The 57,671-nt window shown below is 68.0% G+C and carries 32 protein-coding genes and 1 pseudogene (1 of these 33 only partly in view); 14 read left to right on the forward strand and 19 right to left on the reverse strand.

Annotation, left to right across the window (positions count from 1 at the left end):
• Nucleotides 1-76 precede the first annotated feature (76 nt).
• On the forward strand, nucleotides 77-1,045 hold the full coding sequence (locus PUR53_RS31595; protein WP_329910449.1) for a helix-turn-helix domain-containing protein: 969 nt from the start codon (nucleotides 77-79) through the stop codon (nucleotides 1,043-1,045).
• A gap of 52 nt (nucleotides 1,046-1,097) precedes the next feature.
• Here PUR53_RS31595 and PUR53_RS31600 read toward each other — a convergent pair whose 3' ends face one another.
• The 5 genes from PUR53_RS31600 to PUR53_RS31620 all read right to left on the reverse strand — a co-directional run bounded on the left by PUR53_RS31600 (nucleotide 1,098) and on the right by PUR53_RS31620 (nucleotide 9,802).
• Entirely contained in the window at nucleotides 1,098-2,348 is a 1,251-nt protein-coding gene (locus PUR53_RS31600) for an extracellular solute-binding protein (RefSeq protein WP_329910450.1), read from the reverse strand.
• Nucleotides 2,345-3,460, reverse strand: coding sequence for a hypothetical protein (locus PUR53_RS31605; RefSeq protein ID WP_329910451.1), 1,116 nt, complete (start codon nucleotides 3,458-3,460; stop codon nucleotides 2,345-2,347). Before PUR53_RS31605 ends, PUR53_RS31600 begins: the two co-directional genes overlap by 4 nt.
• Nucleotides 3,461-3,828: 368 nt before the next feature.
• Entirely contained in the window at nucleotides 3,829-5,184 is a 1,356-nt protein-coding gene (locus PUR53_RS31610; RefSeq protein WP_443078227.1) for a hypothetical protein, read from the reverse strand.
• Nucleotides 5,185-5,717: 533 nt separating this feature from the next.
• On the reverse strand, nucleotides 5,718-7,799 hold the full coding sequence (locus PUR53_RS31615; protein ID WP_329910729.1) for a tetratricopeptide repeat protein: 2,082 nt from the start codon (nucleotides 7,797-7,799) through the stop codon (nucleotides 5,718-5,720).
• 404 nt (nucleotides 7,800-8,203) lie between these two features.
• Nucleotides 8,204-9,802, reverse strand: a complete 1,599-nt coding sequence (locus PUR53_RS31620; RefSeq protein ID WP_329910454.1) for a trypsin-like peptidase domain-containing protein — start codon at nucleotides 9,800-9,802, stop codon at nucleotides 8,204-8,206.
• A 118-nt stretch (nucleotides 9,803-9,920) separates the two neighbouring features.
• On the opposite strand from PUR53_RS31620, the gene PUR53_RS31625 reads away from it, so the two are divergent.
• Nucleotides 9,921-10,214 (forward strand): trypco2 family protein, encoded by a 294-nt coding sequence (locus tag PUR53_RS31625; RefSeq protein ID WP_230215657.1) that lies wholly within the window; start codon nucleotides 9,921-9,923, stop codon nucleotides 10,212-10,214.
• Nucleotides 10,215-10,263: 49 nt separating this feature from the next.
• Here the strand turns inward: PUR53_RS31625 and PUR53_RS31630 are convergent.
• Nucleotides 10,264-10,637, reverse strand: a pseudogene (locus tag PUR53_RS31630) (MerR family transcriptional regulator).
• A gap of 63 nt (nucleotides 10,638-10,700) precedes the next feature.
• On the opposite strand from PUR53_RS31630, the gene PUR53_RS31635 reads away from it, so the two are divergent.
• Complete coding sequence (locus PUR53_RS31635) at nucleotides 10,701-11,915, forward strand: MFS transporter (RefSeq protein WP_329910455.1); 1,215 nt, start codon at nucleotides 10,701-10,703, stop codon at nucleotides 11,913-11,915.
• A gap of 92 nt (nucleotides 11,916-12,007) precedes the next feature.
• Here the strand turns inward: PUR53_RS31635 and PUR53_RS31640 are convergent, their stop codons facing one another.
• The 5 genes from PUR53_RS31640 to PUR53_RS31660 all read right to left on the reverse strand — a co-directional run bounded on the left by PUR53_RS31640 (nucleotide 12,008) and on the right by PUR53_RS31660 (nucleotide 17,005).
• A complete protein-coding gene (locus tag PUR53_RS31640; protein ID WP_329910456.1) occupies nucleotides 12,008-12,469 on the reverse strand; it encodes an SUKH-3 domain-containing protein in 462 nt (153 codons plus the stop codon).
• A gap of 81 nt (nucleotides 12,470-12,550) precedes the next feature.
• Nucleotides 12,551-13,051 carry an NUDIX hydrolase gene (locus tag PUR53_RS31645; RefSeq protein ID WP_329910457.1) on the reverse strand — a complete coding sequence of 167 codons (501 nt, stop codon included), beginning with the start codon at nucleotides 13,049-13,051 and terminating at the stop codon, nucleotides 12,551-12,553.
• Nucleotides 13,052-13,056: 5 nt separating this feature from the next.
• The gene (locus PUR53_RS31650; protein ID WP_329910458.1) at nucleotides 13,057-14,220 is read right to left on the reverse strand and encodes an MFS transporter; all 1,164 of its coding nucleotides are present in this window, start codon (nucleotides 14,218-14,220) and stop codon (nucleotides 13,057-13,059) included.
• Nucleotides 14,221-14,428: 208 nt separating this feature from the next.
• Entirely contained in the window at nucleotides 14,429-16,309 is a 1,881-nt protein-coding gene (gene asnB, locus PUR53_RS31655) for an asparagine synthase (glutamine-hydrolyzing) (protein ID WP_329910459.1), read from the reverse strand.
• A gap of 33 nt (nucleotides 16,310-16,342) precedes the next feature.
• Entirely contained in the window at nucleotides 16,343-17,005 is a 663-nt protein-coding gene (locus tag PUR53_RS31660) for an AraC family transcriptional regulator (RefSeq protein ID WP_329899731.1), read from the reverse strand.
• Nucleotides 17,006-17,639: 634 nt separating this feature from the next.
• Between PUR53_RS31660 and PUR53_RS31665 the strand changes: the two genes are divergently transcribed.
• From PUR53_RS31665 to PUR53_RS31685, 5 genes are all read left to right on the forward strand, one after another.
• Entirely contained in the window at nucleotides 17,640-18,839 is a 1,200-nt protein-coding gene (locus PUR53_RS31665) for a M24 family metallopeptidase (RefSeq protein WP_329910460.1), read from the forward strand.
• A 26-nt stretch (nucleotides 18,840-18,865) separates the two neighbouring features.
• Nucleotides 18,866-19,942: a PLP-dependent cysteine synthase family protein gene (locus tag PUR53_RS31670; protein ID WP_329899729.1), complete on the forward strand. Its 1,077-nt coding sequence runs from the start codon at nucleotides 18,866-18,868 to the stop codon at nucleotides 19,940-19,942.
• Nucleotides 19,939-21,456: a 4-hydroxyphenylacetate 3-hydroxylase family protein gene (locus PUR53_RS31675; protein ID WP_329899728.1), complete on the forward strand. Its 1,518-nt coding sequence runs from the start codon at nucleotides 19,939-19,941 to the stop codon at nucleotides 21,454-21,456. The genes PUR53_RS31670 and PUR53_RS31675 overlap by 4 nt, the downstream gene beginning before the upstream one ends.
• Nucleotides 21,453-22,025, forward strand: a complete 573-nt coding sequence (locus PUR53_RS31680) for an NADPH-dependent FMN reductase (protein WP_329910462.1) — start codon at nucleotides 21,453-21,455, stop codon at nucleotides 22,023-22,025. The genes PUR53_RS31675 and PUR53_RS31680 overlap by 4 nt, the downstream gene beginning before the upstream one ends.
• Nucleotides 22,026-22,121: 96 nt before the next feature.
• Nucleotides 22,122-22,607: a hypothetical protein gene (locus PUR53_RS31685; protein WP_329910463.1), complete on the forward strand. Its 486-nt coding sequence runs from the start codon at nucleotides 22,122-22,124 to the stop codon at nucleotides 22,605-22,607.
• Between the two features lie 795 nt (nucleotides 22,608-23,402).
• On the opposite strand, the gene PUR53_RS31690 is transcribed toward PUR53_RS31685, so the two are convergent.
• The 5 genes from PUR53_RS31690 to PUR53_RS31710 form a co-directional block, all read right to left on the reverse strand.
• Nucleotides 23,403-29,807 (reverse strand): RHS repeat-associated core domain-containing protein, encoded by a 6,405-nt coding sequence (locus PUR53_RS31690; RefSeq protein ID WP_329910464.1) that lies wholly within the window; start codon nucleotides 29,805-29,807, stop codon nucleotides 23,403-23,405.
• Between the two features lie 139 nt (nucleotides 29,808-29,946).
• Entirely contained in the window at nucleotides 29,947-32,823 is a 2,877-nt protein-coding gene (locus tag PUR53_RS31695; RefSeq protein WP_329910465.1) for a LamG-like jellyroll fold domain-containing protein, read from the reverse strand.
• A gap of 1,638 nt (nucleotides 32,824-34,461) precedes the next feature.
• Entirely contained in the window at nucleotides 34,462-34,779 is a 318-nt protein-coding gene (locus tag PUR53_RS31700; protein WP_329910466.1) for a hypothetical protein, read from the reverse strand.
• A 19-nt stretch (nucleotides 34,780-34,798) separates the two neighbouring features.
• Nucleotides 34,799-41,347, reverse strand: coding sequence for an RHS repeat-associated core domain-containing protein (locus PUR53_RS31705; protein ID WP_329910467.1), 6,549 nt, complete (start codon nucleotides 41,345-41,347; stop codon nucleotides 34,799-34,801).
• 101 nt (nucleotides 41,348-41,448) lie between these two features.
• Nucleotides 41,449-45,237 (reverse strand): LamG domain-containing protein, encoded by a 3,789-nt coding sequence (locus PUR53_RS31710; RefSeq protein WP_443080381.1) that lies wholly within the window; start codon nucleotides 45,235-45,237, stop codon nucleotides 41,449-41,451.
• Nucleotides 45,238-46,499: 1,262 nt separating this feature from the next.
• On the opposite strand from PUR53_RS31710, the gene PUR53_RS31715 reads away from it, so the two are divergent.
• Both PUR53_RS31715 and PUR53_RS31720 read left to right on the forward strand, forming a co-directional pair.
• Nucleotides 46,500-46,679 carry a hypothetical protein gene (locus tag PUR53_RS31715; RefSeq protein WP_329910469.1) on the forward strand — a complete coding sequence of 60 codons (180 nt, stop codon included), beginning with the start codon at nucleotides 46,500-46,502 and terminating at the stop codon, nucleotides 46,677-46,679.
• Nucleotides 46,680-46,890: 211 nt separating this feature from the next.
• Nucleotides 46,891-48,021, forward strand: a complete 1,131-nt coding sequence (locus PUR53_RS31720; protein ID WP_329910470.1) for a DUF6907 domain-containing protein — start codon at nucleotides 46,891-46,893, stop codon at nucleotides 48,019-48,021.
• Nucleotides 48,022-48,375: 354 nt separating this feature from the next.
• Here the strand turns inward: PUR53_RS31720 and PUR53_RS31725 are convergent, their stop codons facing one another.
• Nucleotides 48,376-48,501: a hypothetical protein gene (locus tag PUR53_RS31725; protein ID WP_329910472.1), complete on the reverse strand. Its 126-nt coding sequence runs from the start codon at nucleotides 48,499-48,501 to the stop codon at nucleotides 48,376-48,378.
• Nucleotides 48,502-48,793: 292 nt separating this feature from the next.
• Between PUR53_RS31725 and PUR53_RS31730 the strand changes: the two genes are divergently transcribed.
• Nucleotides 48,794-50,074 (forward strand): DNA sulfur modification protein DndB, encoded by a 1,281-nt coding sequence (locus PUR53_RS31730; RefSeq protein WP_329910473.1) that lies wholly within the window; start codon nucleotides 48,794-48,796, stop codon nucleotides 50,072-50,074.
• A gap of 199 nt (nucleotides 50,075-50,273) precedes the next feature.
• On the opposite strand, the gene PUR53_RS31735 is transcribed toward PUR53_RS31730, so the two are convergent.
• Nucleotides 50,274-51,707, reverse strand: a complete 1,434-nt coding sequence (locus tag PUR53_RS31735) for a PIN domain-containing protein (RefSeq protein WP_329910474.1) — start codon at nucleotides 51,705-51,707, stop codon at nucleotides 50,274-50,276.
• Between the two features lie 366 nt (nucleotides 51,708-52,073).
• On the opposite strand from PUR53_RS31735, the gene PUR53_RS31740 reads away from it, so the two are divergent.
• A complete protein-coding gene (locus PUR53_RS31740; RefSeq protein WP_329910475.1) occupies nucleotides 52,074-52,493 on the forward strand; it encodes a transposase in 420 nt (139 codons plus the stop codon).
• Nucleotides 52,494-53,883: 1,390 nt separating this feature from the next.
• The gene (locus tag PUR53_RS31745; RefSeq protein WP_329910476.1) at nucleotides 53,884-55,320 is read left to right on the forward strand and encodes a DNA phosphorothioation-associated putative methyltransferase; all 1,437 of its coding nucleotides are present in this window, start codon (nucleotides 53,884-53,886) and stop codon (nucleotides 55,318-55,320) included.
• 7 nt (nucleotides 55,321-55,327) lie between these two features.
• On the opposite strand, the gene dndA is transcribed toward PUR53_RS31745, so the two are convergent.
• Nucleotides 55,328-56,521: a cysteine desulfurase DndA gene (gene dndA / locus PUR53_RS31750; RefSeq protein WP_329910477.1), complete on the reverse strand. Its 1,194-nt coding sequence runs from the start codon at nucleotides 56,519-56,521 to the stop codon at nucleotides 55,328-55,330.
• A 27-nt stretch (nucleotides 56,522-56,548) separates the two neighbouring features.
• Between dndA and dndB the strand changes: the two genes are divergently transcribed.
• On the forward strand, nucleotides 56,549-57,671 hold the 5' portion of the coding sequence (gene dndB, locus PUR53_RS31755) for a DNA sulfur modification protein DndB (protein WP_329910479.1). 8 nt of this gene lie beyond the right edge of the window; only the first 1,123 of its 1,131 coding nucleotides appear in the window; it begins with the start codon at nucleotides 56,549-56,551; its stop codon lies beyond the right edge, outside the window.

The raw sequence follows: 57,671 nt of genomic DNA on the forward strand, positions 1-57,671 counted from the left end.
CGTCTCGCGACCATCCTTCCGAGCGCGGCCGCCCACCACGAGTGTCCGGAACGACGAGCCCCGTACACTTTCCGACATGCCCGCACCGGACCGGAACACCATCGCGCTGGCCGTCACCGACGGCGTGCTGCACTTCGAACTGGCCCTGGCCCACGAGGTGTTCGGCTCCGACCTCTCACACCTGGTGACCCCCTGGTACGAGTTCGCCCTCTGCGGTCCGGGTCCCGTCTCCGTGGGCCGCTTCCGCCTGGAGCCCGACCACGGCCTGGACCGGCTCCCGCACGCCGGCACGGTGATCGTCCCCGGCTGGGCCGACGTGGACGTGGCCCCGCCCACCGCCCTGGTCGACGCGGTCCGCGCGGCGCACGAGGCGGGCGCGCGGATCGCCTCCCTGTGCACCGGCGCGTTCGTACTGGCCGCCGCGGGCCTGCTGGACGGCCGCCGGGCGACCACGCACTGGGCACACACGGACATCCTGGCCGCCCGTTTCCCGGAGGTGGAGGTCGACCCGGACGTCCTCTACGTCGACAACGGCAGCGTGCTCACCTCGGCGGGCAAGGCCGCCGCGATGGACCTCTGTCTGCACCTGGTCCGCCTCGACCACGGCTCGGCGGCCGCCAACGCGGTGGCCCGCCGACTGGTCGTACCCCCACACCGCTCGGGCGGCCAGGCCCAGTTCGTCCCCGCCCCGGTCCCCACCCGGAGCGACCACCCACTGACCGACCTGTTCCCCTGGGCCCTGGCGCGCCTCGACCGGCCCCTGAGCGTCGAGGACCTGGCCCGCCGCGCGAGCATGAGCTCCCGCACCCTGACCCGGCACTTCCACGCGGCCACCGGCACCACCCCCCTCCAGTGGCTCCTCACCCAACGCATCCGCCGCGCCCAGGAACTCCTGGAGACCACCTCCGACAGCGTCGACGTCATCGCCGCCACCACGGGCATGGGGACCGCCACCACCCTGCGCCGCCACTTCAACCGCACGCTCGGCGTCCCCCCGGACGCCTACCGCCGCACGTTCCACGCCTCCCAGCCCGACACCCACTGACTGCTGGCTGTTGACAGTTGACCGCTGACTGCTGACTGCTGACTGCTGACTGCTACGTACTGCACACCGTCTTCAACGGCACCCGCCGATCGGTTTGTGTCCCCGCCACGTCCTGTACGTCGGCCAGCAGCCCCGGCACGTCGAGGTCCTCACCGGCGGCGGCGCGGGCGATCGTCAGGAGGACAGCCTCGTAGAAGGCGTCGCGGACGGCGGGGGGCATGACATCGGAGGCGTCGAGGCAGCGGGGGCCGGGGCCGGTGAGGCGTCGGGCGATCTGCTCCTCGACGGGGCCTCGCTCCGCCCGCACCCGCCGGTTCGCCGAGAAGACGTCCGCGGCCTCGGCCCACTTCCGCTGGCCCTCCCGCGAGGCCAGCCGCTCGATCAGGTCCCCGGCCCGGGGGCGGTCGCTGAACAGTGCGGCGAAGTCACCGGTCACCTCGTGGGCCCGGACCTCGTAGCCGCCGCCCGGCAGCAGAGGCGCGGAGTCCATCAGACCCGCGCGCCGCCCCTTGTCACCGTAGAAGGAGCGGGCGAAGGAGCCCTGATGCTCCAGGGCGCACCCTTCCTCTCCCTCGAACAGCAATCCGTACGCGCCGGGGGGCCCGCGGTGGTCGGTGCGCAGGGCATGCCCGGCCGCCGCCTGGTCCTGCTGGAGCAGACCGGCCCACGCCTCCCACGCCTCGCGCACCTGTTTCCCGGTCCAGGGCACCGCGGCGTCGCCCAGCGCCCACTTGCCGTAGACCTCCGGGCCCTCCCGTTGCAGCACGAGGTCCTCGATCCAGTCGCTGCCGGGCCAGCCGGACGCTCCGTCGTCGCCCATGCCGATGCACCAACGCGGCAGCGGTGCGGGGGAGTTCGCGGGGCGCTCGCCCTCGCGGTACCAGACGATGCTCTTCAGGTCGGCCTTGACCGGCACCCAGTACGCGTCCTCCCGGGATGTGCTCACCGGATTCCAGGGGGCGCCGTACTCCTCCACGGCGTAGAGGTCGTTCAGCGGCTTCAGGAGGTCCTGGTCGGCGTACTCGGCGAGTTCGCCGACGCCCGGCATGATCGCGATGTCCGGGGGTTCCCCCGACTGCACCTTCGACAGCAGCACCTCACGCTGGGCGGCGGTGCCCTGGTACTCGAAGGGGATGCCGAAGCTCCGCAGCACCTCCTCGAACTGCTCGCCCTGCTTGTCGGTCCACGGCCCGAGGATGGTCACCGGCTCGTCGTCCCGCTCCGACCAGACCGCCACCATGCCGCCGGCGCAGACCAGCAGCAGCGCCGCGAGCAGCACCAGCACCTTGAACCGCCGGGTCACCGCCGCCTCCAGTAGTCGCTGTCGAGCCGGAGACCGAGGCCGAGCACGGGCAGCACGACGATCAGCAGACCGCCGGTCAGGGTGCCCTGGTAGACCCGGACGGTCCAGGTGTCGTCAGCGAGGACACTCCGCACGTCCTCGGACTTCGACGTGACGGTCCGCTGCGCGCGCTCCAGGTCCCTGCCGCAGCAGGCATCCCTGGAGACCTGGGTGATTCTCCCCAGATCCCCGACCACGCTGTCGAGGTCGTCCTGGGCGGACCGCATGGTGAGCAGCGGGACGACGGCGAGCAGCACGGTGAGGGCGAAGGCCGCGAGCAGATACGGGTTCCAGTCCCGGCCGCAGCGGTCGCGCAGCACGAACAGGGCGGAGAGGAGGGTCAACGCCAGTGCCGTCAGGGCGAGTTCGGCGATCCACCAGCCGCCGCGCTGCAGCCACCCCTCGGTGACGGTGGCCTCGGCGTGCTTCATCTGGACCTGCTGCATGTCGTCCAGACGGGGTACGAGTCCCACGCCCCGGCGGGTGAGCAGCGAGCGGGCCTCGGTGAGCTTCTGGTGCCGCATGAGCGGCTGGTCCCGGTACATGACCGTGCCGAGGGTGAGGGAGTTGCTGTAGGTGGCGAGCAGCCCGTTGACGGTGCCGAGGTCCTGGTCCGTGCGGTCCGCGATCCTGGACAGCCCCTGGTCGGCGGCGGCGAGCTGGGCCCGGTAGGTCTCGCCCCGGCCCGCCACCTCGACGAACTTCCTCTCACCCAGCGCGCGGGCCTCGCGGTCGGCGCGCAGCACCGCGAGCCGGGTGGCGGCGAGCCCCTGCACGGCCGGCGCCTCCTCGCCGGCGACGGCGCCGGCACCGCTCTGGATCTGCCGGCAGGACAGGAACAGCGCGCCGGCCGCCACGAGCGCGCACACCGCCAGCACCACCAGATGCACCTCCAGCAACCGCCGCGTCCGCCACCGCGCGAGCCGGCTCCGCCAGAAACGACCGAGGGAGTACGACGCCCTCCCTCGCCGGGTGGGGTCACGCCGGGTGGGGTCACGCCGGGTGGGGTCACGCCGGGAACGGAAGCCCGCGGCCGGCTCCCGCCGCGCGGCCCCGGCCCTACCGAAGAACACGCTCCCGCCCCGACGTACGGCAGCGGCGGCGCCCTCCGACGAAGCCGACGCCGGACGCCCACCCGGGACCCCGGCGGACGGGAGTCGGCTCCCACCACCTCCGCCCACACCCCGCCCCCGCCGGTCCGCTGCGAGCAACCACCCACCCCACGAAGCCCCACCCGAACGCCCACCACGAAGGGCCCACGCAGAACGCCCGCCCCCGACGCCCCACGCCGAACGCCCGCCACCAAAGGCCCACACGGAGCGCCCACCACCAACGGCCCACTCCGAGCGCCCGCTCCCCGAAGCCCCCGGGCCTCCGGCCCCCGCCCCTCCGGCCCTCGCCCCTGCGGCCCCCGCCCCTGCGGCCCCCGCCCTTCCCGCCCTCACAGCAGTTTCTCCCCGCAGGCCATGCAGTAGCGGGCCTCGTTCGCGGCCGGGGTGGCGCAGCGGGCGCAGCGCGCGCCCGGCTGGGGGGCGGCCGGGTCGGGCAGGGACACGGGCCGGGATCCGGCGCGCAGGATCATCGGGCCGAGCGTGGAGTCGTCGACGGCCTCGGCCGGTCGCAGCCGGACCCGCCCCGCCGAGGCGTCCTCGATGTCGGCGACGGCGCTGATCTCGTCCAGCACCCAGTCCGTACCGAACCGCGCCGCCAGCCGCGCCGCCCGCCCCAGGTGCCCCTCGGCGGCTTCCCGGCGCCCCTCCTTGAACGCGACGAGCCCCCGGCGCAACGCGTCCCGCATCACGGTGGTCGACTTCTGGTCCCGCACGCTGCCACCCTTGGCCGGGGCGTCGGGCGGCGGCTGCTCGGGCCGGTGCCAGCGCGCCGTGACGGACGCGTGGACGTCCCCGACGGAGACCATGGCGAACTGCAGCCACGTCTCCAACGGATCACCGTCCGCGTCGGCGACGAGCGTCAGCAGATAGTCCCGCCCGCCCTGCTCCCACTGGTACGTCGGAAAGCTCCAGCGATGCGGCCGACCAGCTTGCGGCAGCCCTCCGAGCCGGTGCGGCCGGGGCGCCTTCTCCTGCAGCGCGACCTGCCGCACCGTGGGCCGTACGGTCACCTCGATCGGCAACTGCGGGGCGTGCACCCGGCGTAACCGCCGAACGGCGGCGGTGATCGCCCGGCCAAGACCGTCGTCGACGAACTCGGCGGTGCCGTGCAGCCGTTCGGCGAGCGTCAGCAACGGCTCCGGCGCCCAGTCCGCGCCCACGGCGAGCACATCGCAGGTGAAGTGCCCGGCGCAGGCGTCCAGTTCCTCCTCCAGCCGGGTCTCGCCCGGGCCGCTGCTGCCGTCGGTGATCAGCAGCAGATGGCGTACGGAGAGCGGGCGGGCCGCGAGCAGGGCGCGCGCCCGGGCCGCCCAGACGGCGTACCCGGCGGGGCGCGGGCCGTCCCGGTGCAGCGGGATCGCGCCCGCCGCGAAGGCGGCCCGCCACTTCTCGCGCTGGTCGGCGACGGCCCACTCGACGTCACCACGCGGATGGCACGGGACCGGCTCGGGGCCGGCGCCGAGCACGGTGAACGAGATGCCGTCGGGCAGGCCCCGCAGCGCGGCCTGCAAGGCGTGCCGGACGACCGCCCGGAGAGGTTCGGCGACATCGACCGCGACGACCACGGCCAGCTCGATCGCGGGCAGCTCGGCGGGAGCGCCCACGGCGGTCACGTCCACCCGCAGATGCGCCTCGATCTTCGCGCTGCGATGCGGCCGTACGTCGCCGTCGAGGTCGACCCGCACCTGGATCTCCGGCCGCGCCGACCGCGCGTGGCCGCCCGTGTGCCCGCCGTCTCGCGCCTCCGCCCGGTCCCGCGTACGCCCGACCGCGCGCCCGTCCTCCTGCCCGCCCGTACGACGCTCCATACGCCCGCCCCCACGCCCGAAGCCCGTCTCCCCGCTCACGCCCCGACCCATGTGCCCGCTCACGCCCCGGCTCATGTGCCCGCTCACGCGCCCGCTCATTCGTGCGTCACCGTTCCTCCTCCGTTCGTAGCCGTACGGACCACATGGACGCCGCGCACACTGCTCTCCAGGCTCCGGAGTCACCGGAATCACCGATGCCACAGGAGCCCCTGGAGCCCCTGAAGCCCCAAGAGCCGCCACAGCCCCCGGAGCCCATCGAGCCCCAAGCCCCGCTCAAGCCTTGCGAGCCCGCAAAGCCCCGTGGGCCCGCAAGCCCCGCAGGCCCCTCGGATCCCCCTCTCCCCGATCCCCACCCCCCGACCCCCGACCCCCGATTCCCGATTCCCAATCCCCGGCCCCCGGCCCGGTGGTCAGACCACCGTCTGCGGCCGTACCGCCTGTAGAAGATCCACGAGGTGTTCGTGCGCGGCGGTCGACTCCCCGTGCCGAGCGGCGAGTTGGCGATAGTGCGACTCGATCCGTGCACGCAGCTCCCGCTCCTGCGCGCTCAGTCGCCGCAGGCTGCCGGGATCGAGACGCCCGCCCCCCACTCCCCCGGGGCCGGGCCGGTCACCACGGCTGTGCAACGCGTCGAGCTTCCATTCGTGCAGCTCGGTGCTGAGCCGCAGCGCCTCGTCCTCGGACAGGCTCGGCCCGCCGGCACCCGGTTCCCGGCGGACGAGGTCGCCCAGTTCGGCCAGGGCCGCGTCGACCTCGCTGGGAGCGGGCAGCGGATCGACGTCTCGGGGCAGCCGGGCCGCGCGGATGCGCAGGGAGGCGATCCGGGTGACGGTGTGGTCCAGCGTGCCGGGACGGACCCGGCCGAGGACGTCGAGGGCGGCCCGGCGGTCGCCGGCGCGGAGCGCGAGCCGGGCGAGCCCCAGGGCCGCGCCACCGTGCGCCGGGTTGCGGGCGAACACGGCCTCGTACAGCTCCTTGGCCGTGGGTCCGGCCGTGTCGTCGCCGAGCCGTTCCCCGCAGTAGGCGAGGGCCAGCTTGGGCGCGTACTCGCCGGGCAGTTCGAGGCGGACCGCGGTGAAGTGGCGCTTGGCCTCGGCGACCAGGCGCGGGGCGTCGTCGAGGTCGGCCCGGCGCAGCGCGACCAGCGCGCGGTGCCACTCCAGCCGCCACCGGCGTACGGCGGAGGGCCCGGGGATGGAGTCGGCGGTGTCCAGCTCCTCCTGGGCCCGTTCCAGGTCGGCGTGGGTGTTCCGGCCGAGCAGGACCCGTACGTTGTGCAGGCGGATCTCGACCGAGGGAGGCTTGCCCTCCTCCTGGTCGAGCAGCCGGCCGGGGTCGTAGCCGCTGCTGACCTCGAACCGCGCGGTCTGCGGGTCGCCCGGGTAGCGCCTGGGCACCGGCAGCCGGCGGGCGATCTCGGTGAGGGTGGGCGCGCCGAGGTCGAGGGCGGGGGCGAGGGGCGGGTCGTACCGGTCGCGGCGGGGACGTTCGAGCCAGTGTTCGATGCCGGGCACGGTGCCGAGCCGGGCGCCGAGCAGTTGGGGGGACGGCCAGAAGTAGTCGGAGGGTTCGGGCGGGTCGCTCTTGCCGCGCAGGGCGCGGATCTCCCGCAGTGCGCCGCGCAGTTGGCCGGCCATCTCGCGGGCGTCGGTGAAGCGCAGCCCGGGGTCGGTGCGGGTGGCGCGGTCGACGACGCCCCGGAAGGAGGCGGTGCCGAGGCCGGGCACCTCGTCGACGGCCCAGCCGGCGAGCTCCCGCAGGGTGACGCCGACCGTGTGCAGGTCGTGGGCGGTGGTGGGCATGGGCGAGGACGCCGTCTCGGGCGCCATGTAGTCGGGGGTGACGTGGGCGGGCGGCTGGCTCTGGCCCCGCTCCCGCATCCCGCCGAGGTCGATGACCTTGACGCCGTCCCCGTGGTGCACGACGTTCGAGGGCTTCATGTCCCCGTACACGAAGCCCTTCTCCCCGCCCGCGTGCAGATGGACGAGGGCTTCGAGGATCTGACAGCCGTACGCGGCCACATGCTCGATGTCGAGGACGGACTCCCCGCGCCGGGTCTCCTTGACGACCTTGTCGAGGGTGCCGTCGCCGACGTCGTCCATGACGATGTACCCGCCGGTGACCCGCCCGGAGTCGTCGCGCCGGGCGACGAAGTCGCGGATCTGGACGATACGGGGGTGGCGGATGGCGACGAGGTTGCGGCGTTCGACGTCGGCGAGCCGGGCCCCGTCCTGCTCGTACCGGTTGAGCAGGCCCTTGACGGCGACCACGTCGCCGAGATGCGTGTCCTCGGCGAGATAGACCCAGCCCTGACCGCCGTGCGCGATGGGCCCCATGATCCGGTACTGGTCGCGCAGCACGTCACCCTCGGCGAGCTCGGGCCGGTACGAGTAGGGCTCGCCGCAGGCCGGGCAGTACCCCTCGACCGGCACCGGGCCGACGGTGTACGGCGGCGCGAAGGTGATGCCGCACTCGGCGGACGAGCAGACCATGCGGACGCGCAGCGGTGCCTCGGGATGGATGAGCCGCTCCTGCGCGGGCCGCGACGCCCGCTCGGGCAGCGCGAGCAATTCGGCGGGCCCGAACTCCCACGGCTCCTCGGGCAACGCGGGCAACCGGGGCCCGTCCTCAGCCCGCCCACACACGGCGCAATACCCGGTGGGCAACAGACTCCCCCCACACCGCGCACCACTGAACCGCCGATGCGGACACGGGCGCGGCTTCGCCCCCTCGCCCCCGGAGCGGCCCGCTCGCCCCGCCCCCGAACCACCTGAGTCACCCGACCCACCGGCCCCAACTCCCCCGGGCGCGCCCACCCCCGGCCCCCCTGAGCCACCGGTAACCGGAGCCCTCACCTCCGGACCCCCCGCCCCCATCCCGAAACGAGCGGCGAACCTCATGTCAGACCTCCGGAAGGCCAGTCTCCGGACCCACGGCCTTCGGACGCACGGCCTCCGGAAGGCAACGTTCCACCCGCCCGGTCGCCGGAAGGCAACGTTCCACCCGCCCGGTCGCCGGAAGGCCACGCCCCACCCGCCCGGCCGCCGGAAGGCAACGGTCCACCCGCCCGCTCTCCCACGCGCCGCAGATCCGCACGAAGGGTGCGAATCAACCCCCGCAGCCGGGCGAGCCGTTGCTGCGGATCGATACCCCCACCGCCCCCACCGCCCCCAACTGCCCCGCTCCCTCCGCTCCCCCCGTCCCCGTCGATCAACCGTCGCTCGCTCCGGCGCCGTTCCGCCGTCTCGGTGAGGGAGCCGAGGGAGGCGCTGTCGACGACACCGTGCCGGACCGCGCGGCTGAACTCGGCCCGTTCCAGCCGGGCGAGGAGCAGGTCCGCGTGGTCGAGGAGCGCGGGCGCGAGGAGTTCGTCGCGGGCTGCGTTCCACCCGGTGCCACCCTCGTGCCGGAAGACCAGCAACAGCCGGAACCCGAGCGACCGTAATCGGGCGAGCAGCGCGATCAGCGCGCCCGGCTCCGGCTCCTCGTCGAGCCCGTCGACCACGACGGTGACCCGCTGCTCGCCCACGAGCGTGGGCGGCGGCCCGGGCGGGGGCGGCCGGGTCCCGAGCAGCCAGTCCCAGTACGCGAGATACCGCCCGGGCGGAAAGGCGATGTGCCCCAGTGCGTGATCGGCAAGGTCGGGCCGACTGGACGCCCCACCCCGGTGGACGAGATCGGCCAGGTGCACGAGATGCCGCAGCGACCGGTCCTTCCCACTCCCCGGAGGCACCACGGTGACCTTGACCGGCTCCTCGTCGGCGTAGTCGTCACCGAACCACCGCGCGAGCCGCTCCTCGAAACCGTGGTCCCAGGCGTACGGACCGGTCAACTCGGCGACAATCGGCGACAGTTCGGCGATGCGCGCGACGGGGATCAGATACGAGAAGGCGAGCCGGTTGTTCTCGGGCAGCAGCTCGCCCATGTCTCCGCGCCAGCTGACGACGAGCCCGACGACCCGCGCGGGCCGCCCCTCCTCGGGCCGGGTACACACGGCGGCCCCGCTGAACCCCCGACGCACCACCTCGGCCTTGGTCACGGCGTCGAGCTGCACCCGCTCACCGCTGACCCCACCGATACGCCCCCACAGGCTCATCCCGTCGTCGAAGCCCTCCGCGTACCCGGTCGCGGACACCTCCATGCCGCCCCACAAGCCGGTCTCCAGCCGGGCGGGTCGCGCCTGGGGCCGGGGCTGGTCCAGCCGCAGTACGGCGACGTCCTCACCGACCACGCCGCCGACACGCCCGCCACCCCCCTCACCCGCCTCACGCGCTTCACCCGCCGGCAGCCAACCGCCCGGCAGGACACGCGCGGACACCGCCTCGATCTCACTGTTCTCCGCGAACTCCACCCACATCACGGCACCCGGATCCCGCACCACATGGGCGCAGGTCAACACGGTGTTCTGATCGACGAGCACCCCGGCGCCGCAGATGGGGCCCCGCGCACTCCCGCGCCGCAGCCGGAGTCTCCAGTCCGCACGCAACTCCCCCATGCCACCTCACACTACGCGCGGGGCATGGTGCGTCCCTAGACTTCTGAACCAACTTGGATCGTTCAATCGATGCGGTCGATCCATGCGGTCAATCAACGGAATCCGACGGGGTGTTGACATGAGCGATACCGAACCGGTCGGCCTCGCGGAAGCCATCGGCACGGTCCGCGCGGAACTGGCCCGGGCCCAGGCCGAGGGCGCGGCGAGCGACTGGCGGTTCAGCGTGGAGCAAGTCAGCCTGGAGTTCGCGGTCCAGTTCCACCGCTCGGGCGAGGGCGGCGCGGGCCTCCGCCTCGGCGTCGTGGAGGCCCGCCTGGGCGGCACGGTCAGCCACGACACCACCCACCGCATCCAGGTAGACCTCAAACCCCTCCCGGGCCCCACAGGCCACCACCACGAGGTGGGCCGCTGAGCCACCCGAACCCCACGGCAGCGCCGTACCGACCGCGCACCCCGTACGGTCAGGCGGCGCCGGCGGACCCGCGGCGCACGGCGTCGAGGTAACCGGAGATGGCCTCCCTGCTGCGCGTCAGGCACTCGATTCGGTCGGTCATGCGCCGGCGCTCGGCCTCCAGCGTGGCGATCGTCTCCGGTGTCGCGTCGGAGACGTGGATGGCCCGGGGGTCGTTGATGCACGGCAGGATCTGCTTGATGATCCGCGTCGGCAGTCCGGAGTCGAGAAGTCCTCTGATCTGCAGGACCCGGTTCACACAGCCCTCGGGAAGTCCCGGTAGCCGTTGGGCGCGCGGCCGGCGACGAGCAGGCCCTGCTCCTCGTAGTAGCGCAGCAGCCGACGAGGGGTTCCGGTCCGCTCGGACAGCTCCCCGATCCGCATGTGACCCACCTCGTTCGTACGGGCTTGACCTTCACACCGATGTGAGGGTTTGAGGATACGACCATGTCGACCTCCCGGACAGAACTGCTGAGCACATCCGCTCCGACGGCAGCGGCCAGCGATCGAGAACTGCCCCTCTCACCGCTTCTCGCTCTGGCCACAGCAGCCTTCATGGGGATTCTGACCGAGGCGCTCCCGGCGGGCGTGCTTCCCGAGATGGCCCGTGACATGTCGGTGAGCGAGTCCGCGATGGGCCAGGCCCTGACGGTCTATGCCATCGCCACCGGCGTCGCGGCGATCCCCCTGTCGGTCACCACGGCGGCCTGGCGGCGCAAGCAACTGCTGTTGCTGGCGGTGACGGTGGTCGCAGTCGCCAACCTGGTCACCGCCCTCTCGTCCAACTACCCCCTGACGATGGTGTTCCGGCTCCTCGCCGGTGTCGCCGCGGCCGTCGTCTGGGCCGAACTCGTCGGCTACGCACGGCGCCTGGCGCCCCCGCCCCTCCAGGGCAGGGCCATCGCCATCACCATGGCAGGCGTTCCGCTGGCCCTGTCCCTGGGCATCCCGCTCGGCACCTTCCTCGGTGAACTCTTCGGCTGGCGCCTGACCTTCGGCCTCGTGACAGTGGTCTCCGTGGCGCTGCTGGGGTGGATCACGGTGTCGGTCCCGGACGCCCCGGGCCGACGACCGGAGGCCCGCGAGCCCGTCCTGAAGGCCCTGTCCCTTCCGGGGGTCGCGGCGGTCCTGTTCGTGGTCGCGGCCTACGTGCTGGCCCACAACATCCTCTACACGTACATCGCCACCTTCCTGGACGCCTACGACATGGCCGATTCCCGCGACAGTGTCCTGCTCGTCCTCGGCATCGCGTCCGTGGCGAGCATCTGGATCACGGGCGTCCTGGTCGACCGACGACTGCGTCAACTGACCATCTTCAGCAGCGCCTTGTTCCTCGCCGCCTCCGTGCTCCTCGCGGCACTGGCCGGGAACATGATCGTGGTCTACACGGCGATGGTGCTGTGGGGCCTCGGCTGGGGTGGCGTCACGACCCTCCTGCAGACCGCCATCACCGACGCGGCAGGCGACCGGGGCCAGGCCCTGCTGGTCACCACGTGGAACTCGTTCATGGCTGGCGGTGGGGCAGTCGGCGGCATCCTCCTGGACGGCCTCGGCCCCAAGTCCTTCCCGTGGAGCGTCCTCGCGCTCATGGCCCCGGTCCTCCTCGTGGTCGTCGCCGCCCGCGAGCACGCTTTCCCCGCGACCCGCCCAGGAGCCGACTGACACCTCGCCCCCCTACGTGCTACCGAACGAGCCCTCCGCCGAGGGTCACCCGCACCCGCTCCGGTCACTCTTGATCACTCCGGTCACTCCGGTCACTCCAGTCGCACAGGGCGAACCCTGTCGAGGAGATGCACCAACGCCTCTTCCGGGCTCTCGCCGTAGAGGGCCAGGAACGCGTCGTAGGCGCCGTACGTCCGCCCTCCCTCGGCGACGAGCAGCACGAGAGGGCCGGAGGCCGCGGTGCCCACCGGCGTCAGTCTCCGCCCGGCCCGCTGCTCGTAAGCGCGCAGTTTGTCGCCGCGGACGATACGACTGGCGCGCTCGGCGTTCAGTGCGCAGCAGTGCGTCCCCGGATCCAGTGGATGGCGCGGGTACGCGAAGCCGCTCCCCTCGAACTCCTCGACGAACCGCAGCGCGGCAGGCGAGCAGTGGATCCCCAACTCGTCCCAGACCTCCCGGACACGCCGCACGTCCGCTTCGGTCGCCGACCACCGGCCGCCCCCGACCAGAACACCCGACAACCGCGCCGACCCCGCTCCCGACCGACCCGTCACGCGCGCCTCCTTCCCCCCAGGGATCGCCTCGTCCACGGCGGCCAGCCCGAGGGTAGTGTCCGCCGGTCCGGTCCGGTCGACTCAAGGCCCTGGCGGCCCGGACGACGACGGCGGTGCCGTCGCCGCATCGCCGTGTGGCCCCACGGGGGCGAGCGCGCCGGTGCGTCGCAGCAGAGGCAGCACGTGGTCCCGTACGGCGGGGGCAAGCACGAGATCCCGTTCTCGGCCGGTCGCCCACCGCAGGTGAGCCAGCTCGGCCGCCGGCCGAGGAGGCCGGTCGATGTGTGCCTCGAACACGGTCATCCGCATCGGCACACCCTCCAGCGCGGCCACGGCTTCGACTTCGGCCAGGAGGCGCGGCCGCAACGGCTCCACCCCGAGTTCCTCGTCCAGCTCCCGCACCAGGGTCTCGATCGCCCGCTCGTCCATCTCGGGCTTGCCGCCGGGGAGATAGAACACGTCGGGAGCCGCCTTCTTGCTGACGACCAGGAGACGCCCCCGCCGCACGATCGCGGCGGCCACCACGATCAGCGGCTGCCGGTGGCCGCGTACAGGCCGGTCCTCGGGTGGTCGACCGCGCATGTGGCTCACGACTCCGTCGCGTCAGGACGTAGGAACGTGGTCGCGAGAAGGGCGACGGCGCAGAACGCGATGCCGGTGGCCATCACCAGCGACGGCCCCGAGCGGTCGAGGGCGAGCGAGCCGAAGAGCGCCCCCAACGCGATCGAGACGTTGAAGGACAGGACGTAGAGGGAGGTCGCCGCTTCTCTGGCCTGCGGCACGCTGCGCAGGACCAGGGTCTGCAGCGCGACCGGCAGCGCCGAGTAGGCGAGCCCCCAGCCGAGCAGGAACACGATCGCCACCGGCTGCCGGTCGCCGACCGCCAGCAGCAGGGCCATCGAGCCACCCGTCCCGGCGATGAGGGCCAGGACGATCGCGCGCAGCGACGGGCCACGTCCGATGACCGCCCCGGCCAGGAAGTTGCCGGCGACACCGGCGGCGCCGAAGCAGAGCAGCAGCACCCCGACCATGTCCGGCGGTACGCCCACGTTCCGCAGCAGGAAGGGGGTGATGTAGGTGTACGCGGCATAGTGGCCGATCACGACGACGGCGGTCACACCCACCGCGGTGCGCAGGTTGCCCGCCCGGAGCAGGCGGGGCAGTTCGGAGAGGTAGACGCCGCCCTGCGCGGGCAGGGGGGGCATCAGTACCGCGGTGGAGACGAGCGCGACGACGCTGCACGCGGCCAGGGCCCAGAAGGCGGCCCGCCAGTCCAGCCATTGCCCGATCATGGTGCCGAGGGGGACTCCGACGACCGTCGCCAGGGAGATGCCGGAGAACACGACGGCCGTCGCCCGTACGGAGAGGGCCGGGGGGACCAGTCGTACGGCGACGCTCGCCACGATCGCCCACAGCACGCCGTGGATGAACCCGATCAGGAGCCGGACGAGTATCAGCCACACATAGTTGACGGCCACCGCGGTGAGGACGTTGCCCGCGACGAACACCGTCAGGATGACGAGCAGCAGCCGTCGGCGGTCGAGACGGCGGGTGGCCGCGGTGAGGACCGGCGCGAGCAGGCCGGCGAACAGGCCGTACAGAGTGACCGTGAGTCCGACCGTCCCCTCCGACACCTTCAGGCCGGACGCCATCTCGGGAAGCAGTCCGATGGGCAACGTCTCGGTGGCGGTCACGGTGAAGACGCCGAAGGCGACGGCGACGACCGCCGGCCACGCTCGGCGAGTGGACACGGTCGCGGGGGCGGGCGGTGGCGAGCCGGTGGACCGTGATGTCTGTTGCTGACCCGAGGATGCCAACGTCGTACTCCGAGGAGGGTGGGGGCGGAAGGAGGCCGGGGGCCGGGAATCGACGGTGGTGGCGGGAGTCCCGGCCGCGGCCGGGACTCCCGCCAGGCACGAGCCGATCGCGATCGTCGGCATGTCTCGTGCTACGGCGTGGTCAAGGCAGCTTGATGGTCGGGGCGTACAGGTCGATCCACACCGCCAGATCCAGCGCGCGTTCCAGATCACGCCGTGATGCCTGGTCGGTCAGCGGGGCGTCGCTCGCCACCGCCTGCCGGAGCCTGGTCGGGTCGATCAGGTCGAACACCGGGTGCCCCGGTGTGGCCAGCAGGTCCTTGCACTGCTCACGGAGGGCGGCGGCGTAGGTGGGATCCTGGGTGGAGGGATAGGGGGCCTTGCGGCGTTCCACCACGGAGCGCGGCAGGACGTCGGCGGCGGCGGCCCGCAGCAGCGACTTCTCCTTCCCGTCGAAGGACTTCAGCGCCCAGGGCGTGTTGTACACGTACTCGACCAGCCGGTGGTCGGAGAAAGGCACCCGGACCTCGAGACCTGAAGCCATGCTCATCCGGTCCTTGCGGTCGAGCCAGATGCGCACGAACCGGGTGAGATGCAGATGGCTGATCTTGCGCATCCGCCACTCCAGCTCGCTCTCACCGTCGAGACGCTGGATGCCGGCGACGGCTTCATGGTACGAGTCGCGAATGTAGTGGTCGAGGTCCAGCGCCCGGCTCAGCTGGTCGGTCAACAGGCCCTGCCGGCCCTGCTCGGGAGAGTCGCCCTGTCGCCCCTTGCGGCCCTGGCCGAAGAACTGCTGGTGCCCGGCCAGCCAGGGAAACGTGGTGCCCTCGCGCGCCTCGGGGGCGAAGAACTGCCGGTAGCCGCCGAACAGTTCGTCGGCGGACTCGCCGGACAGCGCCATGGTCGCGTGCTCGCGGATCGCCTTGAAGAGCAGGTACAGCGACGCGTCCAGGTCGCCGAGGCCCGACGGGAGGTCGCGGGCGCGGATGACCTTCCGGCGGACGTCGGGGTCGGTCATGTCGGCGGTGCCGAGCACGATGTCCTGGTGCAGCGTGCCGGACTTCTTCGCGACGTCGTGCACGAAGGGGGTGTCCGGGTCCGGGCGCAGCTCGTCGGCGACGAAGTTCTCGGTCAGACCGACGAAGTCGACGGCGAAGCTGCGCAGTTGCTCGCCCTGTCCGGCGAGTTGCGCCGCGGCTATCGCGGTCATGGCGGAGGAGTCCAGCCCGCCGGAGAGCAGGGTGCAGCTGGGCACGTCGCTGACGAGCTGGCGGCGCATGGTGTCGTGCAGGAGCTCCCGCACCCGTGCCACCGACGTGGCCCGGTCGTCGGTGTGCTCCCGGGTCTCCAGGCTCCAGTAACGGGTGGTACGGATGCCGGTGGGGCTCACCGTGACCAGGGTGCCCGGCTCGACCTCGCGCATGCCCTCCCAGACGGCGTGGCCGGGGGTCTTGATGAAGGCGAACAGCTCGCGGAAGCCATCGACGGTCACGATGGGAGCGGCGATCGGGTTGGCGAGGATGGCCTTGGGCTCCGAGCCGAACAGCACCCCGCCGGGTGTGGGGTAGTAGTAGAACGGCTTGATGCCCGCCCGGTCGCGGATCATCACCAGCTTGCTCTCGCGGGCGTCCCAGAGGGCGAAGGCGTACATTCCGTTGAGGCGCTCCGCGACGGCCTCGCCCCACTCCAGATAGCCGCGCAGGACCACCTCGGTGTCGGAGTGAGTCGTGAAGGAGTGCCCGCGGGCGGCGAGTTCCCCGCGCAGCTCGGGAAAGTTGTAGGTCTCCCCGGAGTACACGAGGCTGACGGCGCCGTTCGGGGTGGGGACACTCATCGGTTGTCCACCGCCGGGCAGGTCGATGATGGCGAGTCGCCGGTGCCCCAGCGCGACGTGCTCGGCGAGGTGCGTGCCCACGCCGTCGGGCCCGCGGCAGGCCATGGTCTCGGTCATGGCGTCGACGGTGTACTGCTCGTCGCGCAGGTCGCGGTCGAAGGCGACCCACCCGGTGATGCCGCACATATGTCTCCTGCCTTTCTGTTCGGACTGGTCCGGTCATGGCGTCGGGCGGTGCGGGGGTGAGGTGGTGGGAAGTGCGTCGAGCGGGCCGTGTGCGTCGGGGTCGGCCCGGAGAGCGGCGAAGCGCCCGGGGGTGCAGCCGATCATCGCCTTGAAGTTGCGGGTGAAGTGGGCCTGATCGTGGTAGCCGGCCGCCCCGGCCGCGTTCGCCCACGTCAGACCGTGCCTCCGTTGGCGCAGCGCCTCCTGCAGACGGAGTACCTGGGCCAGCGACTTGGGCGGCATACCGACCTGTTGGAGGAAGCGGCGTTCCAACTGGCGGTGACTCCACCCGGTTTCGGCGGCCAGGAGGCGGACCGGGATCCGTCCCGCGGTGCGGTGCAGCGCCCGCCATGCCCAGTCGATCCGGGGCGACCAGGGAGGGCCGCCGCGCAGCCGGACGGCCAGCAGTCTGTCGAGCAGCTCGAAGCGGGATTGCCAGTCGGGGTAGGCGGCCAGTCTGCCGGCGAAGTTCCGCAGGCGTGCGCCGAGCAGGTCGGTCAGGTCGACCGTGCGGCAGGCGAACGCCTCCATCGGTGTCGCGGTCACGCGGTACGCGGCGAGCGGTGTCAGCAGGACGGTGACGCCCTGCACCGGCCCGGTGTACTCGCCCAGGGTCGCCGTGTCGTGGACGCCGACGGCCAGCGAGGTCGCCGTCACCGACCGCCGCGGATCCACGGCGTTTGCGACACGTAAGGGACCGTCGAATCCGAGCACGAGTCTGACCATTCCGTCAGGCGTCACCAGACGGCTTCCGGAACGTCCGTTTCCCGCACGGAATCCGCGATATCCGAGGACGTGACCTCGTGCGTGGATTCCGGAGGGTCTCCAGACCATTTCCTTTGCGCGGGGGGCTGTCAAAACACTCTGCTGCACGCCTTCCTCCACGGGCTGCGGAAATCAACCGAGGGGCACCTGAATGCTAGATGAATCAACTGTTCCGGCAGGGAGTTTCCGCCACGTTCGAAAGATGTGCAGATTCCGTGCGGGCCGATCCTGACCCCCATGGAATCCAGTTTTGGTATGCCAAAACCATGACGCTGGACACACATAAAGACGCACACACCTTCCCTTATCGGTCAACCGTCTCTGGCGCATTATGGCGGTTCGTTGTCCGCCTACTGGAAGGCGTCGCGTTCATGCAAGACCGATTTATCGGGTCCCTGTGATGCTGGGACACGACAGCGGCGAGAGGTATTTCTGCAATGCGCACAAACACTCCCCGCCAGCCGTTCGCGCCGAATTCACCGACCGTGTGAATCCGCATCCCGAAGCGCTGAGGAGAACCGATCGAATGCGCGTGAACCACGACCGCCTGCAGCGGACGATGAAGGAATTCGGCCTGGACGCACTGGTGAGCACCACCGCCGAGAATCTGACCTATCTGACCGGCGTCAGCAGTGTGCACCTGGATATGTTCCCGCACTCCGGCCGGGCCTTCGCGGTGCTGTCCCGGGACACCCGGGCGGGCGCCCTCTTCGTCTGCGGACGCTGTGAGGTCGACCAGTTCCTCGACGCCGACGAGCGGATCGCCGAGGCATTCGCCTACGGCCCCTTCTACCGGGAGACGCCCGCGGAGTTCGCCGGAGAGCTGGACCACGAGGACGCGCTGCTGCGGGCCGTCTCCGACGATCCGCGCTTCGACGACGCCCTGTCCGCCCTGACGCACGCCGTACGGCAGGCCTGCCCCGGCGGGGGCCGGGTCGCCGTCGACGAGGAGGGGGTGCCCGCCGAGTTCCTCGACGAGCTGGGCAAACGGCTGCCGGACCATCAACTGGTCCTCGGTGCCGGGCACCTGCGACACGTCCGCCAGGTGAAGACCGCCCGCGAGACCGAGCTCGTCGCGGCGGCCGCGCGCGTCGCGGAGAACGCGATCCGCGCCACGGTCGCGATCATGCGTGAGGGCGTCACCGAGCGGGAGCTGGTCCGTGAGTTCAACCGCTCGGTCGTCACCCAGGGAGGTACGCCGCGCTTCACCCTGATCCGGATCGGCGCGGGCGCGGTGGCCGGCCAGCGCCGGCCCACCACGACGGCCCTGCGGCGGGGCCAGGCCGTGTGGTTCGACGTCGGGGCCGTGGTCGACGGCTACTGGTGCGACATCGCCCGGGTGGCCACCCTCGGCGAACCCGACCAGCGGCTGGCCCGCCTCTACGACGCCGTGCTCGCCGGCGAACAGGCCGCGCTGGACCACGCCCGCCCCGGCATGACCGGCCGAGAGCTCTTCACGCTCACCGTCGACGCCGTCCGCGACACCGGGATCCCGCACTACCGGCGCAGCCACGTCGGCCACGGCATCGGCGTCGAGGTCTACGACCCGGTACTGATCCGCCCGGACAGCACGGACGCCCTGTCCGAGGGCACGGTCGTCAACATCGAGACGCCGTACTACGAGTTCGGGTTCGGCTGTGTGCACGTCGAGGACCCGTTCGTCGTCGGCGCGGAGGGCAACCACCTGTTGACCACGCTGTCCCGGGAACTGATCGTCGTCCGCTGAACGGCCCGCGCCCGCATGGAGGCACCGTGATTCACGACAACCTGTTGGAGACGCTCGGGGTGACCCCGGTCGTACGGCTGCGCAAGCTCCTGCCACGGCCCGAGGACCGGATCTACGTGAAGCTGGAAGGCGCGAACCCGTCCGGCAGCATCAAGGACCGCGCGGCCCTGCACATGGTGGAACAGGCCGAGCGCGCGGGTCTGCTGCGGCCGGGAGCGACACTCGTGGAGTCCACCTCGGGCAACCTCGGCAAGTCCCTGGCCCTGATCGGCGCCGTCAAGGGCTACCGGGTGATCCTCGTGGTCGACCCCAAAACACCCCGGAGCGTGCTCGCCTACGCGACGAGCCTCGGCGCCGAACTCGACACCGTCGCTCGGCCCGAGGCCAACGGGAGCTATCAGGCGGCCCGCATCCGGCGGGTACGCCGACTGGTCCAGGACATCCCCGGCGCGTACACCCTGGACCAGTACAACAATCCGCACAACCCCCAGGCGCACCGGCTGCACACCGCCCAGGAGATCATCAAGGACTTCGACCGGCTGTCCGCGCTGGTGGCCACGGTCAGCACCGGAGGTCACCTCAGCGGACTGAGCGGCGCGCTGAAGGAACACTTCCCCGACCTGCACGTCCGGGCCGTCGACGCCGTCGGCTCCGCGGCCTTCGGCCACCCCTTCGAGCCGTATCGGATGCGGGGCATCGGTCTGAGCTGGCGGCCGGGCAACCTGGACTCCGGGCCGGTGGACTCCCTGCACCGGGTCACCGACACCGAGGCGCTGTCGGTGTGCCGGGTACTGGCCGCCGAGGAGGGTCTGCTGCTGGGCGAGTCCGGTGGCGCGGCGGTCTTCGCGGCCCTCGGGTACGCCGCCGAGCACCCCGGCGAGCCGGTCCTCGCCATCGCGCCGGACACCGGTGCCAACTACCTGTACGAGACGTACGACGACCAGTGGCTGCGCGACCACGGCACCCCGCTGGAGGCCCTGTGGCGGACCGGCGAGGAACTGCGGCGCCACGTTCGCCACCCGCTCCACCCACCGACCGCCGTGGCGGCGGACCTTGACCCCACGGCCGGATCCGGCCGGGTCGTGACAGGAGGCCGGGCATGACCATCCGTACCGGAGCCGCGTACCTGAGCGGGCTGAACGACGGACGCGAGGTCTGGCTCGCCGGGCGGCGCGTCGACGACTTGCTCGCCGAACCCGTCCTGGCCGCCGCCGCGCACACCGTCGCCCGCCTGTACGACCAGCAGCACGACGCCTCGCTGCGGGAGGTGCTCACCTACCAGGACGGCGCCGAGCGTTACCCCCTGTCGCTGGCCGCGCCGCGGGACGCCCGGGCGCTGCGCCGGCGCGGAGCGGCGTTCCGCGCCACCGCCGAGACCACCTTCGGGCTCCTCGGCCGGTCACCCGACTTCGTGAACACCGCGGTCACCGCCTTCTCCTCGGCCGCGCCGTTCTTCGACAAGGCCGACCCCCGCTTCGGCCGCAACATCACCGCGTACCACGCCGCCTGTCTGGCCGGTGACCCCTTCCTGGCACACGCCACCATCAATCCGCCACTCAGCCGCGCCCGCTCCTCCCACGAGCAGGACGATCCCGACGTCCACCTGAGGATCGTCCGAGAGACGAGCGCGGGTGTCGTGGTGCGCGGAGCCAAACTCATCGGCACCCTGGTCCCCGTCGCCGACGAGATCGTGGTCTTCCCGCTGCCCGGCTACCGGCCCGGCGACGAGGCCCACACGGTCGCCTTCGCGATCCCGGTCGCCACTCCCGGCCTACGGATCGTCTGCCGGGAACCCCTGCTGGCCGACCCCTCCCGGCTCCTCAGCACCCCCCTCGCACCGTACGAGGAGATCGACGCCACCTGTGTCTTCGACGACGTGCTCGTCCCCTGGGACCGAGTGTTCTTCCACGGCGACGTCGACGCCGCCAACCGCCTGTACGACGCGACGACCGCCCGCCACCACACCGGGCAGCACGGCATCATCCGCGGCGCGGTCAAGGCCGAACTCCTCACCGGTATCGCCGTCGCCCTGGCCGAGATGTCCGGCAGCCAGACCTTTCTGCACGTCAAGGAGATGCTCGGCGAGGTCCTGGGGTCCCTGGAGCTGGCCAGGGCCGGCGTCCTGGCCGCCGAGGCCGACGCCGAGACGAGCGAATGGGGCACCCTCACCCCGGCGATCGCCCCGGTGCTCGCGCTGCGCTACCACTTCCCCCGGATGACCAGCCGGATGATCGAGGTCATCCAACTCCTCGGCGGCGGCAGCCTGTTGAGCACTCCGGCGGAGGAGGATCTGCGCAGCGAGCTGTGGCCCGGCATCGAGCGCTACTTCCGGGGCGCGGACGGCGTCTCCGCCGAGCGGCGCGTCCGGCTGCTCAAGCTCGCCTGGGACGCCACCGGCAGCGCGTTCGGCCAGCGCCAGATGCAGTACGAGCGCTACCACTCCGGCGATCCGGTACGGCTGGCCGCCGCCCAGTACACGGGCTACGACACCGACCCGCTGCTGCGGACCGTTCAGCGGGCCCTGCACCCCGCGCGACAGCAGCCGGACGTGACGGCCCGCCCGGCCCCGGGCCCCGCCGCCGGGAATGCCCGCCCTTCGCAGGAGGTCCGCTCGTGAACGCCGTAGAGCCCCGCCGCGTTCTGGTCCTCACCGGGGCGGCGGCCCTCTTCTCCCGCACCCGTTCCGTCGCGGAACTCATCTGCCGTGAGACGGCCGACGTCGGCAGCGCATCCGATCTGCGCGACCTCGCCGAAGCGGGACTCCCACTGCTGCACGCCGACGCCGCCGACTCGTCCGGCCTGGCCGACCTGCGGGCCCAGGCCGAGCGGGCGGACGCCATGATCTGGGTCACGCCCTGCTATCACGGCAGCTACTCGGGCATCCTGAAGAACGGCCTCGACCATCTGCGCGCGGAAACCCTGCGCGGCAAGCCGGTCGGCGTGGTGGCGGTGGGCTCGTCACTGACGGCCGTTCAGGCGAGCGAGCACCTGCGGGCGGTCGCCCGCTCCCTCGGCTGCGTCACCGCACCGACCCAGGCCGTGGTGGTGGACGACAGCCTTGTCCGGGAACAGCACGTCGATCCCGACACCCACACCCGGATCACCCAAATGATCGTCGAACTCCACGCCCTCACCGGCGCCACGGCCCTACTCCGCCAGAGCGCCACCTCAGCCCACGCCGGCTGACCACGCCACGCCGCCGGGCGTAAACATGGTTCGGCGTGTACGAGCGCAGTACGTATATCTGATTGGCGGCTTGCTGAAGGTTCTCCAGGCACCGGCATGGTCTTCACCCAGGAAGACGGCTCCTGGCTCCATCCCGGAAAGGTGACCGACCTCTTCGAGCGTCTCGTCGCTGCCTCCGGGCTCGCTGGACATCCAGCAGAGCGTCCGCAGGTCGGCAAGAACGCAGCCGAGGCCACCGCAAAGCTGGTCCCACTTCAACGGAAGACCGAGGCGGAGGAAGCCCGCAAGGCCGCCAAGAAGGCCAAGGACAACGCGAAAGCCGAGGCAAGGGCCAAGAGGAAGGGCAAAGCGGAAGAAGCCCAAGAAGTAGGGCACCGGACCGCTCCGCTCACGCATTGCAAGCCGTCTCGCGGCACCCTGGCCCGCGTGACACAGCATGTCCCGAGCAACACAAAAGCCCAGGTCACAGATTATGTGACCTGGGCTTTTTCAGAGCCGCCTTCGGGATTCGAACCCGAGACCTACGCATTACGAGACCATGAGCGATCGTGTTGCCTGGTACCTCGTGGTGCTACGTGGTGACGTTTTTCCTGATCAGAGCACGTGAGACAAGTCGACCCGTGCCACCCCGTGATGCACTGTCCAAAGGCGTCTGTCCACCGGCTGTCCACCGGTCACGCTCTCGCCGACCCGCCAGTAAGACTGCTGCTGGACTACCAGCGACGCCGTCGAACTATTAGAGAGGCTACGGAGGCAACTGTACGATCCCTACAAGATCGATCATGGATTGCACGTCTGACCTCGATCGTTCACGAGTCCCCGGCAGTCGAAGTGTGGAGAACGGCCACCTCCGCTGTCCCGGAAATCACCACAGATCAGCAGGTCGGGTAACGAGCGAGCGGGAACGCTAAGCGAAGCGGCCCTGCCAGGACTGACTGGCAGGGCTGGGCCTCCTTGACTAGCTGCAGCGACCAGGCTGCGTCACGCTGGAGATTCCGTTTTTCTCCAACAACTCGGAGAGGAGCGCGATTTCCACTAGCGTGCCTTCAAAGCCAGACCGTTTCAGTTCATCCGACAATCTCTTCGCTTCTTGAATTGACGTACCGAAGGCTACTCGGAAGGACTTCAGCAGTGCTCCCCCGTGCGCTGTAACATCGGCGAGTTTCAGGCAATGGGGTCCATGCTGCTCCAGGATCGCGTTCCGCACTCTTGATGGTGCCCAACCCTCACCCGAGTCGTGCGAGATTCCGCATGTATTGCAATCCCACTCGACTTCCCAACTGAGGCACCCGTTGTTGGTGGACTGAACCAGCCACTCCGTGCCGACCCCGCCGCACTCGCGGCACGGCCCGGGTAGCCGAGCTGCCTGTTCTGTCATTACCAGCCCCTGATCGACATGTAGCGGTCGATGATTCCATAAAATCGCTCCGATGTCCCGGAGCCGTCGCGTGGATGATGGTTCCTGAGACCGCGCGCGAACCAACGGTGGTGCAGTTCCTCGTGGACCACTGTATTACGAAGGAGCGCCCGGCTCGCAAACCGCTTAAATCCAATTTGCGTTCCTACGTTAGGCTTCGCCATGCCGGAGTTGACCCCGTAGCTGTAAACGGGGCGATGGGTGAGATTGAGGTCCGGAAAATCTTCGCTGATGATGGCATCAATGGCGCGATTTCTGGATGCTGTCGTCTTTCCGGTGGCCTTGCTGAGCTCTTCACTGCTCTTCCAAACGTTGCCGCTTCCTTGCTCTTCGGCGGAGGTCTTGCCCTTGGCTGGAGCCTCGGCGTCCTTGCCGCCCCCGCCACCGGTGTCGGACTTCGCCTCCGCGCCGTCGCCGTTCTTGCCACCGGAGTCACCCTTCTTGGCCTCGGGAGCTTCCTTGGCCTTGGCCGGCGGCGCCGGAGCGGGCTTCTCCTTCGGCTTCGGGGTGACCGGCGGCGTGACCTTGTCGGCGGCGTCAACCGCGTCCTTGGTCTTCTCGGTCGCCTTCGTGGCGTCGGTCGCCGTGTCGGCGGCGTCCACGGCCTTGTTGACGTACCGCGCGCCCTTGGCCGCCGTGGCCGCGTAACCCGCGAGCGGGATGGCCGAGGCATAGGCCAGGCCCGCGTCGATGTAGTTGCCCTCGGCTGTGTACCAGACGCCGTTGAGGAGGTCGGCGGGCTCACCGAAGACCGGGACCAGGCCCAAGACATCGAGGGCACCGTGACCGATCGGGCTGATCCAGGACTCGCCCCAGTACAGACCGGTCGGGTCCGGGAAGGCGAGCGGGTTGTTGCGGCCGTAGGCATACGCGTTGAGGTGCTGCGGATCCGCGACGTTCAGCACGGGGTCGACGGAGACGAAGCGGCCGGCCGCCGGATCGTACGCGCGAGCGCCGAGCTGGATCAGACCCGTCGTCGCGTCCGCCGTGCCGCCCACGAAGGACTTGTTGCCGGGCCACGCACCTGCCGCCGGCTTGGCACCCCGCACCTCGCCGAAGGGGAGGGTGCGGCGCTGCGTGATCGCCGAGTCCGCCGCCTTGATGGCGATTTCCGCCGTGCCGTTCTGGCCGCCGACCAGCCAGGTCACCCCGGAAGTCGTCCGTACGGCGATCTCCTGGCCCGCGTGGTAGTAGTAGCGGGTCCCAGCCAGCGTGTTCTTCGCCGTGTCCAGGCGGATCTCCTGGCCGCCCAGGTACAGCGTGACCGCGCCCTTCTCCTTGCGGAGCAAGCGGCCGCCCGAGGCGTCGTACACGTACGAGGTCTTGTTCGCCTCGTCCAGGTTGTCACCGGACAGGTACGGGGTGACCGCGCTCAGGCGGCCCTCCTCGTCCCAGTCCAGCTTCTGGTCGACCGCCGGGGAGAGGTCCGTCGCCGCCTTGGTGCGACGGACGGTGTTGCCCGCCTCGTCGTACTGGAAGGTCTGAGCTGCCGTCACCGCCTCACCCGCGGTGGTGGTACGCACCTCCGCCGACTTCAGCGCGTGGACATGCGTGCCGCCCTTGATGTCCTGGGACTTCGGCACATACGTCGTCGTCTGCGTGATCGCCGCGTCGCCGGTCGTGCCGGTGGCGTGGCGGACCTCGCCGGTGCGGTTGCCCGCGGCGTCATAGGTGTAGGAGTGCCGGTACGGGGCCGGACCGCCGACGGTCGCCTCACCAGCACTCGGCGCGCAGGCGGCGGCCGTCTGGGTCCACGCCTCGGTCAGGCGGCGCAGGTAGTCGTACGTGAAGCACTGGACGTCCGCCGTCTTTCCCTCGGGCGTGTCCGCGATCTTCTGGATGTTCCCGGTGGCGTCGTAGCCATAGGTGATGTCGGAGTCGGGGGTCTTGACGATCTCCCGGTCGATCCGGGCGCGCTCCAGGCGCCGGGTTCCCTCCTCGTAGGTGTTGGTGAGCCAGGTGTACTTGTCCGCGCTGGCGGTGCCCAGCGTGAGCTGGAGCATCTCGCCGTAGTTGGAGTAACGGGTCTCGCGGGCGTAGTCCGTCGAGTCGCCCAGGGTGAAGGACGGCAGGCCGGTCGCCGTGTAGCCCGTGGTGATCGTCTCGGCGGGAAGCCCGCCAGCCGCCGGGAGGCCGATGTCGTCGCTCGAGCCGTCCGGCTTGTACGACGCCGTCGCCGTGTACGTCCCGGCCAGCTTGCCCTCGGAGGCGGGGATCGTCACCGAGGTCTTCGTCGGGCGGCCCGCCACGTCGTACGCGTCGACCGACGAGGTGTAGCCGTCGTCACCCACCCACTTCGTCGCCGAGGTCAGCCGCCCCTTGCCGTTCGGCACGGTCGCGCTGTCGTACTCCCACGTCGTCAACTTCTTGTCACCGTTGAAGAGCGAGCGCTGACGGCCCAGCTTGTCGTAGGTGAAGGTGAGGGTGATCTGGCGGTCGTTGCGGACCGTCTTGACCTGGTCGAGGTCGTTGTACGTCATCCACGTCGTACCCGCGTCCGGGTCGACCGACTTGGTCTGCCGACCGCGCACGTCGTACTCGGATGACCAGACGTTGCCCGCCGTGTCCTTCACTTCGGTGAGACGGCCCGCCGCGTCGTAGTCGTACGACGTCGTGTCCGCCGCGCCCGTGGGCGAGGACGCCTTGAACTCCAGGACCTTGGTCGTCTGCCCCTGCGCGTCGGTGTACGTCGCGGTGGGGGTGGCGCCCGTCGGCGGGTCGACCGTCGTGTGGTCGCCGTGGTAGGTGGTCTTCGTGCGCCATTGCTCGGTGCCCGCGACCCGGAAGATCGAGTCGGTGGCCCGGCCCGCCGCGTCGTAGACCGTCTCGGTCTCGCGAGGGGTGCCCTCCGAGGCGTCCACCACGTTGACGAACGTCGTGCCGACGGCGGCTGTGTTGTAGAACGGGCCAATCTCCTTCACGGCCAGGCCGCGGGTGTCGTACTCGGTGGTGGTGATGACGCGACCGGAGTTCGCGGCCGGGGTCTGTGTCTGGCGGGGCCTCAGCAGACCGTCGGAGAGCTGGTGGCTGGTGGCCACCGAGCCGTTCGGGAGCAGGGACTTGGTGGTGGTGACCACCGGCGCGTTGTTGCGGATCAGGTAGGCGTATTCGAGGCTCGGGGTGTCTGTCGCCTTGGCGCGGCCGGGCAGCCAGACCTTCAGCAGGCGGCCGAGGGCGTCGTACTCCAGGTCGGTGCGCTGCTTGTTGGGGTCGACCGTGGCGGTGACCAGACCCCAGCGGCGGTCGACCGTGGAGGTCGTGGTGTTGCCGAGCGGGTCCTCGACCTTCATGCCGGTCACCGGGCCACCCGTGGTCGGCGTGTACGTCGTCTTCGTCGCGTTGCCCGCCTGGTCGGCGGACTCCACGACACGGCCGTGCACGTCGTACCTGGCCGTCGACGTCGTCACGTACTGCGGGGTGCCGTCGCCGGTGTAGCCCTTGACCTTCTCGCTGCGCACCACGTCGCCCTTGGTGGGCGTGGTGCCGTAGGTGTCGCGGTCGTCGTACCAGGTGCGGACGTCGGAGATCGCCTCGCCCTTGAACGAAGTCGGCGCGCCGTCATCGCAGTTGACGGGGACGACCGTGACCCGCTTGAGGAGGGTGAGCAGGTTGGCGCTGGTGTTGCGGTTGTACTCGTTCGTCGTGCAGGTGTCGTCGTCCGAGACGGCGAGGTCGCCGGAGTCGGAGGAGCGGACGAGCATGCCGTACGAGTCGTAGAAGTGCTCGATGGCGGCGCGGCGGACCTTGCCCTCGTCGAGGGCCGTGAGGGTCTTCGTCGACTTGACGGCCGCGTACGACGCCTCGTCCTTGCCCTCCGTCGCCGTGGCCTCGGACTTCCACGGCGTGCTGACCGAACCGGTCACCTCGGCGCCGCCGTTGAAGCTGCGCTGCTCCACGGTGAAGCCCTGGTGGCGGGCGTCGTCACGGACCTTCGTGCCGTCGGAGGCGGTGACCGTGACGGACTTGGTGCCGCCGGACTCCTTCTCCCGGTCGCCGTCCATGCCCTGGAGGTAGGTGGTCTCCGTGCGGAGCTGCTTGCTGCCCGCCTCACCCGTCCGCATGGTGACCGTGCGGTAGCCGCGCCACTGGTTCCAGGTCTTCTTCTTGGTCTTGACCAGCTCGCTGTCGTCGAAGGCCCAGGCGGCGCCCTCGTAGTCGTAGGAGGTGACCTTGTTCGGGCCGGTGACCGTGACCTCGTCCTCGATCACCGTGTCGACCACGAACTTGTGGAACCAGTCCTCCTTCTCCCCGACCGTGCCCTCCTTCGACCAGAAGGACGGCAAGCAGCGCTTGGTGTTGGTCTCAGGGGTCGGAAGGTTGGAGGGGGTGCACTCGGTGGGCTTGTAGTTGACTGAGATCGTGCCGCCCGTCTCCGACTGGATCGCCCGGATGCGCCACTTGTACATCGGCAGCCGGTCGTCGACGCCGGTGTTGACGCGGTTGGCATCCTGCCGCTCGTAGAAGGTGACCTTCGGAAGCTTGTTCGCGCCGTCCTTGCCGGAGTGGGTGACCGACTCCAGCCACAGGGCCGGGGCATGCGTCGTGTCGGCGCTCTGGTACTTGTGCGCCAGATCCCACTCGTCGACGTCCCCGTAGGTCTTGCCGTCGGACCCGAGAACCTGTGTGGTGACCTTCGCGAGCCGCTTGCGGGAGAAGAAGGTCGGGGACCACTGGTCCTTGCACTCCGTGTCGGAGGTGCAGATCTGCTCGAACGGCACGTCCGGCCAGCGCTTGGCGGTGGACTCCTTCAGGTCGCCCGGCTCGCAGTCGGCCGCGGCGCCCTCACAGCGCTCGGCGACGTCGAAGACGACCTGCGAGGGCGCGGCGGTGGTGTTCTCCTTGCCCTGCTGCTCGCCGTACTCGATCCGCTTGAGGTAGCCGCCGCGGTCGTAGGAGACGACCTTGTCGCCGCGCACGCTGTCGTACTTGTTGGTCTCGGTGCCGTAGTAGTACGTCATCGTGTTGCCGTGCACGTCGACGACGTAGTCCAGGTTCCAGCGCCACGACTGCTGGCAGCGGGACTCCTTGAAAGTGTCCGCGTAACAGGGCTCGTCCTTGTCGTCACCGAAGACCGGGACCTCCCAGGAGGAGCCGGTGAACTCGGTGTCGGCCGCCTCGCGCTTGCCCTTGCCGAAGTGGTAGCGCGTGCCGTCGGTGGTGGTGACGACCCAGTACTCGTTGTTGTTGTCGGCGTTGGAACCGTCGTACTTGCGCTCGATGACGGTGCCGTCGTCCTGCTTCAGACGCCACTCGTCCTTGCCCTTCTTGACCAGCTCACCGGCCCGGCCGCCGAAGTTCATGGTGGCGTTGTCGGAGTGCCAGCACAGGTCGTACTTCTGCGAGCCGGCCTCGTCGTGGCCGTCCTCCGTGCACGAGCGGTAGGAGCGCTCGATGTAACCGGCGCTCAGGTCGAAGCCCTCACCGATCCAGGACGTCTGGTTGTTGCTGGAGGCTGTCCGACCGTCCGTGGCTGCGGAGTTGTAACCGAGCCCGAGCTGCGGTGAGGGGCCGGCAACGGCGGGCGGGACCCGCAGCGGGTACTGCCAGGTGAAGCCGCCGGTCTGCCCGGCGACCTGCCAGGACGCGGAGGGCGCCAGCGAGGTCGCGGCGTACGAGCCCGAACCGCCCGCAGGTCCGGCCGCGACCGCGAGCAGCGGGGCCTTGGCGGCGGGCAGCGCGGCCACGTCGGCGGTGAGCTTCTGTCCGCGCACGTCGTTGTCGGTCTTCAGCGGCGTGCTCGTCTGGCACTTGGCCGCCTTAGGCGTGGTCAGCGCACAGGCGGGCAACTCCACCAGACGCAGCCGCTGGGCCCAGTCACCGCCGTAGGCCTGGGCGAAGGCCGCGTAGTCGACCTCGACGGAGACCTTGCCGTTCGTGGTACGGCTGTCGGCACGCGTGACCTTGAGCAGCAGGCCGTCGATACCGGCCTTCTGCGCAGCGGCGTGGCTGAGGACATCCACCTTGGCGCGGGCGGGTGTGGCCGCCGCCATCGTGGAACGGGTCATGCCCTTCGGCGTGCCGACGCGGACCGGGAGCGAGCCGGCCTTGGTACTCGACAGCGCGCCGCGCTTCTTGGAGTTCGCCAGGTCGACGGTCGCGCTGCCCGCCTTCGGCCAGCTGGCCTTGAGCTCCAGCGGCTTGCCGTACGCCTTGGTGTGCTTGAGCGGGGTGGCCTGGCCGTCCTGGTCGACCACCGGCGTCGAGACGACGTCCTGGGTCTTCGGACGCCGCTTCTCCCGGGCCTCGTCGGGGTCGTCACCGAGGGCGGGGGTGCCCTGGAGCAAGGTGATCGTCAGGGCTGAAGTAAGGGTGACACCGAGGGCTTTGGCCCAGGCGTGTGTTCTGTGTCTGCGAGATGCGCGCACGCGCGCTCCCCCTCCCGTATGGGTGTGGAAAAGTGCCCCGGGTGCCCTAGATTGCGGGCACCCGGGTGGACGGCTCTGGTCGAGAGTCGTCAGTGATCGTCAGCAGTCATCAGTGGTTGACACCGGTCGACAGCAGTCGTCAGCTGTTGGCGAGCCGGAAGATCTCCGTCCCCGACAGCAGGCCAGGGACGAGGCGCACGTCGTCGATGTCACCGGCGAAGGGGTCGGACCAGTCGGCGCCGTACTGGGCGCGGCCGATGTTGAGACCCTTCGTGGCGTTCCAGACGTCGGTGACGGTGGTGCTGCCCTGCTCCTCGCCGTCGACGAAGAGCGTGAGCTTCCGGGCCACCGGGTCGTAGGTCCCGGCCAGGTGGACCCACTTGTTCACGGTCGCGGGCCGCTCGCTCGACGCCATGGCGCGGACGATGTCGGAGTCCGCGGTATCGCTGATGTGCCGACCGAAGATCCAGCGCTTGTAGGCGGTGGAGTAGTAGATGTTGAAGCCGTTGCCCTGGCTGCCCGCCTGGCTCACCACAGAGATGTTCTTGGACAGCGAGGTGGGACGCACCCACGCCGAGACGGTGAACGCCTGCCCGGTGTGCACGGCGGACACAGCGGTGGCATGGTCGGCGGTGCCGTTGAAACGCAGCGCCTTGTCGGCCGGGTCGCTCGCGGAGTTGTTGCCCGCCACCCAGTCGGCACCCTTCACCGTCAGGTCCCGGCCGTGGCCGGAGCTGTCGGGGGCCGTGCCGCCCGAGGTCTGGTCGAGACCGTAGACCGCGGCGGCGCAGGTGTCGGCGAGGATGTCGGCGCAGGCGCGGTCGACGGTGAAGAAGTACTTCTCCAACGGGCCCCGGTTGCCGGCCCGGTCGACACTGCGCACGTAGAGCACGTTCGGACCGAAGGTACTGGTCGGCACCTCGATGGTCGCGTTGCCACCGAGAGCAGCCGGGTCGGCCTTACGGGCGGGTGTGTCGTTGCCGAGGTCCCACTCGTAGAACTCGACGTCGTTCTTGAACACCGGGTCCGCGTTGCCGTTGGCGGAGAGCGTGAAGTGCCGCTTGGCACCGACGGGCAGGTCTGCCTCGCTCGCCACCGGCTCCACGTGCGGCTCGGTGGTGGGTGCCTTCACGTCCACCACGAACTCGCACCAGTCGGACCACTCCGAATACCCGGAGTCCTTGAGCTTGCCGGTGGAGCCGTCGTAGGTCTGGGCGTGCCACTTGTACCCGTGCCCGTGGGCCAGTTCCTTGACCGGGATCCCCCGCTCGAACCTGCCCTCGTTCTGCGGCCCGTCCTTGCCCTCGTAGACCATGGGCCGGCCGTCCACCTGGTCCCACACCCGGAACGTCGCGGTGAGGTTCTGGCCGGAGCCGTCCGTGTGCGAGTCGGCGTCGGTGCCGCTGACGGACATGGCCGGGGTCGCGTCACGGATCCACGGCCGCTTGGTGTTGTCGGTGGTGCAGGTCTTCTCCTCCGGGTTGCTCAGCTTCTCCCCGGTGGGCTTGTTCGGACGGGTGTTGTACGTGACGACGAGCTTGGCGTTGTCCCCCCGGAACCGCTTCCAGGAATTGGGGTCGCCCTCGTCGGCAGCCCGCAGCGAGAACGCAATCGGGTCCTCCCCCGCGGCCTTCTTACGGACGGAGGAGGTCAGGTTCTCGTTGCTCTCGTTGGCGCTGTCCTCGAAGTCGACCCAACTGGCCGGCGCGTCCGGGCTACAACTGTCGCCCCGCCCGTACGCTACGGACCGGTCGACCATCAGGTCGCCGTCCTTGGGCTTGTTGTTCCAGTTGGTGGCCGAGTCGACACCACCCTCGGCGACCATGTGCAGGTTGACGGTGCTCTTGGTGCAGGAGAAGGAGAAGGTCTCGTAAACCTGGAAGACCGCCTTGGAGATGGTGCGGTTCTTCCAGCCGTCGGTGCTGAACTGGAAGTACATCCGGTTCGTGTACGGCGAGCCGCTGCACACGTAGTAGATGCCGCCGATGGTGTCGGCCGAGCAGCGGCCGACGCCCTCGTCCTTCTTGAATTTGTGGAACTCGGTACTCGGGTTGGCACTGGACACATACAGCCACTCGCTCTTGGACATACCGGCCTCGGGGTCGATGTAGACCGGGAAGTCGGTGTCGGCGGCGGTGAGCAGGGCCCGGTCGGGCTCGACAGTGACCGCGGACGCCGACACGTCGAGGGCCATGTCGGCGACCTTGGCCGCAGCGTCCGGCGCCTCCTGCGGCAAAGTCTGAGCCCCGGAGGCGGGCACAGCGTCCGCCGGGACCTCGTCGCCGGAGTCCGCGGAGTCCCACATCTTGGGCGCCTGACCGCCGAAGACCCGCTCGCCGGAGGCGTCCACAGCCTGAAGACCACCCGTCGGCCCGGTGGACAGATCGAGACCCTCCGCCCGTACGGGGAGCCGTAGTGCGGCCAGTTCAGAGCTGCGGGCCGCCTCGGGCGTCTTGACCTCCAGGACGTACGAGTAGCCGGTGACGGAGGCGCTGGCCAGCAGGTCCACGCCGGGGAGCACCTCGCGGTACTCGGCGGTGTCCCCGATCAGAACCGGCTCGGGCAGCGGCGTGGGCCAACTCAGCGTGAAGGACTTGCCCTCCTCGCCAAGCGTGACGAAGTCGGACGAGCCCGCCGCCGCGAAGGCCAGGTCGACGACGGCGGCCTTGGGACCGACCGTGCCGTCCGGGCGGCGCTCCAAGGTCGCGTCAGCCTTCACCCAGCTGCCGTCGGGACGCTGCACCCGCTGCGGCTGGACACTGGTCTCGCTGGTCAACGAGCCGTCCGGGTTGGCGAAGACGAGCTCGTCCTCGGTACGCTGCTGAATGATCTCCACCGGTTCGCCGGTCTCAGCTGCCAGTGCGAACGCGGCCGCCTCGCCCGAGGCCGGCGTTGTGCTGCCGGCCGCGCCGGCCGGACTGGTGACGGCGGGCAGCGCGCCCAGGACGACGGCGCTGCCGAGCAGCATGCCGAGCGTCCGGGCAGCACGAAGCCGCCGGAACCAAGGGTTGGTCATACCCTTTTCTCCCCCTCAGGCTCTCCCCAGAGCCCGCTATGAAATTGATGTGGCCATGCCGTACTGCAGTGGCCAAAGAAACGTATGGGACTCCCTTTACCGGATCAAGGCCATTTCGAGACTGAACCGCCCACAGCCCTCCACCGCACGCACCGCTCATGCCCATGAGCAGCCCTTGGCGCGGGAGGACGCGCGCGGCGGATACAACGGATCCACCCACTTCGGCCGAATCGTGACCGGAGAGCCGACGCACCGGCAGGATGGATTCCACGCTGGCCTCGCGCACGCTGTGCACAACCCATCGGTGTCAGGCTGGGGCCAACGTCGCCCCCGGAGGACGCCGCCGCCCTGAGCTGGACACTGAAATCCGGAGGATGTTCCCGGACGGCTGACCTTCAGCATCCGCTTCGGCGCTAAGGACGTGCGCCCTGTCCTGCCAACGGTCGTCGACGCGCCAGCCCGCCACGGACCGGCGCAGGACCAGCACAGAACATGCGGGCGCCTCCGGCTCCTTGCCCAACTCGAACAGGAACGGCCACTACGAGCCCGAGGACACTATCCCTCATACGACGGGATCGAGGGCGGGTAGCTGAAGTTGTTCGGACCGGACAGTCCCGCTGTTTTCGTTCGCCACATCGAGGGCGATCGTGTTTTCACCCGTCGGTCCAGGTTCAACCGCACCCGCTGATGAAGCGTCAGACACACTTGTCCACCGGTTGTCCACCGAACCCCATCGCATATACCTGACCCACCCCTCCCGGATGAGCAAAAGCCCAGCTCAGAGTCCTAGGCTGCCTACACGGTCACGGAAACCGAACCCCCGACCCACGCATTACGATGCACAGACCACAGAGGCGCAATATGGGTCGTTTTCAAGGCCATCCGAAACAAGAAACCCCAGGTCAAAGGCTTGACCTGGGGTTCACCATGGAGCCGCCTTCGGGATTCGAACCCGAGACCTACGCATTACGAGACCGTGAGCGTTCGTGTTGTGCAGTGCCTGGTCGTGCTGCCCAGTAACGTCCTGCCTGATCAGAGCATGTGCGGCTGCTTGGTCTGTGCTGTCTCGCATTACGTGGTCCAAAGGCGTCCGGCCACCGGCTGGCCACCGAGACAGGCGCCGCAGGTGACAATGAACCGGATCACCCAGGTTGTCGGCCTCCCACGACCTTCTGTCGGCGTCGCCAAGTCAGCATCATGGTCGTGCGAGGGTACTGATAGCCGCAAGGAGAACATCCTCTGTGCAGCCTGTGAATTCGGGCACTCGACACGAGGTGGGGCAGGCAGGGGACGGAGAGCAGGGATCGAAAGCCGCAAGACGCCACGCAAACGACAGGGCTGCTCGCCGCAGTCGGAAAGATGCAAAAGCGGATGCCGGAGCGGGCGGGACTCTCCCGGAAGGAACTCTGCGCGGCGATCGGCTACGGCCCCATCTCGGCCAGGGAACACGGCGCGCGGGAGTTCCCCGCCCCGTAGCCGCGAGAAGGCGCAAGAACCTCTCGATCCTGCGCAGCGGAACCCGCCGCCCACCCGACGCGACAACCGGGCCGCCGAGCTGCCCACCATCAACTCCGGAAAGCGAAAGGGCCCACCGACTCCGTCGGCGGACCCTCACGAAAGATCGAGGTTGGATGAAAATCAAATAGTCTCCGCGCGGAGCAATTGCAAATCCTCTACAGTTGACAGCTTTCGCTCAACTTCAGAGATACTGCAATTCACATAGACAAGCGCATCGAACTGAGGAAATTCAGGCTCCCCGAGAATTCCTTCATCATCACGCACGTTCTCCTCGATTGAAATCTCCAAGCGCCCCACCCCTCGATAGAAATAATAATCCCCCCCCTTGTATGAACTATTCCTAACAGAGAATTCGACGCCCAGAGCCGTAGAGATGCTTCGAGACGCTTCATTCAAGGCCCACCCCTCCATCCCGTACAGAATGAAACGTGCAGACATCAGTCCCTCCTTGCGACACTCAAGGCACGATGATACTTGGGGCCCGCATTATGGCATCTGCGGGCGATTCATAAACCATGAAGTTTACCTCACGGTTGGCCGTCCCCGAGAGGCTCTCGCGAAGGCTTCCGAGTCCCATTTTCTCCAGGTCCGCCCCCTTGAGAGGGCCAGTGCGCGTACCGCCAGAGCGCAACGGGATGCCAGCACTCTTGGCACGTTCCCACAAGTCCCCTCCAGCCAGGGCAATGTCGTAGTCACTGTGAGAGCCAAAGGGGCGACCGCTCTTGAAACTCTTCCCTGTCACCGAACTTCCTTGGAATATAACAGCCCCTTCTTTAAATCCAGCATCCTTGAGGCCGGAACGCAGTTCACCTCTAAATTTCTGGAACTCTGCAGCATTGGCAAACCCCATAGGAATCCTCCTGGGGCCAGGCAGGGGTCCTGCCCCCTTCCCCCTTCCGAGTCCAGGCCCAATCTCAAACGTCCCGACCTTGAGTTCACACTTGGCACCTATCCCCCCATTGCTCGCGACCCCATAACAGCCAGGACGATATTCCCAGGTCAAAAAATGCTTGACGCCTTTGATTAGCCTGCCGAAATCGAAGGCGGGGGGAAATTTACCTAGATTCGACAGATCTCCGCGCACGACGTAATCAGTATCCAGCGGCCCCTGGATCAACCCCATGCACCAAATCTGTGAGCAATCTGATTCGTTTGCCGCAGTGTTGCCGGTACTGTCGTTGCTCGCCGTTCCGCCGCTCTTGCTGTAGTCGACCGCCTCGTTGGGCCGCCCGTTTCCCTTTGAGCCGTCAGGGCGCGTCGGGCAGGCTGGATCATTCGGACCACCGCACTTCAGGCCGAGGCCTGTCGGGTCGGAGAAGGTGATGGGGTTGTTGATGCTGTATGTGTAGCCGTTGAGGGTCTGGTGCTTGTCGAGTTCCAGCAACGGGTCCACGCTGATGAACTGGCCCGTCTTCGGGTCGTACTCACGCGCCCCTATGTGAGTCAGCCCCGTGCCCACGTCCGCGGGCTTGCCCAGGAAGCTCTTGTCGTCCGGCCAGGGGCCCGTCGCCGTTCCCCGCGGCGCCCCGAACGGTGACGTGTACCGCTTCGTGACCGCGTACGTCGTCGCATCCAGAACGAGGCTGGACGTGCCGTGATGGTCGGAGGCGAGGAAGCTCAGCTTCGAGCCCGCGGTGCCGGCGACTGCCGTGCGGACCGCGATCGTCTGGCCGTTGGCCGTGTAGTAGCGCGTGCCAGAGAGGGTCTTCGTCGTGCCCTTGACCGTCAGGCGGACCTCCGTGCCACCCAGGTACAAAACCGTGTCGCCGTCGCCCTTCGCGCGGCGGATCAGCAACTCCCCGTCGGCGTCGTAGAGGTAGCTCGTCTCCGCCGTGCCCTCGGTGGTCTTGGCGAGCTTGCCCTCGCCGTTCCAGAGGAGCGACTGCTTGGCGGCCGGACCGGGGCGGGATGTGGTGTTGCCGTTCGCGTCGTAGTCGTAGGCGGCCGCCCTGGCACCGGTCGTGTTGTCCAGGGTGTGGGGCTTCTTGTCGCCGTCAACGCTGGTGTCGTCATACGTGTACGTCGTCGCGCTGTCGCCCGTACCGGTGTGCTGGGTCTCTGTCTTACGCTGGCCGGCCGCCGTGTACGTGTACGACGTCCAGTACGGGGCCGCGCCGTCGATGTTCGACATCGTACGGCCCGAAGCCGAGCAGTCGGCCGTCTTCGGGGTCCAGGACTCGGTCAGACGGCGGTGGCCGTCGTAGGTGAAGCACTGGTAGTCGGGCTTGGCGGTGCCGCCCTGGGTTGCGGCGTCGAAGATCGACGTGACGTTGCCCGCGTCATCCTGGGTGAACTTCAGTTCCTGCGGCATGTAGCCGTGTACGTCGTCGGTGACGAAAGAGCGGATCAGGCGGCGTGTGCCCTTCTCGTACTCCCAGTTGAGGTACACCTTCTCCGCCGTGTCCGCCCCGTCTTTGCCCAGGGCCAGCTGACGCAGATCGCCCTGCGGGGCGAATGTCGCGCCCTGCAGGTAGCCGGTCGTGCCGGTCGACGCGATCTGCTGCCCGGTCGCGTTGTAGTCGTAGCTGACCTGCTCCGCGGGCAGACCGCCCGCCGCCGGGTGGGACGTCATGCTGATCGTGCCGTCCAGGCGGTAACCCGTCGCGAACGACAAGGTTTTCGGTACGCCCGCCGCGACCAGGGCATCGTTCTCGGGGAGCAGGAGCTGGCTCTCCTTGACCTGGTACAGGGGGTCATACGACGTGATCTTCTTCGTGTACTCCTTGCCCGGCGCGACCGATCCACCGTCGTAGCGGACCGCCGTGTCCAGGTGTCCCTTGGCCAGCGTGTCGAAGGTCCAGGCCGCGAGCTTGTTCGCGTCCGTCTTCGTGCCCTGCCACAGGCCGGTCTTGCGGTTCAGTTCGTCGTAGCCGTAGAGGAGCTTCTTGTTCTCCTCCTCGACGTTGAAGGACGCCTCGACCCGGTCGAGGCTGTCGTAGACCGACTTCGCCGTGCCCTTGTCGGGGTCGGTCGCGGTGATCTGGCGGCCGAACAGGTCGTAGGTGTATGACCACACGGCCTTGTCCGGGCCGGTGATGGATTCCTGCTGACCGGCGTCCGTGTACGTGTAGTTGGTCGTCGTGTAGTCCGTGCCCGTCGGGGTCGGCCCCGCGTATTCGCGGCGTTCGGTCGTCTGGCCGAGGGTGTTGGTGACCACGGCGGTGGCTTGGCCGCCGGGTGGGGCGGACGTGGTGACCGTGTCACCGGTGTACGTGGATTCCGTGGTCCAGCGGGTCACGCCGTGGGTCTTCGTGACCGTCTTGGTGGCGCGGCCGGCGCCGTCGAACGTCGTGTCGGTCTGGATCGGGGCCTGGCTGCCCTCGGTCTGCGCCGGACTGCTTGAGGGGGCGGAGGTGTTGTCCCAGATGTCGCCCTGTGTGCTGACCGCCAGCCCGCGGCTGTCGTACTGGGTGAGAGAGATCAGGCGTCCGCCGACCGGGGTCGGGGTCTGGACCTGCCGGGTGCGCAGGAGGTTGTCGTAGAACTCGTACGTGGTGTTGTAGCCGGAGCCGTCGCCCTTCATGGCGCCGGTCGACATCCAGGACAGGTCCGAGTTGGTGATGTTGTAGGCGTAGACGTAGTTCGGCTTCTGGTTAAGGCCCTTGAGGCGGTTGGGCAGCCAGACGCTGGTGGCACGGCCGAGGCTGTCGTACTCGGATTCGGTGATCTTGTCGTTCGCGTCCATCACCTTGAGCGGCGCACCAGTCGCGAACGACACGGCGGTCTTGACCTTGTGGCCCTTGATGTTGGTGACGCTGCTGGAGGTCAGCGGGCCGGAATCCGTCGGAACGTAGGCCGTGTCCGTGACCAGTGCGTTGTTGGTGTCCTTGATCAGACGCGGACGGCCGAGCGCATCGTACGTCGTCGTCGCGACCTTCTGCCAGGTGGGGGCGTCGTCGCTGCCGTAGGACTTGGCGCGGCCTGCCCAGACCGCCTCGCCCTTCGTCGGCTCCTGCGCCGCCGACCAGGCCGTCGCGGTGGCGTCGTCGTAGACCGTGGCAGTGTCGGAGATGACGTCGCCGGGGCGGGTGGTGTCCGCCGGGAGGTCGAGGGCCGAATCCGTCGTGGCGCACGTCCTGGCGACCGTCCGGTTACGGGAAACAAGGGAGTTGATGCCGTTCTTGGCATTGCGGGCGTACCAGGTGCGGGTGCACTTCTCGTCGCCGGTGACGGCCGCGTCGCCTTCGTCCTCGGTCGTGCTGACCATGCCGAAGTCGTCGTACGTGTAGGCGATCCGATGGGCTCGGTTGACGGCCGTACCGGTGGTCGTCACCCGGGTGCGGTCCGTCTTGCTGGCGACCCGCACCATGTACGCCTCGGTGTCGGCGTACGACTTGTGCTGGGTGGCGGTCTTCTCGGACCAGATGCTGTTGATGGTTCCGGAGACCTCGGCGGACCCGTTGTAGGTGACGCTCTCCCGGACGAAGCCGGCGTACTGATCACGGTCCGTGGCCGCGCCGGCGAGAATGCCCGTCACCGAGGCCGACTTGCGGTTGTCCGGGTGCGGCGTCTTGCTGTCCGTGCCGAGGACCCGGTCGCCGTTCATGCCCTGCATGTAGACGGTGACCGTCTTCAGCTGGGCGGTGTCGCTGGTGCCTGTCAGGTGCGTGACGCGCTGGAATCCGCGCCAGAGGGACCAGGTGCGCTCCTTCTCCGGGACGAACGGGTCCTCGTTGTAGTGCCAGGCCGGTGTCGAGTACTCGTAGGTGTGCTGGACCGCCTCCTTGCCCCCGTGGGGAGCCAAAGTAAGCACGGACGAGACCGGGTACTTCTGGAACCAGTCGAGGATCGGAGTCTTCTCCCCGTTGGGCGACCAGTAGACCGGGTAGCAGCGCTTGGTGTTCTCGTCGACCTTGGGCATCGTCTGCCCATAGACGCAGTCGCCCTCCATGTACGACACGATCGTCTCGGCGCCCGCCTCAGAGGTGATCTTCTTCAGGCGCGGCTTGTCGAAGGAGAGGATGTTGTCGTGCTGGCCGTCGACACGGTTCGGGAGCAGCGTGTGCTCGAAAGTCACCGGAGGCAGCGCCAGGTCGGTCCCACGCTTGCCGGTGTGCTTGATCTGCTTCAGCCAGAGGGACTGATCGGCGGAGTCACCGGTGTCGCCCGGGTCCGGGTAGCCGTGCTGGAGCGCCCAGTTGTCGACAGCCTGGTACGCGGGTGCCGACGCCGCCGCGTTCCACGCGTACGTGGTGATGCCGGTCAGTCGCTTGCGGGTGAAGAACGACGGTCCGGTGTTGCCCGTGCACTTGTCGCCGCTCTTGCAGACGGCGTCGAACGGGACGTCGGGCCAGTTGTCCCGGGTGTCCTTCGTCAGCGAGTCACAGCCCGTGCCGGAGTCGACGCAGCGCTCGGAGTAGTCGAGGACGACCTTGTTCGAGGCGGCGGGGGTGGCGGAGAACAGGAAGTCCTTGCGCTGGCCGTAACGGATCTCCTTGAGGTAGCCGCCGCGAACGTACTCCGTGCCGGTCGTGTCGTCACCGAGCATGTCGTAGTGGTTGGTCTCGGCCTGGTACCAGTAGCTCATCGCGTTGCCGTGCGTGTCCTCGACATAGTCGAGGTTCCACCGCCAGGCCTGCTTCTTCTCCCGCCCCGAGAAGCCGCTGCCACTGCTGTAACCGGGTTCACCCGAGTCGTCACCGAAGACCGGGACGGTCCAGACCGACTGCGTACGGTCGCTCGTCCCCGCCCCGTCGAGCTTGTTCAGGCCGAAGACGTACTTCGTACCGTCACCCGTGACGACCGTCCAGTACTCGCCCTTGTCACCTGCGGAGGTGTCGGTCTTCGCGTCACCGTCGTCGCCGTTGTCGGCACCGACGGAGTGCGTGACCGTGGAGGCGTCGTCGTTCTTCAGGCGCCACCGCTTGGTGGTGTCGTCCTTGACGAGCTCGGTCGCCTTGCCGTTCAACACGAGGGAGGCGTTCTCGTACTTCCAGCACAGATCGAACTTGTCGTCCTGCTCGTCGTCGTCGCAGGAGCCGTACTTACGCTCGACGTAGGAGGAGGTGAGGTCGAAACCCTCGCCGACCTGGCTGCTCTGGTTGTTCGTGTTGGCGGTACGGCCGTCCACGGCGCCGGAGTCATACGAGATCGACAGACCGGGGGCGGGCCCGGCCGCGGCCGGCGGTGTGCGCAGCGGGTAGGACCAGGTGAACGTGCCGGCCGAACCGCCCGCCTCCCAGGTCGAGGAGGACGCCAGGGGAGTCGCCTTGTAGTCGCCGCCGCCGGACTGGGTACCGGCGGCCACAGCGAGGACCGTCGTCTCAGCGCGGGACGCAGCCGGCTTGAACGCCAGCGTCGACGAAAGGTGCTCCTCCGCACGGTCGTTGACCGAAACCAGTGGCTTGGGAGCACGGCACTTACCCGTACCGCTGTCGCTGAGCAGACACGCAGGGAACTTCAACAGATTGAGACGACCGCCCCAGTCACCGCCATAGGCGGAGGCGAACGCCGAATAGTCGACACCCAGCCGGGCCTGCCCGCCCGTCTTCGGCCCGGTGACCTTGAGCACCACACCCTTGATGCCGAGCTTCTCGGCGGTCTTCTGGTCGAGGACCTCGACCTTGACCGAATCGGCTGTGCGCGGCTGCTTCTTGCCCTTGGCAGCCTTCGGTTCGGTGAGCGAAACCGGCAACGAACCGGGGGTCCCCTTGGCTCTACCCGATGCGGACAACGAGAGCGTTGCCGAGCCGCTGCCTGGCCAGGTGACCTTCCGTGCTCTGTCCTGACCGGCGCGCTTCGCCGCAGCACGGTTCGCGGACTCGATCTTCTCCCCCAGCGCCGCAACCTTCTTGTTCGTCTTCACCGTCCACGGGGAGACCTTGGTCGCCTTCGGGGCTTCCAGATCCGGCCTGCCGAGCGGGTCAACTTCAGCCGCGAACGCGACCGGTGACAGCAGGCCGGGCAACATGGCGAAGCCCACCACCGAGGCGATGCGCCTCGTCCAGACGCGTCTGCCAGATGTGGCTGTCCCCGCTCCGGACGAGCCTGGGGCGAACTGGGTCATGACAAGTCTCCTTGCGGCGGCGGCTCCGCTAAACGGCCGCGCACCGTTGAAGGTCAATGGAAGAGAGAGCAGGGAGGCCCGCTGGGACGGGCCCGCGAGAGCTACGTGGACGGCTCGGAGATCTGGCTCTGTACCCGTTCCTTCGGCATGGCACCTGACCACACACGGAACTTCGCCAAGTCACCCGGCAGGTAATGGCCGGTGGTACCGCCCGCCGAACCCCGACCCACCGAGAGCGCGCCCGAACCCTGCTGAGCGGCTTCCAGCCCGGCGTCTTCCTCGCTCTGCTGAGGGAATTGACCGACGTACAACTGGGTCACCCCGAAACGCTCCGACCCGTCACCAGCGCTGAAGGGCTGCGCGGCATCGAAGACCCCCGTGACATCGACCCATGTGCCGAACTCGTGGGCACCGACCGGCTCCTGGGCCACGGCGAGTGCGCTGTCGACCACCTTTCCGGTGGAGTCGACTGCCGTGCGGCCGAACTTCCACTGGTAGAGGCCGTCTGCGGCCTTCTCCACCCACAGGGCCCAGGAGGACTCCTTGCCCCCCGGGGCCGCCTGTGCCGCGACCAGTCCTCGATAGCCGTCCGGCTTCGACTCCAGCAATGCCCTGTTGAGTCGTACGCGGGCGGACACAGTGAAGGATCCGGCCTCGTCGATCACCGGCCCCGTCCGCGAGGCGTAACCCGAGGCGCCGTCGAGTACGAGCGCCGTGGCGTCCTCTCCGGTCAGCCCGGCGCCGCCTGCCAGTGTCAGACCACCTCGCTGATAAGGGAAGGATGTGCTGGCGGGGTCATCCGGGTCTTCCGGACTCTCCGAGACCTTCGTACCGGACGAGATGGTGGCGTCCCAGTGTGCGACCAGTTCATTGGTCGGCACATCGTCCATCTTCAGCTGGTGTTCCTCGCGGATCTGCTCAGGCTGCTGTGCCTCCTGCCATACCGCGACCTCGTCCAGCCGTCCGCGGAAATACTCGCCGTACGCACCGCCGACCTTAGAGACTCCGAACATCAGGTTCCGGTCCGCAGCCCAGGGCGTGTACGTCGACGCGGCGTCGGACAGCACGACCGGATCGCCCTGCGGCTTCCCGTTGACGTACAGCTGGATCGTGTCGTTGGTCTTGTCGGCGTCCTTCTTCGCATCGAAGACCGCGGCCAGGTGGGTCCAGACCCGCAGCGGAGGATTGGCCTCATCGGCCACCGAGCGGATGTAGACCGGGCTGTCCTTGTCCTGGTCGGTCCGGTTGAACACCCACTTCTTGTACGTGGACGAGTAGTAGAGAGTGAACGCCGACCCCCGGTCGCCGGGCGCGGACAACACCGTCCTGTTCGCGGAGGCGTCCGTCAGGTAGGTCCATGCCGACACGGTGAAGGAGTCCTGGGTGTTGACGGCGGGTCCTTCGGTCGACGCGTAGCCGGTCTGCTTGGCCGGGTCCACGCTGTCGTTCAACCAGAGCGAGTAGTCACCCGCCCCACGGCGCGCCATCGTCGACCAACCGGTGCCGGCCGTGTCACGCAGGACGGCCTTGTGGCGTGTTCCGGCCTCGCCGGTGTCCTGGGCCTCCACCACCTTCGATCCCGGCGTGCCGTCGTCGAAGCGCCAACGGCCCGTCGGCCCTGCCGGTAGTCCCACCTTGAGGACGAACTCCGCCGGCGGTCCCCAACGCACGCGCCCGTCCTTGTCCAGCTTGAGATCGCTGGCTTCCACCGACAAGGTCTGAGTACCGGACAGACCCGGGGTGATGTCCTTCCGCGTCACCGGCTCGTTGGCCTTCGAGGCATTGACCTGCTTCGCCCCACTCGCGCCCGTGGCGAGGAACCGCCAGCGGTAGGCCATCACATCCTTGTCGGCGGCATTGGGCCCGAAGGTGAAGGTACCCGCCACCCCCGGGGCGCCGTTCGCAGCACAGGCATCGACCGTGCACTCCTTGTACGGCCCTCCCGACACGATGGTCGGCGCCTTGGGCGCGGTCGAGTCGATCCGCAGGTAGCACCAGGAGGAGTACGGCGAGAACAGGTCTCCCGACCGGCCGTCATAGCTCCAGTGCGACTGGGTACGCGCACGGAATCGATAGAGCCCTCCGTCCGCCCGGTTCGTCGTGGTGATCTGCAGAAGATCACCGTCCGTCGCCCATCCCTCATCCGGTCTGTACCCGCTCCACACCTGCGACCAAGTCCCCTTGGCCGTGTCGTTGCTGGAACGCTGCATGGCGAACTCGGCCTGCAGGGCGGGCGTCGTCTCGTCCGCGCCGGGCTGCACGAGGGTCTGCACCCTCGCGTGAATCGTCGGCGCAAGCACCGTCACGGTCAGCGGGTCCGACGAAGGGCGGCACGGGCCTGTCCTGTTGCCGGTCCCGGGGATCGCGCCCACGGTGGTCGGCACACCCGGCTTGTGCACATACCAGACCTTGAGTTCCGCGTTGTTGTCGAACCGCTTCCAGGCACGCGGCTCGGTCTCGTCCTTGGCCCGCAGCATCAGCGTCAGCCGGGGGAACTTGCCCGCCGCAAAGGCCCGCACAGTGGAGGCGAGATTCTCGTCCGACTCCGCGGGGTTGTCGTTGAACTCGACCCATGCGTTCGGCTGTTCAGGGCTGCACAGGTCGCCGCGGCCCGCCGAAACGTATTTGTCGCCCATCTGGTCGAGCTGCTTGGGACCGGGCCAGCGGGTGCCTTCCGAGATGTTGTCCGTGCGCTCCAGGTCCACCCAGTACGGGGTGCAGTTGAACGACCAGGTCTCGTACGCACGGAACGTCGCGTCCAACACATGCTTACCGGCCAGCTTGCCCGGTCCGAACTCGAAGTACATCCGGTCCGTGTAGCCGGAACCGCAGGCGTAACCGTCCGCGACACCACACCGGCCGACGCCCTTGGGCTCGGTAAACTTCCAGAACTTGTCCCCGTCCGACGACAGCTTCGTCCACTCGGAGACACCCAGCCCCACGGGCGGGTCGATGAAGACCGGGTACACCGTCTCCTGGCCGCGGAGCAGTTCCAGGTCCGGCTTCACCGAGACGGTGCCGTCCCCCACCGTCACCGGCAACTCCGCCGAGGCGTCCCCCTCACCGGGGTGGAAGAGATCCTCGACAGCGGTCTCGGCCTTGGCTTCCAAGCCAGCGGTCTTGGACAGGAGTTGGGTCTGCGGCCCGGCGGCCGCATCGTCTCCCGCCGAGTCCCACATCTGTCCCGCAGGCCCCCGGAACACCGCGTTTCCGTCAGCGTCGACAGCACGCAGCCCACCGCCCTCACCAGGCACGACACTCAGGCCGGACCCTGTGGCCGTAAGGCTGATGTGCTCCAGCTCAGCGCTGTCAGCGGCTTCGGCGGACCTCACCACGAGCACCTCGCGGTAGCCCTCGGCGGTCGCCGTCATCTGTAGGTCCACCCCGTCGACCGGCACGTTCGCGTAGGTCGCCGTGGCACCGTCCAGCGTGGGGGCGGGCAGGGAGGTGGGCCAGCCCATCCTCAGCTCCTGGCCTTCACGTCCGAGGCGCAGCAACCCTGCTCCGTCCCCGCCGCCCGAGAAGGCCATGTCCACCACGGCGGCCTTAGGCCCGACCGTCCCGTCGGAACGTTTTTCCAGAGTCACGTCGACGTCCCGCCACGTGCCGTTCTCGGCCCGCGCGCGCTGCGGCTGTGTGGACTGGGTCAGGGTGAAGGTGCCGTCGGGGTTCGCCACGGTCGTCGTGTACTCGGTCCGTTCGGACGGCACTTCTACTGGCTCACCGGTCGCCGCCGCACGCTCCGAGGCCGACTGCTCGGTCAGCGCCGATGTGGGAACTGCGGCCGCCGCATCGCCGACGCTCGCGATCGACACAACGGGCAACAGCGACAGCAGCATCGCCGCCGCCGAGAGCCCCCCGGCTACACGACGTGAACTACCTCTTCGCATTTGAACATGACGATGCCCCCGCCTTAACCCCACGAACCCACCCCGTAGTCACAGAACCTTCATAGATCCCGCGATCTAACGCGGCCTCAGTTCCAAACGTCAACGTGACCTGCATCACAAATTTGACTGTCGGATCACCTCTGAGCTGGGACGACAGCGGGCGATTACCGACCAGTCGGGCGAACCTTCGAACGCCACACATCTTCACTCTCCGCACGCGAATGAAGGTCAAACGCATAGAACACGCCACTCTTCAACGACCGCTCGAGCAAACACCCCTACCGCCACAGCAGGGCCGCTCTGCCTCGATGAGCTCCTTAACCTTCAACTACCGCTCACGACAGACTGGCAACACGGCACAGCAGAAACAGGCCAAGCGGCAACTCAAATGCCGTAGCGCATTGTTACGGGTGGCGATGGTCAACCCACCCTTGAGTCGAATGCCATCGGGTGCAGATCTTGCGACAGTGCCTGGCTGGGTGAAGCAGGGCCACAACGGTGCCGCACGAGAGGTAAAGCGACCTGCGACCGGGCCGCTTCACACCGGCGCCGAGGACTCCACGGCAAGTGTCTCCACTGTTCAGACTGCACAAGAGACGGGGCATCTGAGACAGCACCTGCAGGGCCGAGAGCGGATGCTCCCTGCACGCGCGCTGCACAAATGGCCACCGGATGGCCACCAGCGATCACTCCGAAATTCGATGCAGAAGCCCTCAGGACCATGAAGTCGCAGGTCACAGCGGCGCACCGAAAACCGGACACAAGCTGTGAACCGGCGACCTACGCATTTCGATGCGCAGACCAGCAGTGCCCGATTCGTCGGATATCCAAGGTCAAGGAAAACAGGAAACCCCAGGTCAAAGGCTTGACCTGGGGTTCACCATGGAGCCGCCTTCGGGATTCGAACCCGAGACCTACGCATTACGAGACCGTGAGCGTTCGTGCTGTGCAGTGCCTGGCCATGCTGCCGTGTGCCGTTCTGCCTGATCAGAGCATGTGCGGCTGCTTGACCTGTGCTACCGCTTGTTACGTCGTCCAAAGGCGTCCGGCCACCGGCTGGCCACCGAGACGGGCAACACGGGTGAAAAGAAACCAGATCACCGGGCTGTCGGCTTTCCACAGGCCCTCCGGCGTGCGGGCGAGGCGACCTTGCTCGTCCAACCCGCCGATTGGTACGGATCGTTTCATCCAGCCCCCAGACGACGCGGCAGCCTCCGGACTTGGGCCCCTCCGCAACCGCAGTTGGCTGACGCCTCGACGTCGTGCCGGCCGAGCAGGCCCGCACCCGCCGCACCGTCGCCGGTGGGCGCGCCCGCCAGACCCGCACGGTCTCGAGCCACAGCCTCGCGCAGGTGTCGACCCTGACCGCCGTCTACCGGCCGCGCAAGGCGGAGTACGTCACGGCCGCCGCGCGGATCGCCGCGTTCGCCTCCGCCGCGTAGCCCCGTGGGCCACCGTCCGGGCGCGGGCGGGGAGACCCGCCTCGGACGGCACCCCGCCAGACGAAAAGACGCATCATACGCTCCGCCCGCCAGGCAGCAACCGGCATCCGGGGTGACACCGCCCTAACGGGGACGGCCCGCCTCGACCACTCCCACCAGCGCGACTACTTCGAAACGACAACGCAGCGAACTGCCCAAAGGAGTACGCAACATGTCCATCGAAAACATCGAGCCCATCAACGACACCACCAGCCCCCCGGGAACCACCCAACTCCGCGTCGCCCCGGTCACTGAGACCCACGAGCGCGAGACCGGGCACGGCTCCCAGCTCGCTGCCCTGTCCGTCGTGACCGCCCTCGTCAACGGGGTCCAGGTCCCCATCGCCTGCCCGACATCGTGGTGCATCGAGGACCACGCCGGCGAGAACACGACGCACCTTGAGGACGTCGACCACTCGGGCGAACACGTCGACCTGTACGCGCACGCCTTCAACAGCGGCGACGACGTGCTCTTCGCCTACGCGCGCCTCGGCCAGGACCTGTTCTCCGTGGACCCGAAGGAACGCGCCCCCTACGTATGCGTCGAGGACGGCAGTGGCGAGGAAAGGTTCTTCACGCCCGACCAGGCCGACGTCTTCGCCGAGAACCTCGACGTGTTCGGCCGACGAATCCGCGACTTGGCCCAGGTCGCCCGCAGTCCGCGCGGTGGCACCCCGGCCCAGCGGCCCACCGCCGAACCTGACATGCCCAGCTTCGCCAAGGTCATCGGCGCCCTGCCCACCGCGGTCGCGGAGTCCATGGAGAAGACCCTGCCCGAGCAGTACACGCCCGAATACGCCGCCACCTTCGCCACAACGATGATCGCCGAACTCATCCAGGGCCGTCGGGTCGCCGCCGCGAAGCGGTCACTCACCCCGGCCCAGCAAACTCTCACCCCTGATGATGGGCTCGGCGGATGGATGACCGCTCCCGTCGAGACCGCACACCGCGACATCGACGACAACACCCTCCCCGCGGAGAACGAGCAGATTCCCTTCCTCGCCGCCAGGGCCGTGGTGCTCGGCTACCGGTCGCAGGCGTACGGCCGTCGTACCCAGGTCTGGTTGGACTACGGCGGTTCGTGCGGCTCGCTCACTCCCACGCAGGCCCGCGAGGTGCTGGCAGCGATGCGCGCCTTCACCGATCAGTTCGAGGCCGTGATCGAGATCGCCGCGGAGTCGGCGGCCAGCGACTTCGAGGGTGACCCGGAGATCGCGGCGGCCGACGAGGAGGCGGAGAAGCGCCGCACGCGCCGGATCTCCGAGGGTCACGGCAAGGGAGTGACCCCGCCCAAGGTCGCCTGAGCGACACCTCATAGACGGCCCGGGCCAGGCGACCTCACCGCCGGCCCGTGGCCTGGGACCAACCCCTGATCAGAGCAGTAGTCAGCCTTACCCAGCACGACACAGGGTCTACGCCGCCGTTGGCGGCCGACATTATACCTTACCTCGATCTTTTGACCTGGTGTACAGTCCTTACTTGTAGGTAGCCGCCCAACTTGGCTGGGTACCAGAGAGGGAGAAGGGCCCAGCTCGTGCCAGAGCCAGGCCCTCCCTGCAGTAACACGAGCCCGGTCGCCTTGTTCGAGGCCGGGCTCGCTGCATATCCAGCGGCCCGCCGCGGCCGGGCGTACTCGCGTGTGGACGCTTCCTAGTTGCCTAGGAGGCGTACTGCACCACGATGGCGGCAAGCGCAATGGCCAGCCCGATCACACCGATGATCACCTGAGCCTTTTCGGGTCCGGTCCACGGTCGACGGGGCTTCCCTTCATCGAAACCTGCCACTTCGCGCCTCCTATCCTCCAGCCCTGTCCTTCAGGGCGCCACGCTGAACAGCCCTTGCTGTTCAGCCAGTTGAGGGGAGGACCTTGCGACGCGAACGTCACACTACTCTATCCGTACGTCAACTATTTAACGTACACACGTCCCCGTGGAGGCGTCCCATCCCACGTGCATCCGTCAGCGCTGACGTACCATCAGTACACCGTCTGGCACTGTTTTCGCAAACAACTCCGCTAGGATCACAAACAGTTGGCGGGCTATCCGCAGAACAGCGATGAAATCCAAGGGAGTTGACATGCCCACTCTGCACACCGCGATCCGAGCCAAGATGGGATCGACCCCGTACTACGTGACCACCATGAAGGTGAGCGACCTTGTCCAGGTCGCCCGCCCAGCGAGTGAGCAGGAGGAATGGGCCACCAGCGGCTTGACCGAACGACTCCAGCGCGAGCTCAACGACTACCGCGTACGCACCGAGATCGCCCCGTACCTGGCCAACTCTCCTGACCGCTTCTTCGGCGCCATCATCCTGCTGCTAGACGCCGAGGAGGAACCGGAGTTCGAGTCGTTCAGCGAGGTGGCTAAGAACCTACCGAAGGCGTACCGGTCCACGATGGCCAAGGACTCCTTTGGCTTCCTGACCATCGACAGCGGCGAGCGCATCATCCTCGACGGTCAACACCGTTTCGCCGCCTTGCGGGAGGTGCACCTCATGCGCACCGTCGAGGGTGACTACGTTAAGGATGTCGGGGACGACGAGGTAACCGTCATCATCGTCCCGCGCATCAGCACGCAGCACACGCGGAAGATCTTCAACAAGGTCAACCGCTACGCCAAGAACACCAGTCGCGGCGACAACATCCTGACCAGTGAGGACGACGGGTTCGCCATCCTGACCCGACGCCTGGCGGATGGCGACGGTCCGCTGGCTGGCAAGAACCACAAGAACGAGTCGCTGGTCAACTACAGAAACAACACGATCGCCGAACGCAGCACCCAGCTCACCACCCTCAGTGCCATCTACGAGACCGTCCGCATCATCGCTGAGCACTACGACATGGCGGACGAACTGAACGAGAAGAAGACCCACGTTCGCCCCTCAGAGGAGACCCTGGACCAGGGATACGAGCACGTTGAGGGCTGGTGGACGACCGTCCTGGACGGTATGCCGAAGCTCAAGTACGGCCGGGACAACACCAAGCTGCTCCCCGAGCTGCGCGCCAAGGACGCCGACTACGGGCTGCTGTTCAAGCCAGCCACCCATATCGTGCTGTTCCAGGCGCTCTCCCAGATCCTCAAGGCGGCCGAACCCGACCTGCTCCTTGAGGATGCCGTAGAACGGACCTACGAGCTCGACTGGAAGCTCACCGCTCCTCTGTGGCGCGACGTCCTCATCAACTCCGCGCACAACATCCTGACGAAGAAAGAGAACTACAACCTCGCCGCTGACCTGATTACCTACATGGTGGTCGGAGACAAGTTGCCCACCAATCAAATCGATCAGTTGCGCGAGCGCGTCGCCAGGGCACGCGGAGAGGACGAGTCAACGTTCGAGTTCCCGGACCCGCTCGCTTGACGACAGCAACCAGAGCCAGCGGACCCCACGTTCAGGGCTGACGCCGGGCGGCGCTCTCCGGCTCGGCGCTCGCGGGCTCGAAGCTCATCGCCGCCGGCGACGCACAACCCCAGCCGTCAGCACTGAGATAGCGGCAAGACACGTCGCATAAGACAGATCGATGACGGAACCTGCGCCTCCAGGTTTCTGTTGCGCCAAGTTAGGTGGAAAGGAGGTCCAGCTTTCCCATCCACCGTAGAAGAAGCTCGCTTTGGGTAGCACTGAGGTCAAGGTCGGGCTGCTCATCCAACAGATGCCTCACCTCAGCCACTGAGGCTCCTTCGTCAAGCAGCTGGCGAACTTCCTGGGCTCCCAAGATGCGCTCCATGAAAAGCCGGCGCAGCAACTGCGCGTCGCGGTTCTCGACGAACTTGCGACCGTAGGCGGTGAGAGAGATCTGCCCTCCCTGGACGACGGACAATCCAAGGGAAACTAGGTTCATGAGTCTTTTGCGCGCCTCGGGTTCAAGTGTGACGCTCGTGAAGAACTCCATGAACTTCTCAAGGCAGGTCTTCAGTTGAGGGTTCTCCTCAACCAACTGGGCCATCAGCCACAGCGTCTCGACGTAGTCATTACTGCGGCCGCCGGGGACTTTGGCTAAGCGGTAGCGAGAGCGGGTTGCGGCGTGGCGCAGTTCGTCGGCGTCGGCTTCGGCTGCCTCCAGGTGTCGCAAGGCATCGACCGAGTTCCGGTCAACTTGCTTTTCGAGCTGGAATACCCTACTGACCTGCTGCATCAGAGTGCTGGGCTCGACCATAAGGAGTCGCAGACCAGTGAGGTCACGCAGCTCATTCACCAACTCGATACGCGGAAGCCGAACGGCTTTAGCAGAAGCCTTCCGCCACCAGTCCTCCTTCAGGTCCCGAGTAACGAAGAGGACATCCTTCCCGTGACTCTGGGCAGCGTCCATGAGCTGACGCCAGACCAGATAATCCCCCGCCGCCTCATCGTCTTCCTTCTTTCCGCTCTCAAAGTCCTTGTATCCAGGTGGTATCTGCTGGTCAGCTCTCTCCTTAGCGCGCTGCACCTCCTCCGCGTGTTGCTTCGGAGGGAAGGGAACTCCGACACGTTGATCGAGGAGCTGCTCCAGGACAGTGATCACCGGGTCGGTGTGTGTGTTGCGAATCCCCGGGACTCTATCCTTGGTGGCCTGGCGCTCCAGCCTCTCCTCGATTTCCTGGTAGAGCTTCTCTGCGCGATCGAGCTTCTCGTACATCGGTGAAACGATGTCGGTGTTGTCACCTATGTGAACATTCCTAGCCCACTCTTCCAGAGCACTACGTGACCGGTTTATGGAACTTTTCAAGATCTCCGCTGCGGTAGCGGCCTTCTTGTCGTGGTAGGTGATGAGCTCTTCACTCTGTCGATTGCGCCAGAACTCAACCAGCACTTGGTGGGGGACCCACAGGCGCTCGGAGATCGTCTTGAGGACGGTCAGCATGTCCTCGCGGACGCGCCCATTCATGCGGTACAGGTCGAGCAGAACGTTGGTGTCTAGGACAACGAGGCCATGCTGCAGGGCCGATCGGTAGTCGCGATCGGACGGTGTGCGGTATGCCTCGAATCCATCAAACATGCCCCGTGCCGTGGTCATGATGCTTCCCTCCCCCAGAAAGTACGTACTCATGATCCCAGAGGTGGGAAGCGGAAGCCCGGGTGTTTTCGATGCCGTGCGCGCAGCGGCCGTCCTGCACTACATCGGGCATTCGCCCGACCTCGTCAAGACAGGCTTCCATCTGCTCGCTGGCGCCCGCCACCTCCGGGACGCGGTCAAGGCCGATCAAGCAGACTGTTGAAGGCGCCGTGAAAGTCAGGGCGGTTCGAGGGCTGTTGACCTGCGGTTTCCCCTGAGGCTGCCTTGAAGAAAACAGTGTCTGCCCCCGATCACCACTTGAGGTCCCCCCGAGATGCGAGGAGGGGTGACAGCAGTCAGATGGATCTCGTGAGAGGAGATCTGACGATGCCTGCCCCCAGGACATACCTGCTGGAGTTGCGTGCACGTGCGGTGCGGAGGTACCGCACCTCGGAACCGAAGCGCGTCATCCGTCGCATGGTCGAGGAGCTCTGCGTGCATCACGGGGCCCTGCGCGGCTGGATCCAGCAGGCCGAGGCGGATGCCGGCGAACGGGACGACCTGCTCACCACCGAGGAGAAGGAGGAGCTGGCCCAGCTGCGCCGCGAGATGCGCGAGCTGTGCCGGGCGAACGAGGTCCTGCGGACGGCCTCGGCTTTCCGCGCAGCTCGACCCGACCCGGCCCAGGTGAGAGCGCTCATCATCGAGCACCTGCATCTGAAAGACCCCCTCCGATCAGGTCATATCCCTGATCCAGGGGGTCTCTCCCAGCGTGGCGGCGCCAGGATTCGAACCTGGGAAGGCTGAGCCGACAGATTGCGCGTTCGCCACCCCGAACTCGATTGATGCTCGCGGGGTCGCCCGGCCAGCGGACCACTGGGCCATGTCGAAGCATGCGCGAAGCGCGAGTACCTCAGCAAGGCGTTCGCCGGCATCAACTGCAGCCCGAGCGCCGCAGCAACTGTCAGCAGTTCATCACCTGACCACCCGCCCACCCCGCCGCCAGGATGACCACCATTCGCTGCGCGGCCCATCCGGCGCCAGCACCGCGGCGCTGACCAGGTTCCCCGGGCCTACCACCGAGCTGAGCACGGCCATCCCACCGGAACCCGCGAAGTCAGTTCGTCGCGCTCGGTTTAGCGATCGCTGCTGCGCAGCGCGCTCACACTCCTGCCACGCGTTCCTACGAACCGTCAATTAATCGCGTACAGCGCAGGCCCTCTTCTATCGCTCACGGCAGACACGAAGGACTGGATTACTTGATCCAATCCATGCCAACGTAGGGGTATTAGAAAAACCGGCTCGCCAGCGAAGGAAAACCTCCCACGAGGACCAGAAATCTGACTGCTGACACAGGCGCCTGCGAACTGATTGATAAACATCAAGAATACGGGAGTTTCACACATGACTCCAGATAACCCGACGACCAAAAGAATTCGTACCCCGTTGCCGAAGTGGTTGGCTAACCGCCCTCGTGATCACAGGGGTTACCCGATCACCTACGTCACAGCAATTCGCCCCGATGGCCGCCCCGACTTCACGGAACTGGACGGTGCTCGACGCCTGGAGTGCATCCGCGACGAGCTGTGCGGTTTGTGCGGTGCCCCTCTTCGCTACTGGCGTGCAGTTATCGGCGGCCCGTCAGTGATTCGGCTTCGCCTGACACTGGATCCTCCCATGCACGTTGAGTGTGCAACCTTTGCAGCAACAGACAGATCCGTTGGCTGCCCGTTCTTGCTGAACACTGGCACCGCTCGTTACTCAAAGCCTGCCGTACCGGGAACGTCTGAGCGCCCCAGTCGGATGTTCCTGGCCACCACACGCTCTCACCAGTTGGAGCGCGATGGCTCCGACGTCCTCGCCCGCTGCGCGGCGTTCAAAAATGTTTGGGAGATCCAGGACGGCAGGCTGATGCACCTTCCAGAGAATATCTCCTGGCCTTAAGGCGGATGGCGCAGCAGGCACCCCGGATGCCCTCGCCCCGGCAGTCGTGGGGCGAGGAACTTCCGAGCGCAAAAAGGCCCCCTCGGCTGTCAGCCAGAGCTATCCTTAGCGCGAAAGCCCCGGTGGACCGCTGACCTCGGTCATGTCGCCGGGGCTGAAACGTACCCGGCGGTCTCTGGCGGTCAGGGTGTTCAACGGCCGTCTCGTGGATGCAGCCGGGTCTGTCAATTGATTGTGCGTGAGGACGTGATCAATGGGCCAGAGTGGCTGGGGCAGCGACCGTCGGCTGACCGCGATCAGCAGGGGTGGGCTTTCGGTTCCTGCTCGCCAGGCGGTCGTCGACGGGCAGATCCTGCCGGGCAGTGCGGTGCTCGACTATGGGTGCGGGCGTGGGGAGGATGTGCGCGCGCTGGAGCACATGGGGTGTGAAGCGGCCGGCTGGGATCCGTTCTACCAGCCGGATGTGCGCTTGGAACCGTGCCCGGTCGTGCTGCTGACCTATGTCCTGAACGTGATCGAGGACCCCTCTGAGCGGCGCCGCACCCTTCAGCGTGCGTGGGAACTGGCAAGCACAGTCCTGATCGTCTCCGCGCGCCTGACTTGGGAGCGGTCGAAGGTCAGCGGCGAGGAGTTCGGTGACGGCCTGTTGACCCGGCGCAACACCTTCCAACACCTGTACGGTACCCGCGAGCTACGGACGTACGTCGAAGAAGTCACGGGGGTCCGTGCCGTCTCCGCCTCACCTGGGATCATCTACGCCTTCAAGGACGACACAGCGCGGCTGAGCTACCTGGCACGTCGCATCATCGCCGACGACCACTGGCTGGCCTCGGACGACACGACCTCCGCGATTGCCGCGCTGGTTGACCATGTGGAGCGTCGAGGGCGGCCACCGCGGCTGGAGGAGATGCCCTTGCCCACTGCCCAGTTGCTGGGACATCTGCGTCCGGCCGAGGTGAACCGGCTCGTGCGTGAATCCGCCGACCCAGCCAAGGTGGACGAGGGCGCCAAGCGGACCACCCTCAATACGCTGCTGTTCCTCGCGGTCGAGCTCTTCAATGGCCGGGGGCCGTTCACCAGCCTGCCGTTGACTGTGCAATTGGACATCCGGGCGTTTTTCTCGTCCTACAAAGAGGCATGCCAGCGTGCAGATCGGCTACTGCTCAAGCTGCGGGACGACACCTACGTCCGTGGGGCGATGAACGCCTCCGCGGTGGGCAAGTTGACACCCACCGCCCTGTACGTCCATCGGCGTGCTGTGGAGCGGATGCCCACGGTGCTGCGGCTGTATGAGCATTGTGCGTCGATCGCTGCCGGGCGCCCGCAGGCATGGACGGTGCTCAAGCTCTGCCACCGAGGGCGAGCGGTCAGCTGGCTGGACTATCCCGACTTCGACTGCGACCCTCATCCTCGCCTGCTGACGTCCTATCAGGTGGACCTCACAACGTCCGAGACCTCCCATCACTCGTACGGCAGCCGCGAGAATCGCCCACTGCTGCACCGCAAGCACGAATTTCTCCACCCCGACGATCCGGACGCCGCCAAGTATCGGCGGCTGACCGAGGCCGAGGTGCGGGCCGGCTTGTACGCGCACCCACACCTGATCGGCACCGAGAATGGGTGGGAGAGCGAACTCGCCCGCTGCGGACGGGCCCTGCGCGGGCATCGCCTCATCCGCGCAGGTGAATGAGGGAATCTCAATAGCCCGGCTTCAGCTTCGCGACCCCTCGGGCCAGCTCCTCCACGTCCAAGTCTGTTGCCTGCCCGGGGGTCCAGGAGAAGCGCAAGCCTTGCGAGGCCGCCTCCTCGGGCAGGCCCATGGCACGGAGCACATGGCTGGGCGTGAAGGAGGCGCTGGTGCACGCCGAGCCGGTCGCGACCGCAACCAGGTCTTTGAGAGTAACGAGAAATGCCTCGGCGTCCACGTTCTCGAAGGACAGATTGAGGATGTGCGGAACGACGTGCTCCTGGTCGCCGTTGACCTGGAAGCTCGTCGAGGCAAGCCCGGCCAGGAGCCGGGAACGCAGATCCTGGGCCGCGGCCTGCCACTGGGCGTGCTCGGCTTCGAAGATCCTCGCCGCCTCGGCCAGCCCCATGATCAGAGGAACGGGCAGGGTACCGGGACGCAGTTTCCGCTCCTGGCCGCCGCCGAACAGGATGGGCTCGAGGGGGACACGCTCGTCGTCCATCTCCTCGCGGCGGCGGGTGACCAGCGCTCCCACACCCTTGGGAGCACCGATCTTGTGCCCGCTGATGCTGATCATGTCGATGGGGGTAGTGAGGTCGCCGGGTACCTTGCCGTACCCCTGGGCAGCGTCCACATGCAGGTAGGTGGGGGTGGCCCGCAGTTGCTGCGCGAGCTCGGCAACCGGCTGGATCACACCGGTCTCGTTGTTCACATGCATGAGAGACACCAGGAGGGTGTCCGGCCGCAGCCGTTCCATCACCGCTTCCACCGAGATCCGGCCGGAGGGGCCGGGCGTGAGGAAGTCGACTTCGAACCCCCGGCCGGCCAGGTGCTCCAGCGGTTCGAGGACCGCCTTGTGCTCGATGGCGGAGGTGATGATGTGGCGTCGGCCGGTGCGCTCGCCGTAGGGGGCGAGCCCGAGCAGGGCGATATTGTTGCTCTCCGTGGCGCCGCTGGTGAAGATCAGCTCGTCAGGCTCCGCGCCCACTGTGCCGGCCAGGTACTCACGGGCCCGCTCCACCCCGCGCTTGGCCCGGATGCCGTACTCGTGACGGCTGCCCGCGTTGCCGTACTCCGCGGTCATCCAGTGCAGAACGATATCGGCCACCCGCTGGTCCACGCGCGTCGTCGCCGCCGCATCGAGGTACGTCACCATCGAACCCAATCCACCTTTGAGCGTTAATCTGCACGTCCTGTACGTCATTTACCTGACGTACGATAGCGTGAGCGGGTGGGATCTTCTGTTGCTTCTCAGCCCGTCGAACCGGCGACTTCTGCCGGTTTTGAGTACGTTTTTCCGGCTATCCGCGGCATCCAGGCCGGGCGCGAGTTCTACGTGTCCATGTGCCCACTGCGTCTCATCCCGAAGATCTTCCTCTTCGACGAGGATGAGTTGGCACCTGAGGTGCGCGCCCAGCGGATCTTGAACAAGGGACGGCTGCCAGCGCTGACGCGCTATCTCGTCGACAACCCCACCGACTACGTCTTCAGCGCACTGACGGCCTCCGTCGATGGCGACATGCGCTTCGAAGGCATCGCGGACAGCGGCGTAGGAATGCGAGCCGGCCAGATCTGCATCTCGATGGCCGCCCGGTTCCTGATTAACGACGGTCAGCACCGGCGTGCCGCAATCGAACAGGCCCTGAAGGAGAACCCCGACCTGGGCGAGGAGACGATCGCCGTGGTCTTCTTCCACGACGCCGGACTCGCCCGCTGTCAGCAGATGTTCGCCGACTTGAACCGGCATGCCGTGCGACCGCCGCGCTCCATCGGGGTCCTGTACGACCACCGTGACGATCTGGCGACTACGGCGCGGCTCCTGGCGATGCGCGGGCCAGTGTTCAAAGGCTTCGTTGAGATGGAGAGTTCCACGCTGTCCCAGCGCTCGCGCAAGCTGTTCACCTTGAGCTCTGTGTACTACGCCACCCAGTCCTTGCTGCAGGGCTTGGAGATCACGAAGGACCAGTCCCGGGAGCTGGCTGAGGCGTACTGGGCCGCGGTCGATGCGGTGATCCCGGAGTGGAAGCTGGTCCGGCGCCGGGAGCTGTCGGCGCAGGACGTCCGCCGCGACTACCTGCACACACATGGGATCGCGCTGCACGCGCTGGGGAGGGTAGGTAATTCGCTGCTGCGCAAGTCGCTGGCGCCGCGAAGCTGGACGCCGACGCTTAAGCGCCTGTCATCGGTGGACTGGTCGCGCGCCAACACCGACTGGGAGGGTCGTGCGCTGGTCGGCGGACGCGTATCCAAGAGCCACCACAACTTGACCTTGACCGTGAATTACCTGCGTCAGCACCTGAAGCTCGAGCTGAGCGCCGAGGAGCAGCGTGTAGAAGACGCTTACCTGCGAGGAG

The organism is Streptomyces sp. SP18BB07 (genome assembly GCF_036322545.1).
Classification (GTDB): Bacteria; Actinomycetota; Actinomycetes; order Streptomycetales; family Streptomycetaceae; genus Streptomyces; species Streptomyces deccanensis.

What these genes read in the sequence shown, in the direction of transcription:
- PUR53_RS31625 (WP_230215657.1), top strand. Translation starts at nt 9,921, where the DNA reads ATGAGCGATACCGAACCGGTCGGCCTCGCGGAAGCCATCGGCACGGTC.
- PUR53_RS31595 (WP_329910449.1), top strand. Translation starts at nt 77, where the DNA reads ATGCCCGCACCGGACCGGAACACCATCGCGCTGGCCGTCACCGACGGC.
- PUR53_RS31635 (WP_329910455.1), top strand. Translation starts at nt 10,701, where the DNA reads ATGTCGACCTCCCGGACAGAACTGCTGAGCACATCCGCTCCGACGGCA.
- PUR53_RS31735 (WP_329910474.1), bottom strand. Translation starts at nt 51,707, where the DNA reads ATGACCACGGCACGGGGCATGTTTGATGGATTCGAGGCATACCGCACA.
- PUR53_RS31645 (WP_329910457.1), bottom strand. Translation starts at nt 13,051, where the DNA reads ATGCGCGGTCGACCACCCGAGGACCGGCCTGTACGCGGCCACCGGCAG.
- PUR53_RS31675 (WP_329899728.1), top strand. Translation starts at nt 19,939, where the DNA reads ATGACCATCCGTACCGGAGCCGCGTACCTGAGCGGGCTGAACGACGGA.
- PUR53_RS31620 (WP_329910454.1), bottom strand. Translation starts at nt 9,802, where the DNA reads ATGGGGGAGTTGCGTGCGGACTGGAGACTCCGGCTGCGGCGCGGGAGT.
- PUR53_RS31665 (WP_329910460.1), top strand. Translation starts at nt 17,640, where the DNA reads ATGCGCGTGAACCACGACCGCCTGCAGCGGACGATGAAGGAATTCGGC.
- PUR53_RS31710 (WP_443080381.1), bottom strand. Translation starts at nt 45,237, where the DNA reads ATGCGAAGAGGTAGTTCACGTCGTGTAGCCGGGGGGCTCTCGGCGGCG.
- PUR53_RS31740 (WP_329910475.1), top strand. Translation starts at nt 52,074, where the DNA reads ATGCCTGCCCCCAGGACATACCTGCTGGAGTTGCGTGCACGTGCGGTG.
- PUR53_RS31705 (WP_329910467.1), bottom strand. Translation starts at nt 41,347, where the DNA reads ATGACCCAGTTCGCCCCAGGCTCGTCCGGAGCGGGGACAGCCACATCT.
- asnB (WP_329910459.1), bottom strand. Translation starts at nt 16,309, where the DNA reads ATGTGCGGCATCACCGGGTGGGTCGCCTTCGACCGCGACCTGCGCGAC.
- PUR53_RS31730 (WP_329910473.1), top strand. Translation starts at nt 48,794, where the DNA reads ATGCCCACTCTGCACACCGCGATCCGAGCCAAGATGGGATCGACCCCG.
- PUR53_RS31695 (WP_329910465.1), bottom strand. Translation starts at nt 32,823, where the DNA reads ATGACCAACCCTTGGTTCCGGCGGCTTCGTGCTGCCCGGACGCTCGGC.
- PUR53_RS31615 (WP_329910729.1), bottom strand. Translation starts at nt 7,799, where the DNA reads ATGGTCTGCTCGTCCGCCGAGTGCGGCATCACCTTCGCGCCGCCGTAC.
- PUR53_RS31700 (WP_329910466.1), bottom strand. Translation starts at nt 34,779, where the DNA reads ATGTCTGCACGTTTCATTCTGTACGGGATGGAGGGGTGGGCCTTGAAT.
- PUR53_RS31745 (WP_329910476.1), top strand. Translation starts at nt 53,884, where the DNA reads ATGGGCCAGAGTGGCTGGGGCAGCGACCGTCGGCTGACCGCGATCAGC.
- PUR53_RS31720 (WP_329910470.1), top strand. Translation starts at nt 46,891, where the DNA reads ATGTCCATCGAAAACATCGAGCCCATCAACGACACCACCAGCCCCCCG.
- PUR53_RS31685 (WP_329910463.1), top strand. Translation starts at nt 22,122, where the DNA reads ATGGTCTTCACCCAGGAAGACGGCTCCTGGCTCCATCCCGGAAAGGTG.
- dndA (WP_329910477.1), bottom strand. Translation starts at nt 56,521, where the DNA reads ATGACGTACAGGACGTGCAGATTAACGCTCAAAGGTGGATTGGGTTCG.